At 29.1% G+C, this 57,671-nt stretch carries 51 protein-coding genes and 1 pseudogene (1 of these 52 running past the window's edge); 11 read left to right on the top strand and 41 right to left on the bottom strand.

The annotated features are described in order from the left end of the window. A protein-coding gene (locus AAT22_RS01730; protein ID WP_156174267.1) for a hypothetical protein crosses the window boundary here: on the bottom strand, window positions 1-299 show its 5' end (the start). It extends 952 nt beyond the left edge of the window; only the first 299 of its 1,251 coding nucleotides appear in the window; the start codon lies at window positions 297-299; its stop codon lies beyond the left edge, outside the window. A gap of 548 nt (window positions 300-847) precedes the next feature. Then, window positions 848-2,098: pseudogene (locus tag AAT22_RS01725) on the bottom strand (ABC transporter transmembrane domain-containing protein); the annotation flags it as partial. A 491-nt stretch (window positions 2,099-2,589) separates the two neighbouring features. On the opposite strand from AAT22_RS01725, the gene AAT22_RS01720 reads away from it, so the two are divergent. From AAT22_RS01720 to AAT22_RS01695, 6 genes are all read left to right on the top strand, one after another. Then, window positions 2,590-3,669 carry an IS30 family transposase gene (locus tag AAT22_RS01720; protein WP_172654995.1) on the top strand — a complete coding sequence of 360 codons (1,080 nt, stop codon included), beginning with the start codon at window positions 2,590-2,592 and terminating at the stop codon, window positions 3,667-3,669. Window positions 3,670-3,988: 319 nt separating this feature from the next. Further along, complete coding sequence (locus AAT22_RS19395; protein WP_242849771.1) at window positions 3,989-4,264, top strand: hypothetical protein; 276 nt, start codon at window positions 3,989-3,991, stop codon at window positions 4,262-4,264. A 23-nt stretch (window positions 4,265-4,287) separates the two neighbouring features. Continuing rightward, window positions 4,288-4,455, top strand: coding sequence for a hypothetical protein (locus AAT22_RS19390; RefSeq protein WP_242849770.1), 168 nt, complete (start codon window positions 4,288-4,290; stop codon window positions 4,453-4,455). 101 nt (window positions 4,456-4,556) lie between these two features. Then, window positions 4,557-4,781: a hypothetical protein gene (locus tag AAT22_RS01710; protein ID WP_156174265.1), complete on the top strand. Its 225-nt coding sequence runs from the start codon at window positions 4,557-4,559 to the stop codon at window positions 4,779-4,781. A gap of 21 nt (window positions 4,782-4,802) precedes the next feature. Next, window positions 4,803-5,015, top strand: coding sequence for a hypothetical protein (locus AAT22_RS01705; RefSeq protein WP_047000019.1), 213 nt, complete (start codon window positions 4,803-4,805; stop codon window positions 5,013-5,015). Between the two features lie 402 nt (window positions 5,016-5,417). Then, entirely contained in the window at window positions 5,418-5,693 is a 276-nt protein-coding gene (locus AAT22_RS01695) for a hypothetical protein (RefSeq protein WP_047000017.1), read from the top strand. Between the two features lie 414 nt (window positions 5,694-6,107). Here the strand turns inward: AAT22_RS01695 and AAT22_RS01690 are convergent, their stop codons facing one another. From AAT22_RS01690 to ilvN, 12 genes are all read right to left on the bottom strand, one after another. Further along, window positions 6,108-6,347: a GIY-YIG nuclease family protein gene (locus AAT22_RS01690; RefSeq protein WP_047000016.1), complete on the bottom strand. Its 240-nt coding sequence runs from the start codon at window positions 6,345-6,347 to the stop codon at window positions 6,108-6,110. A 122-nt stretch (window positions 6,348-6,469) separates the two neighbouring features. Further along, entirely contained in the window at window positions 6,470-7,426 is a 957-nt protein-coding gene (menA, locus tag AAT22_RS01685) for a 1,4-dihydroxy-2-naphthoate polyprenyltransferase (protein ID WP_047000015.1), read from the bottom strand. A 187-nt stretch (window positions 7,427-7,613) separates the two neighbouring features. Then, a complete protein-coding gene (locus AAT22_RS01680; protein ID WP_016205829.1) occupies window positions 7,614-8,042 on the bottom strand; it encodes a hypothetical protein in 429 nt (142 codons plus the stop codon). A gap of 103 nt (window positions 8,043-8,145) precedes the next feature. Further along, window positions 8,146-9,150, bottom strand: a complete 1,005-nt coding sequence (gene ilvC / locus AAT22_RS01675; protein ID WP_047000014.1) for a ketol-acid reductoisomerase — start codon at window positions 9,148-9,150, stop codon at window positions 8,146-8,148. A gap of 12 nt (window positions 9,151-9,162) precedes the next feature. Continuing rightward, window positions 9,163-10,839, bottom strand: a complete 1,677-nt coding sequence (gene ilvB, locus AAT22_RS01670; protein ID WP_047000036.1) for a biosynthetic-type acetolactate synthase large subunit — start codon at window positions 10,837-10,839, stop codon at window positions 9,163-9,165. 175 nt (window positions 10,840-11,014) lie between these two features. Next, the gene (locus AAT22_RS01665; protein ID WP_047000013.1) at window positions 11,015-12,139 is read right to left on the bottom strand and encodes an RNA-guided endonuclease TnpB family protein; all 1,125 of its coding nucleotides are present in this window, start codon (window positions 12,137-12,139) and stop codon (window positions 11,015-11,017) included. 732 nt (window positions 12,140-12,871) lie between these two features. Further along, complete coding sequence (gene ilvD, locus AAT22_RS01660; RefSeq protein WP_047000012.1) at window positions 12,872-14,530, bottom strand: dihydroxy-acid dehydratase; 1,659 nt, start codon at window positions 14,528-14,530, stop codon at window positions 12,872-12,874. 14 nt (window positions 14,531-14,544) lie between these two features. Further along, the gene (leuB, locus tag AAT22_RS01655; RefSeq protein ID WP_047000011.1) at window positions 14,545-15,621 is read right to left on the bottom strand and encodes a 3-isopropylmalate dehydrogenase; all 1,077 of its coding nucleotides are present in this window, start codon (window positions 15,619-15,621) and stop codon (window positions 14,545-14,547) included. A 198-nt stretch (window positions 15,622-15,819) separates the two neighbouring features. Next, window positions 15,820-16,305 (bottom strand): 3-isopropylmalate dehydratase small subunit, encoded by a 486-nt coding sequence (leuD, locus tag AAT22_RS01650; protein WP_047000010.1) that lies wholly within the window; start codon window positions 16,303-16,305, stop codon window positions 15,820-15,822. A gap of 292 nt (window positions 16,306-16,597) precedes the next feature. Then, the gene (leuC, locus tag AAT22_RS01645) at window positions 16,598-17,872 is read right to left on the bottom strand and encodes a 3-isopropylmalate dehydratase large subunit (RefSeq protein WP_047000009.1); all 1,275 of its coding nucleotides are present in this window, start codon (window positions 17,870-17,872) and stop codon (window positions 16,598-16,600) included. An 18-nt stretch (window positions 17,873-17,890) separates the two neighbouring features. Continuing rightward, on the bottom strand, window positions 17,891-19,486 hold the full coding sequence (cimA, locus tag AAT22_RS01640) for a citramalate synthase (RefSeq protein WP_047000008.1): 1,596 nt from the start codon (window positions 19,484-19,486) through the stop codon (window positions 17,891-17,893). A gap of 161 nt (window positions 19,487-19,647) precedes the next feature. After that, the gene (gene ilvN, locus AAT22_RS01635) at window positions 19,648-20,160 is read right to left on the bottom strand and encodes an acetolactate synthase small subunit (protein WP_016205837.1); all 513 of its coding nucleotides are present in this window, start codon (window positions 20,158-20,160) and stop codon (window positions 19,648-19,650) included. Window positions 20,161-20,837: 677 nt separating this feature from the next. On the opposite strand from ilvN, the gene AAT22_RS18955 reads away from it, so the two are divergent. Then, a complete protein-coding gene (locus tag AAT22_RS18955) occupies window positions 20,838-20,975 on the top strand; it encodes a hypothetical protein (RefSeq protein WP_156174264.1) in 138 nt (45 codons plus the stop codon). A gap of 149 nt (window positions 20,976-21,124) precedes the next feature. Here AAT22_RS18955 and def read toward each other — a convergent pair whose 3' ends face one another. The 8 genes from def to AAT22_RS01595 all read right to left on the bottom strand — a co-directional run bounded on the left by def (window position 21,125) and on the right by AAT22_RS01595 (window position 26,927). Then, window positions 21,125-21,577 carry a peptide deformylase gene (def, locus tag AAT22_RS01630; RefSeq protein ID WP_016205838.1) on the bottom strand — a complete coding sequence of 151 codons (453 nt, stop codon included), beginning with the start codon at window positions 21,575-21,577 and terminating at the stop codon, window positions 21,125-21,127. Beyond that, window positions 21,577-21,813, bottom strand: coding sequence for a helix-turn-helix transcriptional regulator (locus AAT22_RS01625; protein WP_016205839.1), 237 nt, complete (start codon window positions 21,811-21,813; stop codon window positions 21,577-21,579). The genes def and AAT22_RS01625 overlap by 1 nt, the downstream gene beginning before the upstream one ends. Window positions 21,814-22,112: 299 nt before the next feature. Then, a complete protein-coding gene (gene ygiD, locus AAT22_RS01620) occupies window positions 22,113-22,850 on the bottom strand; it encodes a 4,5-DOPA dioxygenase extradiol (RefSeq protein WP_047000007.1) in 738 nt (245 codons plus the stop codon). 55 nt (window positions 22,851-22,905) lie between these two features. Then, entirely contained in the window at window positions 22,906-23,529 is a 624-nt protein-coding gene (locus AAT22_RS01615) for a DsbA family protein (protein WP_047000006.1), read from the bottom strand. 136 nt (window positions 23,530-23,665) lie between these two features. Continuing rightward, the gene (locus tag AAT22_RS01610; RefSeq protein WP_016205842.1) at window positions 23,666-24,094 is read right to left on the bottom strand and encodes an Rrf2 family transcriptional regulator; all 429 of its coding nucleotides are present in this window, start codon (window positions 24,092-24,094) and stop codon (window positions 23,666-23,668) included. Between the two features lie 119 nt (window positions 24,095-24,213). Further along, window positions 24,214-25,557 (bottom strand): phosphoglucosamine mutase, encoded by a 1,344-nt coding sequence (glmM, locus tag AAT22_RS01605; RefSeq protein ID WP_016205843.1) that lies wholly within the window; start codon window positions 25,555-25,557, stop codon window positions 24,214-24,216. 122 nt (window positions 25,558-25,679) lie between these two features. Then, window positions 25,680-25,985 carry a YerC/YecD family TrpR-related protein gene (locus AAT22_RS01600; protein WP_047000005.1) on the bottom strand — a complete coding sequence of 102 codons (306 nt, stop codon included), beginning with the start codon at window positions 25,983-25,985 and terminating at the stop codon, window positions 25,680-25,682. Window positions 25,986-26,099: 114 nt separating this feature from the next. Next, window positions 26,100-26,927: an AIM24 family protein gene (locus AAT22_RS01595; RefSeq protein ID WP_047000004.1), complete on the bottom strand. Its 828-nt coding sequence runs from the start codon at window positions 26,925-26,927 to the stop codon at window positions 26,100-26,102. Between the two features lie 144 nt (window positions 26,928-27,071). Between AAT22_RS01595 and AAT22_RS01590 the strand changes: the two genes are divergently transcribed. Further along, a complete protein-coding gene (locus AAT22_RS01590; RefSeq protein ID WP_047000003.1) occupies window positions 27,072-28,202 on the top strand; it encodes a zinc-dependent alcohol dehydrogenase in 1,131 nt (376 codons plus the stop codon). 413 nt (window positions 28,203-28,615) lie between these two features. On the opposite strand, the gene buk (AAT22_RS01585) is transcribed toward AAT22_RS01590, so the two are convergent. The 6 genes from buk (AAT22_RS01585) to cdaA all read right to left on the bottom strand — a co-directional run bounded on the left by buk (AAT22_RS01585) (window position 28,616) and on the right by cdaA (window position 35,889). Beyond that, entirely contained in the window at window positions 28,616-29,686 is a 1,071-nt protein-coding gene (gene buk / locus AAT22_RS01585) for a butyrate kinase (RefSeq protein WP_016205846.1), read from the bottom strand. 19 nt (window positions 29,687-29,705) lie between these two features. Further along, entirely contained in the window at window positions 29,706-30,776 is a 1,071-nt protein-coding gene (gene buk, locus AAT22_RS01580) for a butyrate kinase (protein WP_016205847.1), read from the bottom strand. Window positions 30,777-30,797: 21 nt separating this feature from the next. After that, on the bottom strand, window positions 30,798-31,706 hold the full coding sequence (gene ptb, locus AAT22_RS01575) for a phosphate butyryltransferase (protein WP_016205848.1): 909 nt from the start codon (window positions 31,704-31,706) through the stop codon (window positions 30,798-30,800). Window positions 31,707-31,915: 209 nt separating this feature from the next. Continuing rightward, on the bottom strand, window positions 31,916-33,517 hold the full coding sequence (locus tag AAT22_RS01570) for an FAD-dependent protein (RefSeq protein WP_047000002.1): 1,602 nt from the start codon (window positions 33,515-33,517) through the stop codon (window positions 31,916-31,918). A gap of 291 nt (window positions 33,518-33,808) precedes the next feature. Beyond that, entirely contained in the window at window positions 33,809-35,065 is a 1,257-nt protein-coding gene (locus AAT22_RS01565) for a CdaR family protein (RefSeq protein WP_047000001.1), read from the bottom strand. Next, the gene (cdaA, locus tag AAT22_RS01560; protein ID WP_016205852.1) at window positions 35,038-35,889 is read right to left on the bottom strand and encodes a diadenylate cyclase CdaA; all 852 of its coding nucleotides are present in this window, start codon (window positions 35,887-35,889) and stop codon (window positions 35,038-35,040) included. The genes AAT22_RS01565 and cdaA overlap by 28 nt, the downstream gene beginning before the upstream one ends. 150 nt (window positions 35,890-36,039) lie before the next feature. On the opposite strand from cdaA, the gene AAT22_RS01555 reads away from it, so the two are divergent. Both AAT22_RS01555 and AAT22_RS01550 read left to right on the top strand, forming a co-directional pair. Next, window positions 36,040-37,026 carry a hypothetical protein gene (locus AAT22_RS01555; RefSeq protein ID WP_047000000.1) on the top strand — a complete coding sequence of 329 codons (987 nt, stop codon included), beginning with the start codon at window positions 36,040-36,042 and terminating at the stop codon, window positions 37,024-37,026. A 73-nt stretch (window positions 37,027-37,099) separates the two neighbouring features. Beyond that, entirely contained in the window at window positions 37,100-37,681 is a 582-nt protein-coding gene (locus tag AAT22_RS01550) for a cell wall hydrolase (RefSeq protein WP_016205854.1), read from the top strand. 147 nt (window positions 37,682-37,828) lie between these two features. Here AAT22_RS01550 and iadA read toward each other — a convergent pair whose 3' ends face one another. The 11 genes from iadA to AAT22_RS01495 all read right to left on the bottom strand — a co-directional run bounded on the left by iadA (window position 37,829) and on the right by AAT22_RS01495 (window position 55,026). Next, window positions 37,829-39,001 (bottom strand): beta-aspartyl-peptidase, encoded by a 1,173-nt coding sequence (gene iadA, locus AAT22_RS01545; RefSeq protein ID WP_046999999.1) that lies wholly within the window; start codon window positions 38,999-39,001, stop codon window positions 37,829-37,831. A gap of 18 nt (window positions 39,002-39,019) precedes the next feature. Beyond that, on the bottom strand, window positions 39,020-40,135 hold the full coding sequence (locus tag AAT22_RS01540) for a tetratricopeptide repeat protein (protein WP_046999998.1): 1,116 nt from the start codon (window positions 40,133-40,135) through the stop codon (window positions 39,020-39,022). A gap of 19 nt (window positions 40,136-40,154) precedes the next feature. Continuing rightward, on the bottom strand, window positions 40,155-40,679 hold the full coding sequence (locus tag AAT22_RS01535) for a chromate transporter (protein ID WP_016205857.1): 525 nt from the start codon (window positions 40,677-40,679) through the stop codon (window positions 40,155-40,157). Beyond that, entirely contained in the window at window positions 40,680-41,216 is a 537-nt protein-coding gene (locus AAT22_RS01530; RefSeq protein ID WP_016205858.1) for a chromate transporter, read from the bottom strand. Between the two features lie 84 nt (window positions 41,217-41,300). Next, on the bottom strand, window positions 41,301-42,920 hold the full coding sequence (ptsP, locus tag AAT22_RS01525) for a phosphoenolpyruvate--protein phosphotransferase (RefSeq protein WP_046999997.1): 1,620 nt from the start codon (window positions 42,918-42,920) through the stop codon (window positions 41,301-41,303). Window positions 42,921-43,368: 448 nt separating this feature from the next. Continuing rightward, a complete protein-coding gene (locus AAT22_RS01520) occupies window positions 43,369-48,102 on the bottom strand; it encodes a discoidin domain-containing protein (protein ID WP_052953882.1) in 4,734 nt (1,577 codons plus the stop codon). Window positions 48,103-48,465: 363 nt separating this feature from the next. Continuing rightward, window positions 48,466-49,500: a ribonucleotide-diphosphate reductase subunit beta gene (locus AAT22_RS01515; protein WP_046999996.1), complete on the bottom strand. Its 1,035-nt coding sequence runs from the start codon at window positions 49,498-49,500 to the stop codon at window positions 48,466-48,468. A 27-nt stretch (window positions 49,501-49,527) separates the two neighbouring features. Continuing rightward, a complete protein-coding gene (locus AAT22_RS01510; protein WP_046999995.1) occupies window positions 49,528-51,756 on the bottom strand; it encodes a ribonucleoside-diphosphate reductase subunit alpha in 2,229 nt (742 codons plus the stop codon). A gap of 226 nt (window positions 51,757-51,982) precedes the next feature. Beyond that, complete coding sequence (locus AAT22_RS01505) at window positions 51,983-52,339, bottom strand: Spx/MgsR family RNA polymerase-binding regulatory protein (protein WP_046999994.1); 357 nt, start codon at window positions 52,337-52,339, stop codon at window positions 51,983-51,985. 232 nt (window positions 52,340-52,571) lie between these two features. Continuing rightward, entirely contained in the window at window positions 52,572-54,347 is a 1,776-nt protein-coding gene (locus AAT22_RS01500; RefSeq protein ID WP_156174263.1) for a HAMP domain-containing sensor histidine kinase, read from the bottom strand. Continuing rightward, a complete protein-coding gene (locus tag AAT22_RS01495) occupies window positions 54,331-55,026 on the bottom strand; it encodes a response regulator transcription factor (protein ID WP_016205864.1) in 696 nt (231 codons plus the stop codon). The genes AAT22_RS01500 and AAT22_RS01495 overlap by 17 nt, the downstream gene beginning before the upstream one ends. Window positions 55,027-55,212: 186 nt before the next feature. On the opposite strand from AAT22_RS01495, the gene AAT22_RS01490 reads away from it, so the two are divergent. Next, window positions 55,213-56,073, top strand: coding sequence for a YitT family protein (locus tag AAT22_RS01490; RefSeq protein ID WP_046999993.1), 861 nt, complete (start codon window positions 55,213-55,215; stop codon window positions 56,071-56,073). A gap of 107 nt (window positions 56,074-56,180) precedes the next feature. Here AAT22_RS01490 and AAT22_RS01485 read toward each other — a convergent pair whose 3' ends face one another. Both AAT22_RS01485 and AAT22_RS01480 read right to left on the bottom strand, forming a co-directional pair. Further along, window positions 56,181-56,741 (bottom strand): Fe-S-containing hydro-lyase, encoded by a 561-nt coding sequence (locus tag AAT22_RS01485; protein WP_040436417.1) that lies wholly within the window; start codon window positions 56,739-56,741, stop codon window positions 56,181-56,183. A 42-nt stretch (window positions 56,742-56,783) separates the two neighbouring features. Continuing rightward, entirely contained in the window at window positions 56,784-57,626 is an 843-nt protein-coding gene (locus AAT22_RS01480) for a fumarate hydratase (RefSeq protein ID WP_016205867.1), read from the bottom strand. Window positions 57,627-57,671: the final 45 nt, after the last annotated feature.

The following is a 57,671-nucleotide window of genomic DNA, read 5'->3' as shown; positions in this document are numbered from 1 at the left end:
ACTATATAAAATTTATCATCATAGTAATCCCCTCTTATTGGAAAAATTTTTTCTTCATTATAATTTATTTTGCCACAAAAGGAGTGGCCATTTTTTAAAGAAGCACATATTTCCTGCATTCTATAAAAAAAATCACTTTCATTTATTTTATTACTTTTTATATCTTCTTTTAAATTATTTAATGAATTCTTCCATTCCCCTTTCGAAGAATTCCTATATAAAAAAGCATTGGTTTCAAAGTAATCTTCTAACTCTTCTACTGCTGCTAAATATATTTTTGAATCTTCATTAATTTTCACATTTGTCTCTTTGATTCCACAACCACATAAAAAAAGGCATAATAAGCAAAAAAAACATATAACAGACCTTCTAAATATCCCCATTCCCATTTAACTCCTTACACTAAATATATAATATTTATTAGCACTTTATTTAATCATAAATTTGTTAATAACAAAATTTAAAATACTAGCCCTTATTGAATATAAATCATAAATAGGTAATAGATTCTATAATAAATGAGTAAATTCATAAATTTAGGCTTTTTTATAGACTTTTAGAACTATCTTTCATTAAATTTCTGTTTATATAAGATATTATTTTCTAAATATATACACGAATTTAAACAAATAACAACAAATAAATATATAAAAACCAATTTTGAATTTTATATATAATCCAATCTTTTCGTAATTTCTATAATATGCTGTAGTAGTATTAAAATCAGTCTTACAACATCCTCTTTTTTAATTTTAAAATTTTCATACTATATTATCTAGTAATTATAACTTAGTAAACAACCCAGTAAGTATTTTAATATAATATTATTATCTTCTGATTATAATTCCTCCCCCTTTAAAGCTAAGTAAGCTCCAATCCACAGTATGCATATTCCGAATATTCCTTTAACTGTATTTTTCAAAGAACCTTGAAGATTATTTATATATCCATACTTAAATACTGACTTTATAAATCTAATAAATTTCTTTTCAGTTTCTAAATTTACTCTCCTTTCCCCATTAAAAGCTTTAACTGTTTCTATACCTTCTATAGATTCTACTAAATATGAAATTAGTTTTGAATTGTCTTCCATAACACTTCTATTTACATCTTCTAAGGACTTTTTAAACACAAATACTAATGCTAAATATAATACTATTGGAATAAAACAAAGCCAAAATAACTTTGAACTTTGCATATAAAGAATAACTCCACCTACAACAGCCATTAAAGTATCTATCATTAAAGTAAGTGTAACTGATGATATTGCATCTCTTATTTTTCCTGCATCATTAAATCTTGATATTATTTCTCCAACCTTTCTTGTTCCAAAAAAATTCATTGGAAGATCAATTACATGATTATAATATCCAAGTAATAATGGAACATCTATATTTTGCGACATATGAATTAATAAAAGACTTCTAAAGAATTCCGATATTATCTTAAATACAGCTAGTCCAATCATAGCTAAAGATATTACTAATAAACTTTTATTTAAATTATTAGGTAATATATCATCTAATAAAAATTTAAAATAAAAAGAACCTATAATACCTAATAAGGTTATAAGTACAGATGATATAAATATATTGCTTAGTAAATTTTTTTGAACTTTTATAAGTCCCCAAAATCTTTGAAATAACCCCTTAGTTTCATTTCCTTTTTCAAAGCTAGGAGCTGGAACCATAATTATTAATACTCCAGTCCATATTTTCAAAAACTCTTCTGGAGTATATTTAACTATTCCCTTTCCTGGATCTGCAATCAATATCTCTTCTTTACTCACATTATGTATTACAACATAATGTAAAAGAGCTCCATCCATAATAACATGTGCTATTGCAGGCTTTGGAAATTCAGAAAAAACATCCTTTGGCTTTGATGCTTTTACTCCTTTTGCAGTAAAACCTAATTTTTCAGCTGCTTTAATTACTCCATAAGCTGATGTTCCATTCATATCAGTTCCTGCAACTTCTCTAATTTTTGATATTGGAATCTTTAACCCATATTGTTTAGCTATAGTTGCAAGGCAAGCAGCTCCACAATCTTTTATATCATGTTGTTTTATACAATGATATTTTTTAAATATAATCATACTTCAAACCTCTTTCCCTTTGTTTATATTAATTTACTCTTATACAATAAAAATGAAATAATGTAATAATATATTTTTATTGTAAAATATTTACTTTTTATTGTAAACATGTTATTATATCTTTTTGTAAATTTTTCAATAATGTAAATTGAAAAAGTAACTTCCGCTTTTAAAGTTAAACGGAAATTAATTATGCAAAGAGTTTGATATAATTAAAATGATATTTGTCCTTAGCATATTAGGAGGAGTAATTATGTCAAACAAAGATTTATGCAAAGGAAAACAGAAAACACCTTAAGATAGAAGATAGACTCATAATCGAATATGGGTTAGATCAAAATTACACATTAAAAGAAATCGCTGAAAGAGTTAAGAAGGATCCAACTACTATCTCTAAAGAGATTAGGCGGAATAGATTTCTTAAAGCAAGTAAACGAAAAGAAAATTATATACAATCATGCCAACACCGAAAAAATTGCACTAAGACAAGCTTGTGTAATAGTGGCTGTGGTAAGCAATGTAAGAAATGTAGATTTATAAACTGTTATAGAACTTGTAATGAATATTCAGTCAAGAAGTGCTCTAAACTTAACCGCTACCCATATGTTTGCAATAGTTGCAGCACAGTCACTACGTGTACCGCTGAAAAGAGCTATTATAAAGCTAAAGTTGCAGATACAAAGTATAAGGAACTATTAGTCGCATCTAGAGAAGGGCTTAATATAACTTCAAATGAGCTTAAAAAGATTGATGAAGTAATTTCACCACTTATTTTAAAAGGTCAGTCAATATCTCATATTTTTACTCATCATAAAGAGGAGATAAATTGCTGTGAAAGAACTTTATATTATTATTTTGATAAAAATGCTTTTACAGCTAGAAACATTGATTTGCCTAGAAAAGTGAAATATAAGCCTAGAAAGAAATCTACACTTCCTGTAATTAAAGAATCAACTGATAGAGTTGGAAGAACATTTAATGACTTTGTTAAGTTTATTGAGGATAATCCTAATCTTCCTGTAGTAGAGATGGATACCGTCCACGGCACACGAAGTGGCAAAGTGCTTCTCACTTTTATGTTTAGAAACTGTTCATTAATGCTAGCTTTCATTATTGATAACTGTAGCCAGATGGCTGTTAAAGGCGTCATAGACAAGCTATATGAGGTATTAGGTCATGAAGTTTTTAAACGTAGCTTTCCTGTTATTCTAACAGATAACGGCTCTGAATTTAAAAAACCAGAAGCTTTGGAATTAGATACTGAAGGAAATCAAAGAACAAAAATATTCTACTGTAACCCTATGGCTTCTTATCAGAAGCCACACGTAGAAAAGAATCATGAATACATAAGGTATATAATACCTAAAGGAAAATCTTTAAATAATAGGACTCAAGAAGATATTACCTTAATGATGAACCATATCAATAGTACAGCGAGAGCTAGTTTAAACGGAAATACGCCATTTAAACTAGCCCAAATGCTATTAGATAACTCACTGCTAGACAAGCTCTATCTAAAACACATCACAGCAGATGAAGTACATCTAAAGCCTGAACTTATTAAAAAATAAGATATCAAAATCTAGGGCAAGTATCAACGGAACTTAATCATGCAAAAGTGAATCAAACGGAACTTAGTTTTGCAAGCAATTTCCGTAGGCTTGTTAAGCATGCTTAAAAACCCTAAAAAAAGATTATCTATATGAAAATTATAGCTTATTTTAGGTCTTTTGACCACTAAATTTAAGTCTAAAAACTGACTTTAGCCTTGCAGTTACAATAGCTTAAGCTAAAACGGAAGTTAGTTTTTCATTTAACCTGTTATTATACTTTTTGTAAAGTTTTAATAAGTATGTTATATATATGTATAAAAATAACGGAGGAAAACATATGATAGAAATTGGTCAAGAATTGTATTTAAAAAATCTATTATCATTTAGAAAACAACTAACACAAGCTGAAGTCCAAAAAGAAATGAATGATATAGATAATTTTATTAAGAAAAATAACTTAACGATAGTTGGTCCTAAAATTTCAACAACATATTCAGTAACTCAAGCTATGATGCCTACTATGGATATTGAAGTTTTAATACCAGTGGATAAAGAATTTACTGAAACTAATATGTACAAGCTAAAAAAGAATTTAAACTTACAAATTGCCTAAAAGCAAGTCATAAGGGTAATCCTATGACTTTTCAAAATACAATCATAAATCTACAAAAGCATATACAAGATAATAAACTAATGCCTATAAGTTCTTTATATACAGTAAATATTAAAGAAGCAAAAACTCCAGAAGAAATGGATAATTTCCAAACTGAGGCTTATGTATCTATAAGTCCTAATATTCTTTAATTAGTTAATACTCTCCTTATAGAAGGCGCCAAAATTAAGGAGTTTATTATATATATATTATTAAGTAAGTAGTATATAAAATTAAATATAGAAAGGAGAAAATGAAAATGACGAATTTTGAAACTCTAGATCTAAACCACTTAGAAAGTATTACTGGTGGGTCAAATTTAGATTTATCCGATTCAAGTACATGGGGAAGTGCTGCTGATATAGTAACCTTATTTCTATACAATGTATATGGTAGAAGCACTTTTATCGGATATATTGATTCTCCATATTTCCAATATCATATAAACAAACCTTTGGGTGGTTACAAATATGCTTAATTAAAATTAAGGAGGAGAAAAATGATTGATTTATGTGAAAAAGATTTAGAAATTATAACAGGTGGTGGATCTGGAGATTGGGATGCTTTATTAGCATGTGGAGCACTTGCAATTGGAAGCATTGCATATCTTGCTTCGACCCCAGTTTCTATTCCTGCTACAATTGGACTTATAGGATTATACAACTTAGGCTTAATAGGTTCCGCTGTTTCTATTGGAAATATTTTAAAATAAAAAAGTTAAGATTAAGCATTTCTAATAATGCTTAATCTTAATAAAAAGGAGTATAATGAAGTTATATATTATAATAATAATAGGAACTATGAGTATATTTTTCCAATTAACTAGATTTAAGACTTCTACTGATTTGATATGCTTACTTGGTTCAATTTTTTTATTATTTCTCATAATCTATATTAACAAAAAAAAATTAATAAACTTATATAATAAGTTTTATAATAAATTTTATATTTTAACACTTTTAATTTTAATAAATAATGTTATTATATATACTTCTCTACCTCAAATACTGTTAGTGGTTTTTAAAATAATAATAACTATATTGTTAATTTTTGATATTATCTATTTAATTAATCAAAAATATAATATTTTTTCAAAGTAGTAAGGAGGATTTATATGAATGAAAAACTATATAATAGATTAAATAATATATTTATAACCATTTCTTTTATTTTAATCATTTTAGTAATGATTTATAGTAAATTATATAATATAGTTCCTCAAATAATTCTACTCTTAATAAGTATTTCTACTCTTATAAATGGGAAATTTAAATTTAAGAGATATAGTAGAATATCTTTTAAAAAGCAATTTGCTTTAGGAATATTATCTACCATATTATCCTTAATCCTAATATTAGGAGCTACATTATCAATATTTTCAATATTATAATTATTTTATACTACATTAAAACTTTGAAAATTACATTTCATTAAATGAAATTTCATATGAATATAAAGCCTTAGTGATATTAATCTCATTAAGGCTTATTTAATACTATTAATATTTAAATAATTATGTAAGAATACACAAATTTTAAAAACTATATAAAGGATATTTATCTATAACTCCTTTATACTTAATATTGGAGGTAAATAATATTGATAAGCATTTTCTGGACATCTTATTCAAAGCCTACTTGCAGGATTTTCAGGAATAATATTTGCTTTAATATACAATTATACAAGCAATTTAACTATACCAATTTTAATACATGGTTTTTATAACTTGTTCTTAGTTATATTAAATCTATTATTCACATAAATTCTTTCATTTCTTCATTCTTTCATTTTTTCATTTCTCTATCTATCCGTTTATTAGTTTTAGTTTTTCATTTCTAGATAATTGTTTTATTGCATATTCCCTTTTCATTGCATCTTTTTTATATTCGAATTCTTCAAAATATACTATTTCAACCGGTAACCTGACTCTTGTATATTTAGCTCCTTTTCCAGTATTGTGAACTTTAAGTCTCTTTTCTAAATCTGTTGTCCACCCTGTGTATAAAGTATTATCTGAGCATTTTAGTATATATATGTAATTCATCTTTTCTCCTAGAATCCTGTAGTTTAAAATTTCTATAGAAGTTTACTTATTTACAAAATCATTGTTTATATATTTTTCGCCGCAAATTTACTATGGAAATTATCATAATAATTTCTTTAATATTAGATATAAGATAAAATAACTCCAACTAATACAGTTAATGCATAAAATGCATTCATTATAACACAATTTTTTACTGCTAATATAAAAGTGTCTTTCTTAGTTTGAATTTTATTAAATTTATTTATGTTTTTTTGTACTATCTTTAAGGCTAATAAGGTTACTATTGAAACTATTGGAAGTATTCTAAGTAATACCCCTGCTACTATAGCTATAAAGCCAATATAATATATCCATTTAAATACCTTTAGGGCATTTTCTTTACCAATATATATTGGAAGAGTGTATCTTTTATTAACTATATCATCCTCTATATCACAAATGTTGTTTGCAAGCATTATATTTGCTATTCCCATGATTAAAGGTAAACTAATTATAAAAATATATATTAATTCAACTATATTTAAATTAATTGATACATTATTTAAATTACTAAAACTAATTGATAGAATTTTCAAATCAAATATATGTATGTAAATAGCTAAAAATGTTATTATAAATCCCATTGCAAGCCCTGAAAGAATTTCTCCAAAAGGTGTTCTTGATATTGGAATTGGTCCAAAGGAATATGTAATCCCTATAACAAATGAAACTGCTCCAACTAATAAAACTATTATGTTTGTATTTTTTACTAATAATAATCCTAAAAAAGTAGCTAAAGCAAGCATAATATAAATAGTTAATCTAACTAATCTTGGATTTAAGTTATAATTAACTATGGCATTATGGGTTTCATATCCATATCCTTCTTTCTTTACTGCCTTTGCATAATCCATATAATTATTTATCGCTGTAGTTGTCATATCAAATATAATCATTGATGCAAACATTATTATTGCATTTTTTATATTAAAATTATCATATCTATATAAAGTATAAAAGGTTCCTAATAAGAAAGGAATTACACTTGCTACTTTAGTTTGTATTTCTACTAATTTAAAAAAACTTACTATATTCAAAATTATTCCTCCTAAAAGTATAATATATATGTTTCAATTAATAATCTGCATCATTATAGTCTTATAAAATTAAAAGTTAATAGACTTATTTAAGTAAAATAGCAAAAAGGAAGGAAATTATAAAAAGGTTATTCAAAGGGTAATCTTTTTATAATTTCCTAAAGAGTACAAATGGTCTATACCCTTTTTAATTTAAAAATGCTTGTGCTTCTAGTTTAGCAGATTCTTGACTCTCTAAACCACTTTCATCATATTCTGTATGATTAAAGAAATAGTCCGCCATTTGGAATCTTTTTACTCTTGATATGTTTAGTTCCTCTGCTAAATCATCTAAAAATCTTACCTCTGACATTTCATATTCTGCATCAGCTAATGCAACCCTCATTAATTCAAAAAATACTATATTTATTATTCTTTCTCCTGAATCCTTGAGAATTTGTATAGTTTCTTCATGACTAATATCTTCTAACTCTAAATTCTCCATACTCATTTCTTTTAAAGCTCTTTCAATTAGTTCTCTTTCCTTTTTTTCAACTTTATCATCTACTAAAGCAAATTCTATAAGTAGATTGATATATGCAGTACCTATATCTTTATTAAATTCACCTAAAAACATAGCCATCCTCCTTTGTTTATACCTATTTATATTATACCATAATTTAGTTTTATATAAAGTAAAGTTGTTATGTATAATAAAACATAACAACTTCACTATTATCTTAATCTAATTTTTTAGTATCTATCCAACTCATCATTTCTCTCAATTCTTGTCCTACTTTTTCAATTGGATGATTTGCTTCCATTTTTCTTCTTGCATTAAAAATTGGTCTTCCAACTTGATTTTCTAACAACCAATTTTTAGCAAAAGTTCCATCTTGAATTTCTGTTAAAACTTTTTTCATTTCCTTCTTTGTTTCTTCTGTTACTATTCTATTTCCTACCATATAATCACCATATTCAGCTGTATCTGATATAGAATATCTCATCATAGCCATTCCACCTTGATATAGTAAATCTACAATTAACTTCATTTCATGTAAGCACTCAAAATATGCATTTTCTGGTGCATATCCTGCTTCTACCAAAGTTTCAAATCCTGCTTTTATAAGTGCTGTGCATCCGCCACATAAAACTGCTTGTTCTCCGAAAAGATCTGTTTCAGTTTCATCTTTAAATGTAGTCTCTAAAACACCTGCTCTAGCTCCCCCTACGCCATTTGAATATGCTAATGCTAAATCGCGAGCATTTCCTGTAGCATCTTGATATACAGCTATTAAACAAGGTACTCCTGAGCCTTCTGTATAAGTTCTTCTTACCATATGCCCAGGTCCCTTTGGTGCACACATAAATACATTTACATTTTCTGGTGGAACTATTTGACCATAGTGAATATTAAATCCATGAGCAAATACTAATGAGTTTCCAGCTTCTAAGTTTGGTGCTATTTCTGATTTATATACCTTTGCTTGTTTTTCGTCTGGTAATAATATAACTACTACATCAGCTTCTTTTGAAGCTTCAGCAACAGTTGCAACCTGTAGCCCTGACTTTTCTGCTCTTTCCCAAGACTTACTTCCTTCATAAAGTCCAACTACTACATCAACTCCACTATCATGTAAATTTAATGCATGTGCATGTCCTTGGCTACCATATCCAACGATAGCAACCTTTTTCCCCTTTAATAATTCTAAATTTGTGTCCTTTTCATAATACATTTTTGCCATTTTTTTAACCCCCTAATTATCTATATCTTCTTCGCTTATTATTTCATCAATTGCTGCACCAGGTGCAACCATAGGAAACACTTTTTTATCATTATGAATAACATAATCTATTACAACTGGCCCCTTAAATTCTAAAGCTTCATTTAAGATAGGTTCTAATTCTTCTTTTTCATATACTCTAAAACCTCTTCCTCCAAAAGCTTCTATTAGTTTAACAAAATCAGTTGATCTATTTAAAGTTGTTGATGAATACCTTGCTTCATAGAAAAAGTTCTGCCATTGCCTAACCATTCCTAATGAATTATTGTTTAATATAATTACTATTACAGGTAAATTATTTTTAACAGCTGTAACTAATTCATTACAATTCATTCCAAAGCTTCCATCACCAGCTATATTAAAAACTTGCTTATTTTTTAATGCTATTTGAGCTCCAATTGATGCTCCAAGTCCAAATCCCATTGTTCCAAGTCCCCCTGAGGATATGAAACTTCTCGGTTTTTTATAATTAAAATACTGTGCCGCCCACATTTGATGCTGTCCAACTTCTGTTGTAATAACAAAGCTTCCATCATCTAGTTCACTTAATTTTCTAAATAAGAATTCTGGAGTTAGTTCACCAGTAATAGAGGTTTCCTTAACGTCTAAACCCTTTAATTCCCTCATTTTTTCTAACCATTCTTCATTTTTCTTTTCCTTTAATAATGGTATCAATCTTTGAAGAACGATTTTCAAATCTCCAACTATAAAAGAATCTACCTTAACATTTTTATTAATTTCTGCTGGATCTACATCTATATGAATTATCTTTGCATTTTTCAAACTATTTTCATTGCTTACAACTCTATCACTAAACCTTGCTCCTAAAGTTATTACTAAATCACACTTTGAAGCTAAAATATTAGATGCTTTAGTTCCATGCATTCCTATCATTCCTGTATATAAGGGATGATTATACTGTATAGCTGATGTCCCCATAAGAGAAGTTGCTATTGGTGAATTTATTTTTTCAACAAATTCTCTAAGTTCTTCAAAGGCTTCTGATGCAACTATTCCTCCTCCAGCATAAATAAAAGGATTTTCTGCTTCATTTATTAAAGCAGCTACTTCTTCTAAAGCTTTATCAGTTATATGCTTAGTTTTTCTTTCAACCTTTTTTGGAGTTATTGCTTCATATTTTGTCTTAGTTGCTGTTATGTCCTTTGGTATATCTATTAATACTGGTCCTGGTCTTCCTTCCTTTGCTATATAAAAGGCTTCCTTAATTATTTTTTGTAAATCATTAACATCCTTAACTATATAATTATGCTTTGTTATTGGTATAGTTATTCCTGTTATATCTACTTCTTGAAAACTATCTCTTCCTAAAAGCTGCTTTGTTACATTTCCAGTTATAGCAACCATAGGTATAGAGTCCATATATGCCGTTGCAATCCCTGTAACAAGATTAGTTGCTCCCGGTCCAGATGTAGCTAAACATACCCCAACTTTTCCAGTTGCTCTAGCATAACCATCTGCCGCATGTGCTGCCCCCTGTTCATGAGCTGTTAATATATGAGTTATTTTATCTCTATACTTGTATAATTCATCATATATATTAAGAACAGCTCCACCAGGATAACCAAATATAGTGTCAACACCCTCATCTAAGAGAGACTTAATTAATATTTCAGCTCCTGTCAAAAACATAAATACCGTTGCATAAAACTTATAAAAGGTTATAAACATATAAATTTTACTTTAATTCCTTCTTCATCAAACTCTATTTTGATTTAAAAATCTACTCTAGTTTGGTGTAGTTCTCAAAAGGCTTAAATTCGGATACAACGCATCCTACTAAGATTAGTAATTTCTCGAAATTCACCTACACTAATCCATAATTACCAAGATTAATTGAAGCATTTTTATCTCTATCTATTTCTAAACCACATTTTTCACATCTATAAACTCTATCTTTTAATTTTAAATCTTTCTTTATACTTCCACAACAGCTGCAAGTTTTTGAGCTAGGATAAAACTTATCTACTTGAATAAATTTTATTTTATTAAATTTACATTTATATTTTATTTTTCTTATAAATTCATAAAAGCCTTGCTCTGCTATTGCTTTAGATAAATGTTTATTTTTCATCATTCCACCTATATTTAAACTTTCCATAACTATTCTAAATGGATACATTTTTATTATTTTATTTGTAGCTTGATGAATGTGATTATTTCTTATATTAGATAGTTTTCTATAAAGTAATTTTATTTGTTTTTCTAATTTTATAATATTATTAGTTTTAATAAATTTATTTCCTTCCTTATTTGCTTCATATTTTCTTGATACTTGTCTTTGTAATCTTCTTAATCTTTTATTTAATTTTTTTACTCTTTTAGTTTTATTAATGTTTTTAATAGGTTTATCTAGCACATTTATAGTTGCTAAATCCTTTATCCCTAAATCAATTCCAATAGATAAATCTTCATTTAAAGTAGTTTGGTTTTCTTCTACTTCAATTCCAAAACTTAAATACCAGTACTTTCCGTCAAAGCTGCAATAAGGATTACTATAGTTACAACTAGGTATTTTATAATTTGTTTTAAACTTTACCTTTCCTATCTTTTCTATATTACAAATATTATCTTTAAAATAAAGATGCTCATATCTAACATAAAAAGATTTACTAGATTTTCTCTTAGTTTTAAATTTAGGATAACAACTTTTATTTTTAAAGAAAGACTTAAATGCTTTATCTAAATTTCTCATACTTTCAACCATTGTTTTATTTGAAACTTCATTTAACCACTTAAAATCTTCTTTCTTTTTTAGTTTTGTAAATTCTTTTCTTATATTTGACATTGAATATTTTTCACCTTGTTCATAAGCTAAAATACATTTATTCAAAGCCCAATTATAAGTAAATCTACTACAACCTATTGATTTAAACATTAATATTTCTTGTTCCTTTGTTGGTAATAATCTTATTTTTCTTGCTTTTAACAAGCTTCCACCTCCTTTAACTTTATATTTTATATACTTAGTTTTGCCATTTTAAGTACTTTTTATGGTACTAAGTAAAATATAAAAGTTTTTGGGAGCGTAAAAATTTTAATAGATATCATACCAACTTTGAACTAAATAAAACATAAAGATTTTTAAAACTTTCTTAAGAAGAATAAGATAGTATTTTGATATTTTTAATTACTATTCTTAAAATTTTATATATTTATAAATTCTTACAAGTTTTATGCTTATTCAACTAGGTTCGTTACTCCTAGCCAGTTCTCAAGGTCTTGCAACCTATGAACTTCTCATACTTTCATATGAGCGTAGACTATATCACCATCCTCTATACTTTGTATAGGTTGGATGCTCCCCATTTCCACCCACTTGAGTGTACTTCCATCACGGAATAGTCGTTGAAGTTTCTTCTATTCGAAGCTTACCTGCTGATTGTCGATTGTACTGGCACTTAGGATTTAACCTTATGCCATCTAACTAATTTTTTCTACTTTCGTAACCATCACACCTATATTTATTTCATTATTATGTTGTGGTTTAGTTAGCTTTACGAGTTTCCAGCAATTAAAGGAGTTTTGGCGTTTATCTTAAACGCACTCCATGCTCTTTATGAACATGGGAGGCTGTCAACAATTTTCTAAGTTATAAAATTTAAAAGCATTTTATAGCTTTTTATAACTTATTTGTAACTGTTAGTTACCCCCCTCTTTTTAATTATTTAAGTATAGCTCCTGTACTTGCTGATGTTACTAGTTTTGAATATCTTGCTAAATAACCTTCTTTTACTTTTGGTTCATAAGGCTTTAAATTCATTCTTCTTTTTTCTAGTACATCATCGCCTACTAAAAGTTCTAACTTTCCTTTTAAAATATCTATTGAAATAATATCGCCTTCTTCTACTAAGGCTATGGTTCCTCCTTCTGCTGCTTCTGGGGAAACGTGTCCTATTGCAGCTCCTTTTGTTGCCCCACTGAATCTTCCATCTGTTATTAATGCCACATATTTATCTAATCCCATACCTGCTATTGCTGATGTTGGGGATAACATTTCTCTCATTCCTGGTCCACCTTTTGGACCTTCATATCTTATCACTACTACATCACCTTTTATTACTTTTTTAGATAGAATTGCTTCGATTGCCTCTTCTTCAGAATCAAATACTCTTGCCGGACCTTTATGTGTTAGCATTTCTTCTAGTACTGCTGACTTTTTAACTACAGCTCCAGCTTCTGCTAGGTTTCCTTTTAATACTTGAATACCACCTGTATTGCTATAAGGTTTATCTATACTTCTTATTACATTATTATCATTTACTACTACACCTTTTAAGTTTTCTTTATGTGTATTTGAAGTTGCTGTTATACAATCTAAATTAAGTAAATCCTTCTTTGAAAGCTCCTTCATAACAGCTTGAACTCCACCTGCCCAGTATAAATCTTCTATATGCGTGTCTGATGCTGGTGCTAATTTACAAAGGTTTGGAGTTTTTGAAGATACCTCATTAATAATATCTAAATTCAATTCAACTTTTGCTTCATTTGCAATTGCAGTTAGATGAAGTACGCTATTTGTTGAACATCCTAAAGCCATATCAACTGTTAAAGCATTCTTTATAGATTTTTCATTAACTATATCTCGTGGTTTTATATCTTTTTCTAGTAAATTCATTATTTTCATACCTGCATATTTAGCAAGTCTCATTCTTTCTGAATAAACTGCTGGTATAGTTCCATTACCAGGTAACGCCAACCCTAGTACTTCTGCTAAGCAATTCATTGAATTTGCTGTAAACATTCCTGAACATGATCCGCATGTTGGACATGCCTTGTTTTCAAGTTCACATAAATCTCCCTCTAACATAGTCCCATTCTCATAAGCCCCAACTGCTTCAAACATAGTTGAAAGTGATACTTCTTTGCCCTTAAATTTCCCTGCAAGCATTGGCCCTCCACTCACAACAATCGCTGGAATGTTTAGTCTTAATGCTGCCATTATCATACCTGGAACAATTTTATCACAATTTGGTATTAAAACTAATGCATCAAATCCATGAGCCTTGACCATACACTCTATGGTATCTGCTATAAGCTCTCTTGTAACTAAGGAATACTTCATTCCTTCATGTCCCATTGCAATACCATCACATACTCCTATAGTTGGGAATACCAAAGGTGTTCCACCTGATAGTAATACCCCTTTTTTAACTGCTTCAACTATTTTATCTAAATTTATATGACCTGGAATTATATCATTTTGTGATGTTACAACTCCAATTAATGGTCTATCTATTTCTTCATCTGTAAGACCTGTAGCCTTTAGTAATGATCTATGAGGAGCCCTTGATGGTCCTTTTTTAACTACGTCACTTCTCAAATAACTCACCTCTTTTATCTTAATATTTCTTGTAAAACTAACTCTCCAATTTCTTTAGTTCCAACTAACTTCATTCCATCACTCATTATGTCACCTGTTCTATATCCATTTTCAAGAACTTTTAATACAGATGTTTCTATAAGCTTGGCTTCTTCTTCTAAATTAAAACTAAATTTTAGCATCATTGAAGCTGAAAGTATTGTGGCTAGTGGATTTGCTATTCCCTTTCCTGCAATATCTGGTGCACTTCCATGTATTGGCTCATACATTCCAAAAGTTCCTTCACCTAGTGATGCTGAAGGTAACATTCCTATTGATCCTGTTATCATACTTGCTTCATCTGATAATATATCTCCAAACATATTTGATGTAACTATTACATCAAATTGTCTTGGATCTCTAACTAATTGCATTGCTGCATTATCAACATACATATGATTTACTTCTACTTCTGGATATTCCCTAGCAACTTCTTCTATAACACTTCTCCATAATCTTGAGCTTTCTAAAATATTTGCTTTATCAACACTAGTAAGCTTTTTATTTCTCTTCATAGCTGTTTCAAAACCTATTTTAGCTATTCTCCTTACCTCTTCAACATTATATCTTTCTGTGTCATATGCCCCTTTAATACCATTTATCTCTTCTCTTCCTCTTTCTCCAAAATATATGCCCCCTGTTAATTCCCTAACTACACATATATCAATTCCATCACCTATTATGCTATCCTTAAGTGGTGATGCATCTTTAAGAGGTGCATATAATAATGCTGGTCTTAAATTACAATATAAATTCATTCCACCCCTAAGACCAAGTAATGCTTGCTCTGGTCTAGTTTTCGCATTTGGATCATCCCACTTAGGGCCTCCAACTGCACCAAGTAGTACAGCATCTGCCTTCTTACATAATTCTAAAGTTTCCTCTGGAAGAGCTGTTCCCTTTTCATCAATTGCACAACCTCCAGCTAATAAATACTCATATTCAAATACATGATTAAACTTATCCCCAACACAATTTAAAACATTCACAGTTTGTTCCACAACCTCTGGACCAATTCCATCTCCAGGTATAACCGCTATTTTATAATTCATAATTAACCCCCGTTCTTCAGTTCACAGTTGTCAATTCACAGTTTACAGTTCACAGTTGATGAAATAATTCAGTTAAGCTGAATTATAAAATTTTTATAAACTGCGCAGCAGTTTACTCTTTAACTGTGAATTGTGGACTGTCCACTGTGCACTATTTTATTTATTTTCTTATTAACGCTTAGTCCTTACAGACTACTATTACTTATTCTTAATGTAATTAACTAGTCCATTTGAATTTATTATTTTCTGCATAAACTCCGGGAATGGCTCTCCTTGGTATTCTTGATTTTTTGATTTATTCTTTATTACTCCTGTAGTAAAATCTATTTCAAGCTCATCTCCTGCATCTATTGACTTAACTGCTTCTTCACATTCTATTATTGGTAGTCCTATATTTATTGCATTTCTATAAAATATCCTTGCAAAAGTTGATGCAATTACACAGCTTACTCCACTTTCTTTTATTGCTATTGGAGCATGTTCCCTTGATGATCCACATCCAAAGTTCTTATTTGCAACTATTATATCTCCATTTTCAACTTTCTTAATAAAATCTGCATCTATATCCTCCATACAATGCATTGCTAACTCTTTAGGATCTGATGTATTTAGATACCTTGCTGGAATTATTACATCTGTATCTACATTATCTTCATATTTAAAAACTCTTCCGTTTGCTTTCATATAAAATCCCCCTTTTTTTAATGGGAAAAATGAATAATTAAAAAATGAAAAATTTTAGGTAATAATTCAATAAAGTTGAATTATTTAAACACTTTAATAAAATTCTGAAAGAATTTATTCCTAAACTCTTTCACTCTTCACTTTTTACTCTTCCCTATTATTGCTTATTACTTATTACAGAAATTCCAATAGAATTTTCTCATCAACTTTCCTCTTTCATTCTTTCACTTTTAACTATTACTAATTATTTCAGAAATTCCCAATGGATTTCATCCATAACTCTTTCACTTTTTCATTCCTTCACTTTTCCAATTCCTTCTGGGTTTGTTATTTTCCCTGTTAGTGCTGATGCTGCTGCTACAGCTGGACTTGCTAAGTAAACTTCTGATTCAACATGCCCCATTCTTCCTACGAAGTTTCTATTTGTTGTTGATATTGCTCTTTCCCCCTTAGCAAGAATTCCCATATGTCCTCCTAAACATGGACCACAAGTTGGTGTTGAAACTACTGCTCCAGCTTCAACTAAATCCTTTATTATACCTTCTTCTAAAGCTTGAAGATAAATTTTTTGAGTTCCCGGGAAAACAATGCATCTAATTCCTTTTTTAACTTTCTTACCCTTTAGAATATCTCTTGCAATTCTTAAATCTGATATTCTTCCATTTGTGCAAGAGCCTATAACTACTTGATCTACAACCACTTCTCCAACTTCATCTATAGTTCTTGTGTTATCTGGTAAATGTGGGAATGCCACTGTTGGTCTTAACTTACTTAAGTCTACTTCATAAACTTCATCATATTCTGCATCTTTATCTGCTTCATAAATTGTCCATTCTCTTTGCGCATGCTCCATTAAATATTTTATTGCTACATCATCTACTGGAAAGATTCCGTTTTTTCCTCCTGCCTCAATAGCCATATTAGCCATTGTAAATCTATCATCTATTGATAAGTATTTTAATCCATCCCCTACAAACTCCATTGATTTGTATAAAGCTCCATCAACACCTATCATTCCAATTATGTGAAGTATTACATCTTTTCCACTTACCCATTTTGATGGCTTGTTTTTTAATACAAACTTTATTGCTGAAGGAACCTTAAACCAACACTTACCTGTAGCCATTCCAGCTGCCATATCTGTTGATCCTATTCCTGTTGAAAATGCTCCTAATGCTCCATATGTGCAAGTATGTGAATCTGCCCCAATTACAACATCTCCTGCAACTACTAAACCTTTTTCTGGTATTAAGCAATGCTCTATTCCCATTTCCCCAACTTCAAAAAAATTAGTGATTTCTTTTTCTCTAGCAAATTCTCTAATAAATTTACATTGCTCTGCTGCCTTTATATCCTTATTAGGTGTAAAGTGATCTGGAACTATTGCTATTTTATCTTTGTTAAATACCTTATCTAAATTTAATTTTTTGAATTCATTTACTGCAACTGGAGATGTAATATCATTACCTAATACTAAATCTAAGTTTGCTTCAATTAATTGTCCTGCCTTTACACTTTCTAAACCTGCATGAGCTGCCAAAATCTTTTGAGTCATAGTCATTCCCATGTTTTTTTGTCCCCCTTTTTAAAAATACATTCTTACTGTTTTTTCTATATCTTTTATTAATTTATATTCTAATGAATCTACTAATGCTATCCAACTGGCTTCTACAACATCTCTTGATACCCCAACTGTACTCCAATTTTCTACTCCATCTGTTGATTCTATAAGAACTCTTACCTTTGCTCCTGTAGCACTTTCCGAATCCAAAACTCTAACCTTATAATCCACTAATCTAACTTCTTTTAACTGTGGATAAAAACTTTCAAGAGCTTCTCTCAATGCTTTATCTAATGCATTTACAGGTCCATCTCCTTCGGATGCGGTCATTTTATTTTTGCCATCAACTGTTATATTAATTAATGCTGTTGACGTAAAATTCTTATTATTCCAAGGCTGCTCACCTATAGTTTTAAAGTGATTCAACTTAAAGAAAGGTTTGTATTTCCCTATTGTCTTTCTTATTAAAAGTTCAACTGTCCCTTCTGCTCCTTCGAACTTGTAGCCTTCATATTCTAAGTCCTTTAGCCTATTTGTTATCTTTTCCACTTCTTTACTATCTCTTGTTATACTTGGGAAAATTTTTTGTATTTCTTTTAGAATGGTACTTTTACCACTTACTTCTGATACTAAGAATCTTCTATTATTTCCTATCAGCTCTGGCTTTATATGCTCATATGATTTTGATGCTTTTTCTACTGCATCTATGTGCATACCACCTTTATGCGCAAAAGCTGATGCTCCTATATAAGGCATATTATCTAACAAGTTTATATTGGATATTTCCGAAACAAACCTTGCTGTCTTTGTTAAATCTGCTAATTTTTCCTTTGGTATAGCTTCATATCCCATTTTCAATTGCAATGTCGGTATAATAACTGATAAATTAGCATTTCCACATCTTTCTCCTATACCTATAAAGGTACCTTGAATATGACATATCCCCTCTTCTACTGCTATTATTGAATTTGATACTGCCATACCAATATCATTATGACAATGAATACCAATTCTTCCACCTAGTGAATCAACTACACTTTTTGATATATTTTTAATTTCACTAGAAAGTGTTCCTCCGTTTGTATCACATAATACTATTACATCAGCTCCTGCTTCTTTTGCTGAGGTTATAGTTTCAAGAGAATACTTTTTATTCTCTTTGTATCCATCAAAAAAATGCTCTGCATCAAATATTACTTCTTTGTTTTTGCTTTTTAAATACTTTATTGAATCAACTATCATCCTTATATTTTCTTCTAAAGAAGTTTTTAATATATCTTTAACTTGAAAGTCCCATGTCTTCCCAAAGATAACAACAACATCAGTTTCAGCCTCTAATAAGCTTCTAATATTATTGTCATCTTCGACCCTTATGTTAGCTTTTCTTGTTGCCCCAAATGCTGCTAACTTAGAATTCTTTAAATTAACATTTTTCATTCTCTTAAAAAATTCCATATCTTTAGGATTAGATCCAGGATTACCAGCCTCTATATAAGATACCCCTATTTCATCTAACGCTATAGCAACTTTGATTTTATCCTCAAGAGAAAATGAAATATCTTCACCCTGTGCCCCATCCCTTAAAGTCGAATCAAAAATCTCTATACGACTATTGCTCATTGCTAAAACACCCCCAATAGTAATGTGAAGAATGAAAGAATTAATAATTAAAAAATTACTATAATAATTCAGCAAAGCTGAATTATCAAATTTAATTTAAGAAATCCCTTAGGAATTTCAATATAAATTTTTTCATTTTTTCATTCCTTCATTTTTTCATTCTAATTAAAATATTCCCCATAGTCTGTTATATTTTTGTCTCCTCTTTCTAATGCTGTTATTCCTGTTCTTACTATTTCCACTATTCCGTAGTCTTCCATAAGTTCTATTAATGCATTTATCTTACTATCGTCTCCTGTGAGTTCAATGGTTACTGTATTGTGGGCTACATCTATTATTTTGCTTCTAAATATTTTTACTACTTCGTTTATTGCCCCTCTTTTTTCTGCTGAAGCTTGTACTTTAATTAAAACCAGCTCTCTATATACTGAATATTCAGACTTTAATTCATGCACTCTTAGTACATCCTCTAGCTTGTTCAGCTGCTTTTTAAATTGTTCTAAAGCATCCTCATTTCCCATTAATGCTATTGTCATTCTTGATATTTCAGTATTTTCCGTTCTTCCAACTGTTAAACTATCGATGTTAAATCCACGCCTTGCAAATAACCCTGAAACTCTAGTTAATACCCCTGATGAGTTTCGCACTAGTACTGATAACACATGCCTTTCCAATTTTTTGCCCCCTTTTATTAAAAAATTGTGTGAAAAAACCACCATTAATGATATGACTCAATATGGTGGTAATAAACATTCCGCCTTAATTATACTATCACTAGGTTCCAACAAACCCTTGCCTTTAACGGTGCTTACCGGTTATCCTTTACTTATACCTCTTCGTACTTTCAAGGACACTGCTCTGGAGTGATAATCATTTAGTAAAGTATCCATTCACACCTACCATGGACTCTCTGTAACTTTATTCTCTAAATAAAAGTCTCCTTCTTTGCATTTTATAAAATTTATAAGGACCTATTAAATTTTGGTATTGCTAAAATTTTACTCCCCATTCTCTCTGATGTCAACAATTTATGAAAACTTTGCTAAATTACTTTTTTCAACACTGTTTTCAATACAAACTTTTATCACTTTAATAATATAATGGCTATATTATTAAATAAATTGTAATTATTTTTATTTATGTATATTTGTTTTATATATTTATTTCTTTAAATTAACAAATTGATTTATACATTTTATTTTCATTTTTTAAAGTATTTTAAATTATTTACATTATATTTAAATTGATATAGAATATGTTAAATATATATTTTGAAAGGTATGATTTAAAAGCAAATTCTAATAAACAAATAGGAATCTCTACTATTAATTAAAAAAATCATACTGATATAATGATGTACAACAAAGTTAATGGAGAAACTTTTTCTTATGTACTAAAACCTGCTATAATTAATCCAGATAAAGCCGTCAAATACTCTGGAGTACTTCATATACGAATAAAAAATGTAAAAGATAATGGTGAATTATAAATATTTGTAACAATAGAAGAATAAGTAGAAATAACTTTAACAACTTATTTTATACACAGATTTTTAGAATATAATTTCCTATAGAGTAAAAAAATACATTTCCTTGTCTAGATATTATCTAACACTCAGAAATGTATTTTTTTAATTAATTAATTAATATATTCTGTAACAAAATCAGTAAAAAGAATTCCATCTAAATGGTCTATTTCATGACAAAAACATTTTGCCAAATCTCCTGTACCTGTCAATATAATTTTTTCACCATTTTCATTTAAAGCTTCAATGGTAACTTTAGCTGGTCTCTCTAATTTTCCATATTTATTAGGAATGCTTAAACAACCTTCAACCACCTTTTGAGTTCCTTCAGCTTTAATGATTTTAGGATTAACTAGCTTTATAAGGCCTTCTCCCATATCAATAACAACTAATCTTTTTAGCACTCCTATTTGAGGAGCTGCAAGTCCGCCACCATTTTCGGTATTATACATAGTTTCTGCCATATCATCTAGTAGCTGTCTTATTTTATCATCAACAACTTTAACTTCTTTACTCTTTTTTCTTAATATTTCATCACCAACTAATCTAATTTGCCTTAATGCCATTACACTACACCTCTTCTTTGTTGTGACCTAGATTTTCTCTCACTTTCTTCAAATAAAAAAATATCCTCTATCCTACTATTAAATACTTTTGCAATATCATAAGCTAACCAAATAGATGGCTCAAATTTCTCTGTTTCAATGGCATTGATTGCTTGTCTTGATACACCAACTAATTCTCCTAATTGTTCTTGAGTTAAACCTAAATCTTCACGCAATTTTTTTAATCTATTTCTCATACACTACCACTCCTGTAAAGTTTACCTTACTTTTAGTGTACTATTTCACTTCTTTCATGTCAAGTCTACATTACATTAATTTAATTAATTATATACATATATGTTTTTAAAATTAGCTATTTTATACTTTCTTTTTAATCCTTAAATTTCTTTAATATTATAAGTTTATAAAGCTTTAGTGCTTGATCTTATTTCTTAAATTAAAGAGCTCAGTATCTGTACCAAGCTCTTTAATTCATTTTTTATTAGTTTATATATAGTTATCCTATTTTTATACAACTCATTGAAATAGACCCATTTTAAATACTTTGATGAATAATCTCTACATTCTCACCTTCTTGCTGTAATCCAATCACATATAATAGTGGTAAAAAATGTTCATCTGTTGGAACTGCAAGTTTTACTATATCTCCTAGCTCTCTATAATTAATTAGATCTTTATGCTTATGTTCTTTCACAGCTTTAACCATATAATTATCAAAAGCTTCTGCCCATTCATATGCCTCTCCATATATATCATAATCTGCTGTTCCTAAGTTATGAACTATATCCCCACTACCTATAATTAATAATCCCATTTCTCTAAACTTAGATAGTTTTTTACCTATATTATAATGCTGCTCTTCTGTTAAAAGTGCATTTAAACTTAATTCAAACACTGGTATATTAGCTTTTGGAAATATATATTTTAACACTCCCCATGAAGCATGGTCTAGTCCCCATTCATCTGTAAGCTTGGCACCTTCTTCAGATAATTCCTCTACTACCATTTTCGCAAATTCCTTCCCACCATCTGGAGTATATTTTATATTATATATTTCATCTGGAAATCCATAAAAATCATAAATTTGTTTTGGCTTATCACTATATGTTACATAAGTTCCTTTTGTTTTCCAATGTGCTGATATTACCATTACTGCTTTTGGTTCTTTTAAACTCTTTCCCAAATTTTTTAATGCTTTAGTGTAGTCATTATCTAATACTACATTCATAGGACTTCCATGTGAAATAAATAGTACTGGCATTTTCTTATTCATATTATTTCCCTCCTTATTTTTAAATTTATCAATAAATTCTGCTTTTATATTTTATCTATATCGATAGTATTTTATCTAATTCTTCAAAGCTGCTATAACCTTGTGCTATTATTTTTCCTTTATTACCTTCTACCATAATAACAGTTGGGAAACTCATTGCCCCCATTGAAGCTACCATATTAAAAACTGAGTAAGTTTCATTTGTTAATTCTTCTGATAAAAATTTCTTTTCAAACTCATCTTTGTCTATTCCAAACTCTTCTGCTATTGTAGTATAGATTTCTAAGTTATTAGGATCTTTTCCTTCAATAAAAAATGATTCTTGAATCTTTTTAAGAAATTCAAATGAAATATCCTTCTTTAGCTTTTGTGCTAAAACTACAGCTTTTGCTCCAGGTAAACTATCTAAAACCATATTTTTATTACCTAATACATTTTTATTAAATCCTTCTCCAAACTTTCTTCCTGTCAGTCTCTCTATATTTGTATTATGATTCTTTATATAATTTCCTAAATCATCATTAATACCCTTAACATTTTCATCTACCCACATTCCACCTGATAAAATTATAAAATCATATTTATCATTATATTTTTCTTGTATTTTAGTTATTACATTACTGAAACCATAGCACCAACCACACATTGTATCCATAATATAATATATTTTTTTCTTCATATTTACTTATTCCTCCTAAATTTAAATAAATTTTTAAATGGTCAATATATAAACTTTCAATATTATTTATATAATCACTTAAACAATCTAGTTGTAACCATTTAAGTTACAACTATTATAAAAAAATAGAATATATTTATTCCATCTTTTTAATTAGTCCTTCAACTATATCCTTCATAGTAACGTCTTTTAGGACATTTTCCATGGCATCTTGAGCTTTAAAAAGTATAATCTCTAATACAATCTGAATGTTAGCTCCTATTGGACACTTAGGATTAGGATTTTCATGTATTTGAAAAAGCTGACCTTCTTCAACAACATCAACAGCCTTATATATATCTAGCAAAGAAATTTCTTCTATATCTTTTAAAAGATATGCGCCCCCGCTTCCTGGATTTACACCTACTATACCAGCTTTTTTTAACATCCCTGTAACTCTTCTAATAATTACTGGATTAGTATTTACGCTTTCAGAAATCCATTCTGATGTACATAGTCTATCTTTCTCAATAGATACTACTGATAGTATGTGAACAGCTACAGAAAATCTGCTACTTATTTTCATAATAACCCCTCCCGTTGTAACCATTATAGTTACAGCTAAATAAAATGTCAATATTTTATTTGGAATCAAAAAAAAATATTACTAGTATTTTTATTACTAGTAATATTTTTATTAACATATTATATTTTACTTAATATTAAATCTACTAATCCATGCGCCATTTTATCTATTTCTTCTTGATTTTCTCCTTCTAGCATAACTCTAACTAGAGGTTCTGTACCTGAAGGTCTAATCAAAACTCTACCTGCACCATGAAGTGCTTCTTCTATTTTCTTTATTTCATTAACTATTTCTTCATCTTCTAAATATATATTTTTCTTATCATTTGGAACTTCAGCATTAACTAATACTTGAGGAAGCTCTTTCATTATTCCAGCCAATTCACTTAAAGTCTTACCACTTCTCTTTGTTATCGCTGCAACCTGAAGCGCTGTAACTAATCCATCACCAGTTGTATTGTATTCTAAGAATATTATGTGCCCAGATTGTTCTCCACCAAGAATATATCCATCCTTAACCATTTCTTCTAAAACATATCTGTCTCCAACTTTTGTTTTAATAACATTGATACTTTCTTTTTTACAAGCAATGTCTAAGCCTAAATTACTCATTACTGTAACTACTAAAGTATCATCTTTAAGCTTCCCTAAATCTTTAAGGTATTTTGCACATAGCATTAATACGAAATCTCCATTTATAAGATTCCCTTTTTCATCTACTGCTAAACATCTATCTGCATCTCCATCAAAAGCAAAACCTAAATCACATTTTTTTCTTACAACATAATCTTGTAATTCTTCTGGATGAGTTGATCCACAATTTTCATTTATATTTGTTCCATCTGGATTATCATTTATAACATAAACCTCTGCTCCAAGCTCTCTAAATGCTTTTACTGCAGCTTTATAACATGCTCCATTTGCACAATCTAAAGCTACTCTTAAACCTTTTAAATCTACTGGGATTGTAGATAATGCATAGTCTGTATATTCATCGAGAGCTCCAACTTCCATAGATGATCTTCCTAAATCATGTCCTGTTGGACTTGGTACTCCTTCAAATCCACTTTCTATAACTCTTTGGATTTCATCTTCTAATTCATCTTGCAACTTATATCCTTTATTATCAAAAAACTTTATTCCATTATATTCAACAGGGTTATGTGATGCTGAAATCATTATACCTGCATCAGCATTATATTCTCTTATTAAATGTGCTACTGCTGGAGTTGGAACAACACCTAATATAACAGCCTCAGCTCCTACTGAAAGTATTCCTGATACTAAAGCTGCTTCAAGCATATCTCCTGAAATTCTGGTGTCTTTTGCAACTAATATCTTTGGTTTATGAGTTCCTTCCGTTAATACATAAGCTCCTGCTCTTCCTAAACCATACGCTATTTCAGATGTTAATTCTGTATTTGCAATTCCTCTAACTCCATCTGTCCCAAACATTCTACCCATACTTTTTACCTCACTTTTTCTATTGGTTTATTGGTTGTACATAATATAACACTAATAGTATACATTTTTAATTTACATATTACAACTTTATTATATTACAACTTTATTATATTACAACTTTATTATTTTCTATTTCCTTCTAGCCTATCTAATATTAGGTTATACCCTCCGGTTCCATAATTTAAGCACCTATTAACTCTGCTTATTGTTGCTGTGCTAGCTCCTGTAGTTTCTGCTATTTCTGTATAAATTTTTTTTTCTTTCAGCATATTAGCTACATGTATTCTTTGTGCTAAAGCCTTTAATTCATTTATAGTTGCAACATCTTCAAAAAAATTATAACATTCATCTATATTTTCCAATTTTAAAACAGCTTCAAAAAATAAATCTAATTCAGGATTATTAAGTTTACTTTCATTTCTACCCAACTTTTTCAATCCTCCTTTTCTTTAGAATAGTTCTCATAAGTTAAAGTATAATTTATATTAATATTAATTTATAACTGTAACATTGTAAAGCCTTGATAGTTTAAACATCTTAGTTTAAACATCTTCCTCTATTTCTACAGATATAAATTCTTTTAAGCCTCTTTCTTTAAGCTCATTATATACAGCTCTAGTTGGAATAAGCCATACTTCTCCAGTTCCTCTATAAACATTTAATAACCCTTCTCCATTAAGAGCTGTTCCAACAAGTGTAGTTCCTGACTTTTCTACTGTAAATTCTATATTATTACTTCGTAAAATAGCAAAATTCCCATCAATTTTTAAGGTATCTCTAAACATTTTACATCTTAGTATTTCATTTTCAGGCACTGGTACTTCTAACACTACTATTCCACTACCTCTAAGTCTAGTCTGATAAATTCCTTCATTACCAAAAATCATTGAAGATATATTTTTTTGCATTACTGGCTCTACTTGTATATTTTCTTCACAAGCATAAAATAATCCATCATCAACTATAATTTCTTCATCTTCTAGCTCTATTAATGTAAAATGCCCAAATCTAGGTTCTAAAAACACCTCTCCATTTCCTCTAAGAATTGGCTTGAACATACTCTCACCTGTTACTTTGCTTGAAAAAAACTTTTTCCCAAGTCCTATAATTCCTCCTGTTTTATTTTCTATTTCTATATCACCTTTCATATAACTTAAGGCGCTTGCTTCAATCTTTATTGCACTATCCTCTAATATCACTCTTATTTGTCTTAATTTGACCGATGATTTTTTCATAAAATCTAATTGTATTGATAGATTTAAATCATCCGAACCTTCTAAATTATCATATTCTAATATTTGAAATATACTATCATTTCTCATTTCAGAAATCATTGTCATTTTATTGTTTGCATTAAATGAAGTTATCATAATTCCATCCCTCCATCTATATTTTACCATAATTTTATATTTATAAACTACCATATAATTTAATGTATATTCTAAGAGCAAAATAGGTAGAATTAAAATATATCCATTAGTTTTTAAATCTCATTATTTTGTTGGAGATGTTTTATGAAAGCAATTGTTTATGAAGGTATTAAAGATGTTAGAGTTGAAAAAGTTGAAGATCCTAAGATTCAGCATAGTGAAGATATTATAATTAAAGTTACATCTACAGCAATATGTGGATCTGATTTACATTTAATTAATGGTAGAGTTCCTAATCTTAGACATGGGTCAGTTTTGGGTCATGAAACCATGGGTATAGTTGAAGAGATAGGCAATGATGTTACTAAAGTCAAAAAGGGTGACAGGGTTATTGTACCTTTTCCTATATCTTGCGGACATTGTTGGTACTGTGAGCATGATTTATATTCACAATGTGATAATTCTAATGAATATGGAGAAGTAGGCGGATTATTTGGATATAGCGATACTTTCGGAGGATATGATGGAGGTCAGGCAGAGTACTTAAGAGTTCCTTATGCAAATGTTGGTCCTACAATTATCCCTGATGATTTAAGTGACGAACAAGTATTATTCTTAACTGATATACTTCCAACATCATATTGGGGTGTTGATATTAGCGGAATGAAGAAGGATGATACAGTTGTGGTTCTTGGATGTGGTCCTGTTGGGCTTTTAACTATAAAATGGGCTATTTTTAAGGGTGCTAAAAGAGTTATTGCTGTTGATTGCGTAGATTACAGACTAAATCATGCTAAAAACTATAAGGGCGTAGAAACTATTAATTTAGAAGATTATGATGATACTGGTGAGTACATAAAAGAATTAACTGGTGGAGGAGCAGATGTAGTAATTGATTGTGTTGGTATGGACGGTAAAATGTCAACATTTGAAAAAATAGAATCTATGTTAAAACTCCAAGGTGGTTCTAAATCTGCAATAGAAATTGCTAGTAGATCCATTAGAAAATATGGAACTGTTTCTATGGTTGGTGTTTATGGCGCTAGGTATAATTTATTTCCTCTTGGAGACTTCTTTTCTAGAAACATAACTTTAAAAATGGGTCAATGTCCTGCTCAAGCTTATGTTGATCCAATATTAAAACTTATAAAAGAAGGAAAATTTGATGCTACAGATATAATTACTCATAAGCTTTCCTTAGATGAAGGAACTCATGCTTACGATATATTTAGCAATAAAAAAGACAACTGCATAAAGGTAATACTAAAACCATAGATATAAAATGCGAAGCATTTTTCAGTTCACAGTTCACAGTGCACAATTCACAGTTTTCAGTTTTTGGAATAAAGTAACAGAGAACAGGGAATATGCTACACTTAAGTAAGTTTTAAATTTCCCTCACCGATTATTTTTTACCAATAACTTAATTCATTATTAATTTAAATTCTTAATATAAGTTGGCGAAGGTAAATAGGATATGTGAAATAAGCATATAGCGAGAAACTAGAAGTACTTGGTGAAGGAAGAACTACTATACCTTAGTGTTGTTGGTTTGTCTGAGCGCAGCGAGTTTAACCAAAACTCTTGGCATAGTAGTTATCCGAGCCTAGTACTTCTTTGCGTAGCTATTTAGCTTATGAAACATATCTATTTATCGTAGCCTTTATATTCACAATTTATTACAATTGTTACTTGTATTCCTTCGCTTCCTCTTCTCCTGTCATAGCTCTTATTGCTCCTTGTGCTAAGGCCAATAATTCGTCTTCTCCTGGATAAACTGTAATAGGAGCTATCCATCCTGCTCTCTTTGTTAATTCGTCTATAACTTTGTCTGAATATGCTATTCCACCTGTAAATATTATTCTATCCACTTTTCCTTCTAAAACTGTTGCCATTTCTCCTATTGATTTAGAAATTTGATATATAAAAGCATCAAAATATAGTTGTGCTTCTTTATCTCCTTCTGAAACTAGCTTTAATACGTCTCTTGCATCATTTGTATTTAAGTATGCTACGTATCCGCCTTTTCCTACTACCTTATTATATACTTCTTGTTCTGTAAAATTACCACTATAGCACATTTTTATAAGGGCTCCTACCGGTACTGATCCTGCTCTTTCTGGTGAAAATGGACCTTCTCCATCTAGGGCATTGTTTACATCTATTACTTTTCCATTCTTATGAGCTCCTACTGAAACTCCGCCTCCCATATGAACAATTATTAAGTTTAAATCTGTATATTTTATTCCTGATTCCTTTGCATATCTTTTTGCAACTGCTTTTTGATTCAATGCATGGAATTTACTAACCCTTGGTAACTCAGGAACACCAGAAACTCTTGCCACATCATTAAGCTCATCTACAACAACTGGATCTACTATGAAAGCTGGTATATTCAGTTCATTACCTATTTGGTTTGCAATTATTCCTCCTAAATTTGAAGCATGTTGTCCTTGCACACCATCTTTTAAATCCTTAAGCATTTTTTCATTAACCTTATAAGTACCACTTTCCATTGGCTTTAGCATTCCACCTCTGCCAACTACTGCATCTAAAGAATTTATATCAAAATTCTTTTCCTTTAATACATTTATTATTATATCTTTTCTAAATTTAAATTGATCATATATTGTTTCATATTGTGATATTTCTTCTGATGAGTGTCTTAAAGTTTCTACTAACACTTCTTGTTCTCCATCATAAACACCTATTTTAGTTGATGTTGAACCTGGATTTATTATAAGTAATTTTAAAGCCATTTGAATGTCCTCCTAATTGTTATTTATATTCTTTTGCTATTTCCTCTCCTCTTAAGACTCTTAAAGTTCCTTGAGCTAAAGCCAATAGCTCGTCTTCTCCTGGGTAAACTGTAATAGGTGCTATAAAACTTACTTTAGTCATTAAATCCTTTATAAGTTGTTTCCAATAAGCTATTCCACCTGTAACTATTATTCTATCTACTTTTCCTTCCAAAACTGTTGCCATTTCTCCTATTGACTTAGCAACTTGATAAACAAATGCATTGTAATACTTTATCGCATCTTCTCTTCCTTCATTTACCCAATCTTCTAACTCTCTAGCATCATTAGTATTTAGATATGCTACTAATCCGCCTTTTCCTACTATTTTGCTGTATATTTCTTTTTCTGTATATTTACCACTAAAACATAATCTTATTAACTCACCAATTGGAACACTTCCTGCTCTTTCTGGTGAGAATGGTCCATCTCCATCTAAGGCATTATTTACATCTACTACTTTTCCATTTTTATGAGCTCCTACCGAAACTCCTCCACCTAGATGTACTACTATTAAATTTAGATTGTCATAGCCTTCTCCAGACTCTATTCCGTATCTTTTTGCAACTGCTTTTTGATTTAAGGCATGAAATTTACTAACTCTTGGTAATTCAGGTACTCCGGATATTCTTGCTACGTCTTGTAATTCATCAACAACTACTGGGTCAACTATATATGCTGGTATGTCTAATTCTTTAGCTATTTCATTTGAAATTATTCCTCCTAAGTTAGAAGCATGTTGTCCTTGAAATCCTATTTTTAAATCTTCTAACATAGGGTCATTTACTAAATATGTTCCACCTTCCATTGGCTTTAGCATTCCGCCTCTGCCAACTACTGCATCTAAGGTTTTCATGTCTATATTATTATCCTCTAATGCTTTTATAATTATTTCTTTTCTAAAAAGGAATTGATTATAAATACTATCATATTTTCCTATTTCATCTGAAGAATGTCTCAAGGTTTTAACAAAAACCTCTTTTTCATCTTGGTAAATACCAATTTTAGTTGAAGTTGATCCTGGATTGATAATTAGTAATTTGTAAGACATAACAAAGTCTCCTCCATAATATTATTTTTTTGCTTCTGCAACTAATGCAGCTAGTGCAATGGAGTGTACCTTTGTTTCAAAACTATCAGCTCTGGATGTTAATATTACTGGAGCAGATGTTCCAACTAAAAGTCCTCCATTTCTTGATTTTGATGTATATGTTAAAGTTTTATACATAACATTAGCGGTTTCAATATTTGGAAGTAAAATTATATCTGCTTTTCCTGCTACTTTTCCTGTTATTCCTTTATGATATGCAGCTTCTTCTGATATTGCATTATCAAGTGCTAGAGGTCCATCAACTATACAACCTTTTATTTGTCCTCTATCATTCATCTTTGATAATAATGCTGCATCTACCGTTGCTGGCATATCTGCATTTACTACTTCTACTGCACATACTGGAGCTACCTTTGGTAATTCTATTCCACAAGCATGTGCAACTTCTACTGAGTTATTTAATATTTGCACTTTTGCTTTTAAATCTGGGTAAGTATTAAATGCTGCATCTGTTAATAAAATTAATCTATCAATTCCTTCTATTTCAAATACAGAAACATGTGACATAAGTTTTCCTGTTCTTAATCCTACTTCTTTATTAAGAACACTCCTTAGAAATGTAGCTGTATCTACTAATCCTTTCATAACCATATCTGCGTTTCCACTTGATACTAACCTTATTGCTTCTAAAGTTGCTTTATTTACATTTGGCTCATGAACTATTTCAAATTGTGTAAGATCCATATCAATTTTTTCTGCTATTTCTTCTATTTTTATAGAATCACCTACTAAAACTGCTTCCGCAATTCCTCTTTCTTTCGCAGCCTTAATAGCTTCTAATACAGGCTCATCCTGTGCTACTGCTACTGCTACCTTTTTCTTAGTACAACTGTTAACCTTTTGCAATAAATCATCGAAATTTTTACTCATTTTAGCACCTCTTATATTATTAATGTTATTTATATTAGTAAATATATAAAGAAATAAAATTTCCTTAACATCTATTATAATCCTTAATTTTCATTAATACACTAGTATTTGTTAAAATTATATCAATTTTTGATATAAACTACAAATATTTCCCTTTAATTGTAACAAAAAAAATTCTGAAAGCTTAAATTTTCAGAATTTTGTATCTTTTATTTTATTGGTTTATATTCTCTTATTATCTTTTCTGCTACCTTTAATCCATCAACTGCAGCAGATATTATACCACCTGCAAATCCTGCTCCTTCCCCTGCTGGGAATAAGCCCTTCATAGATATACTTTGTAAGTTTTCATCTCTTATCATTCTAATAGGCGCAGATGTTCTTGTTTCTATTCCTGTTAAAACTGAGTCATAGTTTCCATATCCCTTGATTTTTTTATCAAAGTCAACTATACCTTCTTTCAGTGCTTCTATTACATATTCAGGAAGACACTTTCTTAAATCTTTAAATACATATCCTGCAGTATAACTTGGAGTAACAGTTCCAAGCTTTTCACTTACTTTATCTTGCATAAAGTCACCTAGTAATTGTATTGGTGCTTTATAATTTCCCCCTCCTAGCTTAAATGCTAAGCTTTCATAATGCCTTTGGAACTCCATTCCCCTTAATGGTGAATCTCCTTCAAAGTCCTCTGGTCCCACTGTAACAACTAAAGCTGAATTCGCATTAACTAAATCTCTCGCATGATAACTCATACCATTTGATACTAATCTTTCATTTTCTGAAGCTGCTGCAACTACAACTCCTCCTGGGCACATACAAAATGAATATACAGCTCTTTTAAGCTTTTCACTTTGATATGTCAATCTATATTCTGCTGCCTTAAGTCTTGGATGATTATACATATCTCCATATTGACTTTTATTTATAAGTTCTTGTGGATGCTCTATTCTAACACCAATTGCAAAAGCTTTTGGTTGCATAAATACCCCTATTTTATGTAACATTTCGTATGTATCCCTAGAGCTATGTCCTATTGCAATAATAAGATTTTCACACTCTATTTCATTGCCATTTACTATTATTGATTTTACTTTACCATCTTCGCTTTTTATTTCTTCTAATTTAGAGGAAAATAATACTTCCCCTCCTAAACTTTTTATTCTTTCTCTTATATTTTTAACTACACCCTTTAAAAGATCTGTTCCTACATGTGGCTTAGCAATGTAAGTTATTTCTTCTGGGGCACCTGCCCTAACTAATTCTTTTAATACATAATCGCATCTTGTATCCTTAATTCTAGTAGTTAGTTTGCCATCTGAAAATGCTCCAGCTCCACCTTCTCCAAATTGTACATTTGATTCTGTATTTAATTCACCTGTTTTCCAGAACTTATTAACAGTTTCTGTTCTTTTATCTACATCTTCTCCACGTTCTATTACTAAAGGTTTATATCCCTTTTCTGCTAATAATAACGATGCAAATATTCCTGCAGGTCCAAAACCTACTACCACTGGTCTATTCTTCAATTCAATATTTCCAAACTCTATATCTGTATCATATGAGGACTCCGTAACCTTTATATCCTTATCTTTTAATTTATTAACTATTTTTTCTTCATTTTTATGCTCTACTTCAACACAATATAGGTATTTTATATCGTTTTTCTTTCTCGCATCCAGACTTTCTTTAATTATTTTAAAGTTTTGAACTTCTTCTTCTGAAACCTTTAATTTCTTAGCTATTTTCTTTATTAATATCTCTCTATCTTCATCTATTCTTAAGATTATATTATTAATCCTAATTGACATAGTTAATCCTCCTTTGTAATAAATTGCAAAGCAATTTATTTAGTTAGCAGTGCACAGTTCACAGTTTATGATAAAACTACTTTGTAGTTTCTGAATTTCAAATTATATCAACTCATTAATCATTGAAATAATGATTTCTTAATTCAGCTAGCTGAATTATTTCCATAACTGTGAACTGTGCCTTATGAACTTCAAACTAGAAATTTTGCTTCACAATTTAATCAACTGTTCCCTGTTACTTGTTCCCTTATACTCTAACTATGAACTTGTGCACTGTGCCTTATGAACTAATCAATTGCTTCCACCATTGACTGCTGAAGAGTCTCCTTGAGCAACGTCTTTAATTACGGTAATAGTAATTTTTTCTATTGAACTTATAGAAAAATTTTCATTTAACCCTTGCAGAGTTACTTTAGGCTCTTGTTCAAATGTTCCATCTTCTTTAAATGAACTTACATCCATTACTGCCCTTACATTATCGGATGTCACATTTACGATTTCATCTTCATATCCACTTATAATAACTTTTACTGTATCCTTATTAGGTGTAGCTTTCACCCCTTGTATAATTCCACTTATACTGTATTTTACGCTAAATTCCTTTGTTACCAACTTTATTACATTTACCTTTGCAGTTACATATTCTTCGCCTTGAGATATGGTCAATCCTTCTGGGACTACTACTCCTAGTGAAACATCCTTGTTCTCACTTATGGTACTTAAATCTAGTGGTGTTGTATTTACTTCATTAATTGAATCTAATATATCTTTAGGTCCTAACAATTCTACTGTTTTTCTTGAACTATCTACAGATTTTAGTTTTATTCCACTCGGTAATTGGCCTATTGTAACAATATTAACTTTTACAGATTTACCTTTACTAACCTTTAATTCAACATTAGCAGTTTTCTCTGAAAGAAAAACGTCTGGAACTTCACTTCCTCCATCATCTAAAGCTTTTATCTCATAGTTTCCCACAATATCCTCAAATACATCTTCTTTATTATCTGTAACAACTAATCTTGACACTCTACTAACTGCTGATTCTGCTCCAATTACTTTAACTTCACTTGGATTTATATTGGCTTCTGATGCAAAATACCCTTGTCTTGGTGTAACATTAATATTAGAAGTTACAGTCATAACTTTTTCCACCATATCTTCTATCTTAATTGATACAGTTAATGTATTAGTGTTTCTTATACTAACTGTAATTGGATAATCTATTATAGACACTGGAATTTTATTTTCGCCTTTCTTCCAGGCATATTCACTTAAGTCTACTTGAACTTTAAAATCACTTTTTTTAATTTTATTTATATCATTTGTATTTCCTTCAACTTTCAATGTTACATATAATTGCTGATTTGGAGTTAATGCTAGTTTTGAACTTGCTAATGTGTCTGTATTTACTAGTTCAACTGGTATTTTACTTATTTCAGTGGTTCTTATTTTGTTTTCTACATTAGTTACATAAACCCATAACCCTATGGATAATAAGATACATATTATAGGTACTACTAATTTGTTTTTTTCCTTCTTATCCAAGCTCTCACCCTCTCCCCAGCTGATTTAACTTTCTTCTTATCACTATGTTGCATCATCTTTATTAAGATTACTCTTAATTTTTCTTTATCATAATTTCTTGTTAATCTTCCATTTATAGCTAAGGATATTACCCCTGTTTCTTCTGATACTACTAAGACTATAGAATCTGAAACTTCTGACAACCCTATTGCAGCTCTATGTCTTGTTCCTAGTTTTTTATTTATTGTATTATTATTTGTAAGTGGAAGTACACATCCTGAAGCCAATATTCTATCTTTTCTTATAATGGTAGCTCCATCATGCAATGGAGTATTAACTACAAATATATTTTCTAATAAATTTGAAGTAACTTTTGCATCTAATATTGTCCCTGAATTTAATACTTCTCCTAATCTCGTTGCTTGCTCTATAACTATTAATGCTCCGGTTTTAGTCTCTGCTAGGTTCTGAATTGCAGTAACTATTTCATTTACTGTTATATTTCTTTCTTCTTCATCTTGTATATTGTGTATTTCTTCAAAAGCACTTCGTCCTATATGTTCTAAAGCTCTTCTTATTTCTGGTTGGAATATAATAACAATAGATAAAAGCCCAATAGTCAATGTTTTATTTAAAATAAAATTTAACATTTCTAATTTTAAGACATAACTTATTGGTATTAATGCTACCATAAGAACTATTCCTTTTAAAAGTTGCTCCGCTCTTGTTTCTCTTATTAACGTATATCCCTTATAAAATATATAAGCAACTACTAATATATCTAAAACAGAAAATACCGATATATTTTTTAATGTGTTTATTATAAATGTACTAATCTCTTGCATAAAGGGCACCCCCTAACCTTCATATATATTAATTATACACCAATTAGTATAATCTTAGTATAATACTTCGATTTTTTTTTAATTTTATAATATTTTCTACTTTACTATAATATAAATTTATGTAAAGAGATTTATATGAGGTGATATTCTATGAAAGAAAAACTTATTACTTTTTCTAAAAACCATAAAAATTTAATGTTATTTTTAGCATCTGCTTTTTTATTATTATTTTTTTCAGTACTTTTTATCATATACAATTCAGATTCTAATATATCTAAAAGAAGCTTAAAACATATAGCTAATGACTTAAATAATATTAATTCAAATTTAGAATCTGGAATTAAAGATTTAACTATTGACACTAATAAATCTTACGAAGTTTTAACTACATCTTCTGGGGAATTAAAGAAACTTTTAACTTCTATATCTGAAGTAAAAGAAACCAATGAAGAAATTTCATCTATAAAGAGTGATTTAAATAATGCTATCGATTCTACTATAGTTTTTTATGATAATTGTATTTATGTTTTATCTAATCCTAATACTATAAAATCTAGTGATGATTTAAATAATTTCCTTACTGCTAAAGAGAAATGTGTTCAAAGCTATTCTATATTAAATTCTCACAATATTAAGATTAATTTTTCGAAGAAATCACTATTATTTTTCGAAAATACTTATAATTATTTAAATACTATAATTAAAATTAATAGAGATACTGAGTTTCAAAATAAGCAACAACGTGAGTTCTTTTTTCAACTTGAAAGTTTTAATTCAGACTTTAATAAACTAAATGAAGATTTAATGATTGCTATTAATAAGATAAGAGAAGATAAGAGAGATTTGCAAGCTGTTATTGATGATATATATAATAAAGAATATATTTATGGAGATATACAATCTAAATCAGTTTCTATTTCTATTCCAGATGGATATATGAATGTATATGAATCTTTAAATGAGTATTTAAATTTATATGGTATATATTTAAAATCAATTAAAGAAGCTGTAATATATGAAAAAACCTGTTCTGATATAGATAAATATTCTGAAGAAATAAATAAAAATTATAAAAATGCTTCTTCAAAAAGAGATGATGTTTTAAAGGCTTATTCTGCATATAAAAGTAATTTCTAAAATAATTAGTATTAAAATTTTCCTTTTGGTAATAATAATCTTGGATTTAATATTATCCAAAAGGAGGTTATTTATGAAATATTTAAAAGCAATACCTATTTTATTTTTAACCTTTTTATTTTCAGCAGAAATTCCTGTATTAGCTTATAGTACTATTAGTACAGCATTCAATACCAATAGTACTATAAGCACTGACGTTAGTAGAGAATTAGATAATAACTTAATAAATATGCCAGAAGAGAATGTGGTTGAAGTTTTTAATCACAATGAAAATTTAATATATTTGACAGAAGATGATTTGAATTTAATGGCTAAAATCGTATATGCTGAAAGTAAAGGTGAGCCCTTTGAGGGTAAAGTCGCAGTTGCATCGGTTATTTTAAATAGGGTATTAAGTCCAGGATTTCCAGACAGTGTTAGGGAGGTTATTCTTCAACCAAACGCATTTTCCTGTGTTATTAATGGGGAAATATCAGTTGTTCCTACAGAAGAATGCTATAATGCTGTTTATGAAGCTATAAAAGGTAATGATCCAACAAATGAAGCATTATTCTTTTATAATCCTTCCATAGCTACTTGTTCTTGGATGCAAGGTGTTGAAAAAGCTGATAGTAAATCTATTGGTCAACATTTATTCTTTAAAACAAGTTACTAAAAATCATATGAATGGAGCTGTCTATGCGACAGCTTCTTCTTTTTTAGAAATTTATCAATCAATATTACTATACTAATATTTTGAATAATTAATCTAAAAAAAGAAATTCAGCAAAACTGAATTTCTACCATAATTGTCAATTGTTAATTATTCAAAAGTTCCCATTACAATTGGTTTCCCATTCTTAACCATAATTCTTCCTTTTGCTATAACAGTATCTATTTCTAAAGAACTTTCATCTACTAAAACAAGATCTGCATCTTTTCCCTTTTCTATTGAACCTTTGTTAGAAAGTTTTAATATCTCTGCTACATTTGATGTTATTACTTTAAGTGCATCTTCTATTTTAATATTATATGTCTTTATACATTCCTTTACTTCTCCATAAAGGGTTTTAACTGAACAAATTCCTAACTTTATTATGTTTCCTTCCTCATCAAATATAGGCATACTTCCATTTCCATCTGATGAAAAAGTTACATGTGATATATCTATAGCATTTTTAAGTAAAATATTTAACCCCTCACTTGCTCTTAATTCTCCTGGCTCTAAGAATCCCGGATCTGAACTTGTAGTAAGGTCTATAAATCCGCCTTTTTTAATATATTCTTCTCCAGCATTAAATAATTCTTTGCTTCTATTTATATGAGTTGGTAATAATTGAGTTGCAGGAATTTCTGTTTCTCTTATTAATTTAAATAAGTAATCTAATTTTCTATCTCCACCACCTAGATGCACATTAACAACTCCAGCCTTTCCAGATAACAATCCACCTACTCTAGCTTGTGCTACTGATTGTATAAATTCTTCATATGTTGATTGGGAACTTCTATTATCAGATAATGCTAACTCCCCTATCCCAATAACTTTGTCTATAAGCATTATATCTTTTTTTATACTATCTGTTAATGTTTTTACTGGTATGTCATAAGAACCTGTATAACAATATGTTGTTATTCCTTCTTCCTCTAAAGCTCTAGCCTTGGCTATTAAACTTCCAATGTCCCTAAAAATACCATCTGTCCCTATACAACCTACAACAGTAGTTATTCCCGCTCTAGTTAAATCTGATAATTTTATTTCAGGTGTTCGTGTGTTAAATCCACCTTCTCCACCTCCACCATTAATATGGACATGACAATCTATAAACCCAGGGAAAAGTAATTTTCCTTTGCCATCTATAATTTTTATATCTAAGAAATTTTTTGGAACATCCAAACTTTCGTATATTCCTTCAATTTTATTTGATAATATAACTACATCCTTTTCTCCTTGATAGTTGGGAGAATAAACTTTTATTCCTTTTATAACTGTTATCATCTACATCTCTCCTATATTTCAATCACTTAAAATATCCTTTATAAGATTATTATTATAAAGGGAATTTGGATATTTACTAACAAGCTCTCCTGCATAAAGTTTACTTTTTTCTTTATCCAAACTTTTATACAATAAGGATATTCTATAATAAGTTTCTTCTATATAGTTCCCATTTTCATAGTTAGATATATAATCTTTAAAATATTTTATAGCTTCTTCATTTTTACCTACTTTTTCACTTGTTGATGCTAATAAAAACATTACATCATCATGTAGATGGTTATTCATTGAATGAATAATAGTGGCTTCTAATAAATATTTAGCTTCTTCATACTTTTCTTCTTGAAATAAACCTGTTGCCTTTATATAATTTTCTCTTATTTCTTCATCTGTTAACGAATTTACTTCTAAAGTACTACTTTTTTTATTTTCTTCATTATCTTTATTTTCTTCATTCTGCTCATTATTTGTGCTTTCATTCTCAACAGGTTTTGAAATATTATTAGCTAATTCTTCTTTATTTATTTGTACTTTTTTAAACTTATTGTTAAGTAATATTCCTGATGTTAAAAAAACTACTGCTATAGATGCTATTATTAAAGTTTTTAAAAGTGATTTATTATTTATATTTAAAATTTCATTTATTTCCTTTTTGATATTTTTAGCCTTATAATTAAACTTATCAATAGATATAACCTTTTCCACATATTCCATACTTAAGCTATATTCAGCTTTCCTTAAGTAACACGTTGCTAAAGCGTTATTGACATTTATGGAATTGAAGTCACTTTCTTTACAAATACTTAAATTTTTCAAAGCTTCATCTATATTTAAGTCGTTTATTAACTCTTCTGCTTTTTCATATAAGTCTTTTCTATAAAAATCCTTCTGTACATCTTTTAAATACGATTTTGCTATATCGTTATTATTATGATGTTCATTTATTTTCCAAATAGGAATCGCTTCCTCAAGATTTCCTTTTAAATACAATAATAATCCCTTTAAATTGAGAAGATTTGAGTCTTCTAAATCTCTTGATATACCAATTTCACAAACTTCTAATGCCTTATCTATATATCCGTTATTATATAAATGAAGTGCTTTTTCATATGCCTTCTTATCCCTATTTTTCATTCAATTACCTCTTCTAAATTTACAAATAAAATATTAATCCCATAATCCCCGCTATTACTATAACTAGTATAGGATGAACTTTTTTACTTAGTAATACTAATCCTATTATCGTAGTTATTATTATACTCTTTAAGTCCAAATAAGATTCTTTTGCTAAGTCTACAAAAGCTTTTATTATTAAGGCAATTAAAACAGGTCTCATTCCCATTAGTGCTGATTTAATTAATGTAGATTCTTTAAATTTTTCTAGGGTATTACTTATTATAGATATTAATACAAATGATGTTATTACTACTCCTGTTGTTGCCATAATGGCACCTAGAACGCCTGATAACTTATATCCTACAAAAGTTGCTGAATTTATGGCAACTGGTCCAGGAGTCATTTGTGATATACCTATAATATCCATAAACTCACTTATTTTAAGCCAATCATTTTTTTCTACTATTTCTCTTTGAATAAAAGGAATCATAGCATAACCACCGCCAAAGCTAAAGGAACCTATCTTAAAAAACGAAAGAAATAATCTTATTAGTATATTCAATTATTTCACCTTCTTTCTTAAAAATACAATTCCATATATCGCTGAAGTCACTATGACTATAATTGGATTTATATCAAAAAATACTAATGCTATAAGGGCTATTATAATAATTACTATATTTTGTACACTTTTATCTATTCCTTTGCTTAAACTTATTGCTCCTGCTAATACAAGCATTGGAACTGCTGCTGTTATTCCCTTAAATACCGCATTAACATAATAATTATCTCTAAACTTCATAAAAAATGCTGCTATTATTAATATTATAAAAAACGAAGGAAGAACAACCGCTAAAAGAGCCATTATAGCTCCAATAAATCCTCCTATTCTATATCCTATAAATACTGAAGAATTAACTGCCAATGCTCCTGGTAAACTTTGTGCTACTACTAATATATCCATGAATTCTTCTTTTTCAATCCACCCTTTATTTTTAACAACTTCTTCTTCTATAAGCGGAATCATTGCATATCCACCACCAAAAGTAAAAGCTCCTATTTTAAAAAATGTTATGAACATTTCTATAATTTTATTCATGTATCCTTTTCACCACCTATACTTAACTATTTTAACTAAAAATAAAAAGCCACATTCATAGTATGTGACTTTTCATCATTTTAATTATTCTTGTTCTAGTATTATCTTCTTAGCTGTTAAAATTGATGTAGCACTCATTGAGAATTCATCTAAACCATATTCAACTAATGTTGGAATTGCAGCTTCATCTCCAGCCATTTCTCCACACATTCCAACCCACTTACCATGCTTGTGAGCTCCGTCTATTGTCATCTTTATTAATCTTAATACAGCTGGGTGCATTGGATTATAAAGGTATGATACTTTTTCACTCATTCTATCAGCTGCTAATGTATATTGAATCAAATCATTTGTTCCTATTGAGAAGAAATCTACATATTTAGCTAATTCATCTGCATACACAGCTGCAGCTGGGATTTCAACCATGATACCCCATTGAATTTTTTCTGAGTATTCTTTTCCTTCTGCTTTTAATTCAGCTTTACATTCTTCTACAAATTCTTTTGCAGCTTGGAATTCTTCTAAGCCTGAAATCATCGGGAACATTACAGCAAGATTTCCATAAACAGAAGCTCTAAGTAACGCTCTTATTTGAACCTTAAATATATCTTTTCTATCTAAACATAATCTTATAGCTCTATATCCTAAGAATGGATTCATTTCTTGTGGTAATGGTAGATATGGAAGTGTTTTGTCTCCACCAATATCTAGAGTTCTTATAACAACTTGCTTTCCATCCATTATTTCAAGAACTTTCTTATAAGATTCAAATTGTTCATCTTCAGTTGGAGCTGAATCTCTATCCATATATAAGAACTCAGTTCTAAATAGTCCAACACCATCTCCACCATTTGCAACTACAGCCTCAGCATCTGCAGGTGAACCTATGTTTCCACAAACTTCAACTCTTCTTCCTGATTTAGTAACTGTCTTTACACTTATAAGTTTCTTTAATTCTTCTTGTTCTGCTAAGAATTTTTCTCTCTTAGCTGTATATTCATCTATAACTGATTGTTCAGGATTTATTATACATACACCTTCAATACCGTCAACTATAATAAAGTCTCCGTTTTTAACAGATGTAGTTATATCCTTCAATCCTACAATTGCTGGTATTTCTAAAGTTCTTGCCATAATAGCTGAGTGAGAAGTTCTTCCCCCAATATTAGTTAAGAAACCAACAACCTTACTTCTATCTAATTGTGCTGTATCTGATGGAGTTAAATCATGAGCTACTACTACAGTATTTTCTTCTGTTATAGCAAATGCATCTCCGCCTTTTCCAGCTAAGTTTGAAATTATTCTCTTTGAAACGTCTTTAATGTCTGCAGCTCTTTCTTTCATATATTCATCTTCCATTGAATCGAATATCATTACAAATGTATTTGTAATATTTTCAACTGCTTTCATTGCATTTATGCTATTTGATTCTATTTCTAACAACATTCCACCAGTAAATTCTGGATCATCTAATAAAGTTAAGTGAGCTTCGAAAACTTGAGCTTCATGTTCTCCAATTTCAGCTAGTGCTTTATCTCTAATTGCAGTTAATTGTACTTTTGCTTGCTCTAAAGCCTTTTGTAGAACTTCTTTTTCTGCTTCTACATTAGAAACTTTTGTATCTGTTATTACTATTTCTTCATGTTCTTGTAAAAATACTTTTCCTATTGCATAACCTTTAGATGCAGCTATACCTTTTTTCATTTCCGAGATTCCTCCTTAATAATAGCTATAAACTCAAATTTTATATGAAATTTATAGAAAGTACTAATCTGTTTTTAAATTACAACTACAATGTATTATATCATACTTTTTCACTATGTTAATAATAATAAACATAAAATTTATTATTTTCTCTTTTAAATTTAAATATTTTATCTATTTTACTTGCATATTTTAAATAAAATTATAATACTCTTAATAATTTTTGTAATTTTTCCCATTATATATGTTCTAACGTATATATTATATACTGTTTGTTCTTTTATATCATAAAAGCCACTCTATATCATTAGCTAAAATGCTATCTCTCTTCCTATTAAGTATGAAGTTTTATTTTATACCTGAAATCTTTGAATCCAATATATTAAAATAGAGCTAACAACCTCATAATGGCTGTTAACTCTATAAGAGAAGCTTTTTACGTTTTTATCTATACAGATTTAACCCTTTTACGTCTAATAACAAATCCATATAAAATAAGTAAAATAGCACCATACAACATATAACTTTCATCTCCAGTGACAGGAAGATTTGGTGTTTCATTATCCGCATCAACTATGTCGTTTGCTTGAATCTTAACTGTAACCATTTGAATACGACCTAATTTATCAGTATAAGAGATTGTTGTTGTTCCTTCTTTAAGTGCAGTAAATATTACTGTTGAATTAAAACTTACACTAAAGAACGTCTTATCAAATTCCCAGCCTTCATAGCCTCCATTATCGTAATATTCAGGTACTAATGTGAATGTATCTCCTACCCTTATAACATCAGGTAATCCTTTAAATGGTATATCTATAAGAGCATTATCTTTAAGAATTAATAAATTAAATGCAGCCTCTAAACGATTTATTAAAACTTTAATTGCCTCTTGTGTTTCTACTTCTATTTTTTCGGATTCAACTTTTCTTAATATTTGTTTAAATAGATCAAAAGATTTTACAGTATAATCATTTTCATTTATTTTTTTTGCTTTATTAATAAGAATATCTAAATCAGTAAAATCAAGTTCGTTACTATCAACTGATTCAAGATTTTGAATTGCTACTTGTAATGCTTCATTTGCTGAGTCCACATCTACTTGATCTGCTTCAGGATTTGCTACAAATTCAAGAGCAAGTTTATATTTCTTTTCAAATGATGCCCATGTTGCTTCTGTGTAATTGCTCTTTTCAAGTTCAGCAGCAATTTTAAGTGTTTTATTCAAATTAGTTATATCTGCTTTATAAGATAAGTTTAGCATTGCTTCTTTTAATGCACTAACCGCTTTATCTATATCATCTTGACTTACACTATCATTTTCTAAAACAGCATTGACTATTTCCTTAACCTCGATAAAGGTTGTCCACGATGATGGCTTATAATCTTTTTCATTTAATTGCTTAGCCTCAGAAATAATTTGTGATAATACCTGCTTATCAGTAATCAATTCTAAATTATCAATTGATTTATTTAGTTTTAATAAAGTATTATTAATGATTTCCTGATTTGATGCAGGGTTATCAAGCACATTTTTAGCATCAGATATAGATTGATTTAAAATTTTAATTGATTCATCAGTATAATTATTTAAATTTAAATTTAGAGCTATTTCATATACTTCTTTTAAGTCTGTCTTATCAACTGAAGCCTCTTTAAGAACATAATCTTGAATTGCATTCATTCTATTTACTATATCAGAGACAATTGCTACTTTTTTTGCTTCACTTAATGTTGATTCATCAGCAATTTTGATATAATTTTCAAAAATCTTCATCCATTCATCATATAATTCCACTGGTAAATTTCCTTTTTCATAACCACGCGTATATTGCTTCATTTCATTTATTGCGTTCTCAGCAACACGAATTGCTTCCCCACTTGTGTTCTCATATACTTGAATCTCCCAAATTGAGAATCCATATTTCTTATCAGCTCTTCCTTGTGTGTTCAAATCAAATTTTATATATCTAACATCCTTAGTACCAAAATCCTTATGAATATCAAGATTACCTTGTCCGTTTGTTATTGTTTTGATATCAAAATAATTTACACCATCTAAAGATCCTTGAATTTTATATCCACTGGCATACGCTGACTCCCAGCTAATTCTAATCTCTGAAATAGTATATTCATCTTCTAAATCTAGAAGAATCCATTCTGGCTTTTCAACCCCATTTTTATAATTTGATCCCCATCTAGTTGTTGAATCACCATCAATCGCTAACTCTGGAGATAAATTTGTTGCAGAGCTGGATGCTGTTATCGCCTTACTTTTTGCAATATTTTCACTATATCCTGAAACTGAATATTTTTCTGCAATCTCATCTCTACTCATAGCATAATTATATACTTCAAATTCACTTAGAATAACATTTGACTTTTCTAATATCCTTTCTAGAGGTAATACAAATGTACTGCTTTGTTGTTCTCTATTGTTTAAAGGATCAGTAATTAGTTTTCCAGTAGAAGTTAATATTCCATTAATGTATAGATTTAAATTTTTATCATCTCCTACGAAAAGCATGTCTATTTCTTCATTAAGTGGAATCTCATAATCAAATATAAATCTTCCATGTAATCTCTCATAGCCTACTTTTCCACTTCCATCAATATTTGCATATAACGTACCATCTTTTCCTGCAAAAAGTACACTATTTTCATCATATGACATAAATTCAAGTTTCATTCTCACTGTATATGGATAACCTATACTGTTCATAGGTAATTTCATATAACTATTTTTATCAAAAATAAGTTTTTCATTCTCTGTATTTGTACCATAGATAATTGCATCATATCCATTTTCTGAACTATCTATTAATCTGTCACCATTTAAATTTGCGGCATCATATGACGCAACTAGTTTATCTTTTGATTCTACATAACGACTAGGATTTGAATTTCCCGCCCTATTAATTAATGAATCAACCCTTTGTTCAAATTGATCTGAATTTTGCCCTACTTCTGGTTCTCCATACCATGTTTTCTCAGAGACAATCGCAATTGCATCTTTAGCTCTATCAAAAATATCTACTTCAGAAAAACCAATATTAAATGAAGTATTATCATTCCAAATTGCCCACTCTGCTCCCTTAGTTTGTGGATGGGCAATAGGCATAATAGCATCTCCCTTTCCTTTGAATCGATCAGGTGAATAATTATTAACTTCAAAATTATCATATAAGTATTTAATATCTAACCTGTCTGGATATCCTGCTGCTCCAGCTGGAACTATATATAACCATCCTCCAGCTGTGTTAATAATATCATAACCAAGATTATACATTTCCTTTACATCAGACCAGTATGGTGCCCAAATATTCATAGTCGCATCTGTTGAAACTGGCGTTTCTCCTTCAAACCCATTATCTGCTGTTCCCCCTCCAAGAGAACCCCAAATTCTAGTTTCCTTCCCTTTTCCATTTATATATTTTATAAAATGATCTGTCCATTTTCTCATATCTTCTGAATAGTTTTGATCATATTCATCAGTACCGATATGAAATTTATCACTTATAATTACTGGATCTTCACCATCTAAATATTCGTCAAATAAATTTTCTATAACAGTATATGAATATTCATCTCTAATATCTATGGCACCCTTTTTCAACATTTTTACACCGGGAATTGCTCTAAAGCTTTCAGCATGGTACGGTGTATCTATTTCACTAACAACATCTATTCCATACTTCACCATTTTTTTTTGATAATCCCTATATTCATCTTTAGTATAATATCCATCTTCTGCTACGATTTCTGGGTACACTTCACTTTGTAATCTAAAGGCAGAATAATTTGATGCTGACCAATAATCATTAAGATGCACTTGAACTTCATTTAATTTAAACCATGCCATATAGACAGTCATTTCTTCTAAATATTCTAAAGGTATAAATACTCTTCCAATATCAATCATTCCTGCTCTAACTTCATACTTTGGATAATCTCTTGCAATACCTTTTGGAATTAGTAAATTCGATTGATTTTGATAAAGAATTTGTATAATTGAAATTCCTCCATACAATGAACCTGTCATAGTAGGTGAAGTTATGGTAATAAAATCGTTAACATTCAAGTAATATCCTTCTTTACCTACTTCTTGAATTGAACTACCAACTTCAAGTTTAATATCTCCCACATGTGCCTCACCTGAATCTATACTAACCTCTTTACCCAACATATCTTTAAAATATTCTTTTATAGTTTTTGCGGTTTCAATTAACTCATCATCATTTACTATAATTCTAGAATTAGAGTTAAAATTATAATTTCCCGTCTCTCCCTTCCACTCACGTAATCCTGGTAAAACATTAGGTTTCAAATTATCTTCTAAGCTAATATTAAATTTACCTGGAATCACAATTGAAACATCTTTTGTTGTAGTTGCAACATCGTTAATATCATTTTTATTTGCTATCTTATATAATAGGTTAACTTTCATATCATGTAGCGGCTGAATAATACTACCATCCATTGCAATTACTTGTTTATTATCACTACCGAATAACGTAATTTCAAAATCTTCGTTATCTTGCTCTGGTAAAATTATTTTTTTACCATCTTCGCTTATTAATGGCTTTTGATCTTGAATGAAACTTGCCATTTTTTCTGCACTTATTGGTACTTTTTTTACTACTGAATAATCATATACCTCAATTTCATGAATTGAATAGCCATAGTTTAAATTTGCCTGTTTTTTCAAATCAAACTTTAAATATCTAACCTGTGGTCTACCCATATCTGAATGAACTGTTATACCACTTTTTCCATCATCTACTTTTTTAATTTCTGTAAAATTTTCATTATCAATAGACCCTAATATGTCATATTTTAATGCATATGCTGCTTCAAAATTTATATGTATCTCATCTATTAAATATACTTCTCCTAAATCAATTGTAACCCACTCTGGCTTATCAACGCCCTTTGTATATTTAGATATCCATCTATGTCCATTACCAATAGCACCATCTACCACATACTCTGGATAGCCTTTACTACTTGCTGTGTCCCAAAAGCTAGATGCTGTAACACCTTTACCCAATGCAATATTAATTAATTCATCTTCCGGTCTTAGCTCAGTTGCGTTTACCCTTTGTACAAAAGACGTGCATAATAATTCGAAAACCAACACTATACTTAGAAATAAAGACAATCTTTTGTGCTTACTAATTTTCATAACTTTTCCACCTTTCATTTTATAATCGGTTTGAAATAAAAAAAGGCAAACACAATAAATATATCATCTCTCGATATATCTGTTGGTTTTGCCTTTTCAGTCACAATCCATCTTTATAGTAACACTTTCTGAATATTACGTCAATATAAATTTAAATTTATACCAAAATGAATAAATTATGTTATAAATATATCCCTATTAGAATTTGACTTATATAAAGAATTAAATAATAATTTTTTTAAAATTAAGTCTCTATTTCTATAAACCTTCTATAAACCTTTCAGTATTCTCACTATTTTCAAAACTAAAACTGTCTATTATAATTGAAATTCCTATAAATTTTATAGTATAGTATTTATTTCTTTATAAATCATCTATAAGCGCTCCTGCTTTAGCATATGCTGTTGATTTAGCTTCAAAAAAATCTGTTTTAACTGAATTTGCATCTGCTAATATATCTACCCAAGCAGCAGGGTTTTTTTTGTAATCATCATATATTGCATCTAACCCTATTGCTCTCATTCTTAAGTTACCTAGATATTTTATATAATCATTAATTAAGTTCTTATTTATTCCTTGAATATTATCACCTATAACATAATTTCCCCAAGCTATTTCATGTTCTACCGCTGTTTTCATCATTTCTTTTAATTGTGCTTTTAAATCTTCTGTGAATATTTCTGGTTGTTCTACTTGTAATTCTTTTAGTATATTTCTAAATAACCAAAGATGTGTATTTTCATCTCTATTTATATATCTTATTTCTTGTGCTGAACCTGGCATTTTTCCATTTCTCTCTAAATTATAAAAGAACATAAATCCTGAATAAAAGTATATTCCTTCTAGGATATAATTTGCCATTACAGTTTTTACAAGATTTACTTCTGTTGGATTTTCTAAAAACTTATTATATAAATCTCCAATAAACTTATTTCTATCTAGTAATATTTTATCATTTTTCCATTGATATAATATTTCATTTCTCTTTTCCGGTGAACAGATTGTATCTAGCATATAGCTATAACTTTGTGAATGAACAGCTTCTTGGAAGGCTTGTATAGTCAGACATAAATTTACCTCACTGGCTGTTATATAGTTATTTATATTAGATAAATTGGCAGTTTGTATTGAGTCTAAAAATATTAAAAAGGATAATATCTTATCATAAGCTGTTCTTTCCTCATTTGTTAACTTATTATAATCTTTTAAATCTTGAGAAAGATTTATTTCTTCCGGAATCCAGAAGTTATTCATTGCTTGTCTGTACCAATCTGACACCCAAGTATATCTCATATTATTAAAATCATTTAAGTTAGTAGTATTTCCGTTTATCATTCTCTTTTTAGATATTTCTGTATCACCATATTCATTAAAAAGGGGTTTCTTGTTTATAATCATTTATCTTCCTCCGATTTTTTACTTCTATTACGCTGAACAGCTTTCACAGTCACTTACTGATAGTGATTTTGAACGTACATAGTATATTGATTTCACTCCACATTTGCATGCCTTTATATATAAATTCATAATTTGTCTCATAGTATAATTAGTTGTTATATATAAATTAAAAGATTGACCTTGATCTATATGTCTTTGCCTTACTCCATTCATTTCTACACACCATTTTTGATCTATGTTATATGCAGAGTTGTAGTACCAATAATTTTCTTCATTTAGATTTGGTGCAGTTTTGGGTATTATACTTCCCTTTTTCTCCTCTAGCCAAAATCTAGACATTACTGGATCTATACCTTCAGAAGTTCCTGCTATAGTTGCCGTTGATCCATTTGGGGCTACAGCTATTAAATATCCATTTCTCATTCCATAAGTATTTATATCTTTTCTTAATTCATTCCATTTTTCCGAATTATATCCTCTAAGCTCAAAATAATTTCCATTATGCCAATCTGAACCTTCAAAACATGAATATCTTCCTTTTTCTTTTGAGATATTCATACTTGCTTTTATTGCATGATAATTAATTCTTTCATAAACATCATCTGCAAACTCTTTATGTCTATCTTCTGTCCAGTGAATTAAGTTATTTGCTAACATATGGTGATATCCGCTTGTCCCAAGCCCTATTGCTCTATATTTTTTATTAGTTACTTCTGCAAATGGTACTGAATAATAATTTAAATCTATTACATTGTCCATAGCTCTTATTTGAGTTTCTACAACATATTCAAGTTCTTTATCATTTTTAACGTCAACATTACCTAAAACTACTGAGGATAAATTGCATACTACAAAATCACCTGATTTTGTTTTTTCAATTATTATTGAATCTCCATTTTCATCTTTTATTTCGCTTTTTTGTATATCCATAGGACTCATATTTTGCATAATTTCTGTACAAAGATTTGATGAATAAATCATCCCTTTATGTTTATTTGGGTTCATCTTATTTACTGTATCTCTATAAAAAGCAAAAGGTGTTCCTGTCTCAGCTGCACTTTTTATTATTAATCTAACTATTTCTTTTACAGACATAATTCTCTTACTTATGCTTTCATCTTCTACACATTCATAATATCTTTTTTCCCACTCTTCTCCATAAAAATCTTCTAATGAATATCCCTTTGCTAATCTAATTTCATGAGGACACATCATATACCAATTTGCATCTATATCTGTTTCTGCAAGCTTCCAGAATAAATCTGGATAACAAAGTCCAGGAAAGACATCGTGTGCTTTTTTTCTATCATCTCCATTATTAGTTTTTAATTGTAAAAACTCTGGTAAATCCTTATGCCATGCATCTAACCATATAGCTACCGATCCATTTCTTACTCCTAGTTGATCTACTGCTATTGCTGTATCATTAAATAATTTTACCCATGGTATTACTCCTCCGGAAGCCCCCTTAAATCCCCTTATAGGTGATTCCAAAGCTCTAATTTTACCAATATATATTCCCATTCCACCACCGAACTTTGAAACCTCTGCAAAGTTGTCAATGGATTTATATATCCCCTTTAAACTATCTTGTACTGTATCTATGAAGCATGAACTCAATTGATAAAATGGCTTTCTAGCATTAGACATTGTTGGTGTTGCCATCGTTGCTTTAAGTGAGCTTAATACATCATAAAATCTCTTTGCCCATAATACTCTTACTTCCTTTTTTTCTGGAATTGCTAAGTGCATTGCTATGCCCATAAACATCTGTTGGGGAAGTTCTAATGTTCTTCTATCAAAATCTTGAATTAAATATCTACTTGCTAGAAGGTTTATTCCACTATAAGTAAATAAAAAATCTCTCTCTGGCTTAATAGCTTTTTCTAGTTCTAATATATCTCCCTTGGTATAATTTTCTAATATGTATTTTCCGTAAAGGCCCTTGTCTGTTAATTTACTTATGAAGTCATATAAATTTTTATATAAATCTTCTTCCTTATTTAAATTTCTATTTTTTCGTATTTCATCATATAGCTTTAAAACGTAAAGCTTAGAAGCTGCCTTTTGCCATTCTGGTTCTATATCTGATGTAAGCTCTAAAGCTACTTGTATTACAGAATTTCTTATTTCATCTTCTCTCATGTTAGGCCTAATTATATGATTTAATGCATCTATAAGTCTTTTCTCTGTATAAACCTCACTATCATCATCTATTCCACCTATCGCTAATCTACATATATTAAATAAATCCATCCTATTATTCCCCTTTCACTATATATGGTATATAAATTTTATGCATTTTCCACCAATATACAATATATAGATATTATAATTTCAAATTTTTCCTTTGTAAAATTTAATAAACTATTGCTAGAAAAGAAAAAAAGGAGGTATTCAATTAATATCTCCTTTTTTCATATATAATAATAGTTTTATGAATAATTTTTATTCTTTAGTATTTAAAACCAAATAATATTAATTATTTTATTTTTGTTAGCCACTCTTCTTCTTTAAATCCTATTAATATTGTATCCTCTTTTACTATTATAGGCCTTTTTACTAACATTCCATTAGAAGCTAATATATCTAAAAGTTCATCTTCTGGTAATGCTTTAACTTTATCTTTTAATTGCATTTCTCTATACAACACACCTGAAGTATTAAAGAACTTATTTATTGGTAGATTACTCTTAGCTAACCATTCCTTTAGTTCTTCTTTAGTTGGGTTCTCTTCTGCTATATGCCTATCTATAAATTCTATATTATTTTCAATTAAAAACTTTTTTGCTTTTTTGCATGTAGTACATTTGGGATATTCAATAAATAAAACTGACATTTTATCACTCCTATATTTAGTTATTATTATTTAATTATTATTATATATATTCTTCAATTAATAAATGAAACATCTACCTCATACTTCCTTAGCCGGGCTTTCTCACTAAATTCAGTCATCATTACACTCAACTTCATTAAGTGTTCAATACCTCTACATCATTACTATTTTTTATAAAGTCATTAATTAATATCCTTATATGAGTAAAATATAAAAATTGAAAGCATGTATATTATTTCTTAGGTATAATTAAATATATTTTAAACATATCTCCTTCTACTTCTATTTTTATGCTACCATTATGAAGCTCAACTATACTTTTAGTTATGGCAAGGCCCATACCAGATCCTTCTACTGATGAATTTCTTGACTTATCTGCTCTAGCAAATCTTTCAAATATATCTTGAGTATTAAAATCCATTTCATAATTAGATATGTTTTTAAAAGAAACTTCAACTGAGTTTTCTCTGGCATTTATATCTATATACACTCTAGTATTATTTAAAGAATATTTTAAAGCATTTACAATTATATTTTCAAATACTCTAGACATTAATTTACCATCTAGATCAACAAATATTTCATCCTCATTTGAGCTTACTTTAAACTCTAAGTTTTTTTCTTCATATAAATTTGAGTATTCTCCAACACCTTGATGTACTAATGAAACTATATCTATTTCCTGCTTTTCTATTGTCATCTTTCCGCTATTCAACTTTGATACTTCAAATAAGTCTTCTATAAGACTTTTTAGCCGTTTAGAATTTTTATCTAATATAGTCAGGTAGTCTTTTTTCTCCTCATCTGTAATATTTCTGTCATTTAATATATTTACATAGTTTATTATTGATGTTAAAGGAGTCTTTAGATCATGAGATACATTTGATATAAGCTCAGTCTTTAGCTTCTCATTTCTTATCTTTTCATTTAATGCTATTTTATAGCCGTCTTTTATTTGATTTATATTATTTACTAATTCTTTAACTTCTCTTTCTCCAATATTAGTTAAATTATATTCTAAGTCTCCTGCATTAATTTTTTTTAATCCATCATTTATTATAGATATATCTAAGCTTTTCTTTAATGAATATAATACACACATTAATGGGATTAGAACTAAAATTAAAGTTCCTTTAAATGGGTACTTACTTAAAAATGTTATTAATATATTTTGATTTCTTATTCCTGCAATTAAATATAAATAAACCAGTATTACCCCTACGGATCCACTAATTGAAATTATCATTTTATTTCTTGTATTTTTATACTTATATCCATACTTCAAAACATAAAAAAGCCTTTTTAAAACTTTTATTTCTAAATGTATGTTACTACTGTTAAATATAGAGTTTACTATTATTTTTAATAAAAGAAGCATAGTAAATATAGTTGATAATATCATACTCCTTGCAGTTAAAGATTCAGTCTTTATAAGATAAGAATACACACTTGGATCTCTATAATATATCTCTATATATTTATCTATATTTTGCTTTGAAATTTTCTCATTTGTACTTTCTATATAGTAATTATATATATCCTTATTATCTATTCTAACAGAAGAAAACTTAAATTCCTTTAAATAATCATTTATCTTCTCTTCTAATAAGGCAACAGTATTTTCTTTAATTTGTACAGATTTATATAAATTAACATCGTTAGTCGTAAATTCTCCTGTTTCCTTATTCATTAAAATATAAAACAAGCTACCATAAAAATAGTTATTTTGTGATAAATGTTGATTTTTATATTCTAAAATACTAATATCTTCTAAGTTATTTGTATCAGTATATATTTCTTTTGATAAATCTTTACTTTCATAATATATCATTGATTGTATATATTTATCTTTATTTAATAAAGCATCAAAAGTTCCTGCTCCTAATTCAGCAAACGTATTGTTAAAGGATTGGTAATATCCTATAGTTAATGTCACTAATGAGACACATACTACTAGAATTTCTATACCCCATACACCTGTTATGTATTTTTTAATCTTCTCTTTCAATTTTATATCCAACTCCCCACACTACCTTTATATATTCAGGGTCCTTTGTATTGAGCTCTATCTTTTCTCTTATTCGCCTAATATGAACAGTTACTGTATTTTCACTTCTATAAAATGGTTCTTCCCATACTTTTTCATATATTTCCTTAATTGAAAAAACTTTTCCTAAATTTGAGGCTAACAGTTGAAGTATCTTAAATTCTGTTGCTGTAACTTTTACCTCTTCACCTCTTAATAATATTGTTTTTTCTTTATTATTTATAACTAAATCTTTTACCTCTATTATATCAGGGCTTTCACCTTCTAATTCTAGAGGTTTTTGATATCTTCTTAATTGAGATTTAACTCTAGCAACTAGTTCTAAATGATTAAATGGTTTTGCTATATAATCATCTGCTCCAACATTTAAACCTAATATCTTATCACTATCCTCGCCTTTAGCTGATAACATTATTATAGGTAGATTTTTCTTCTCCCTAATTTTTAAACACGTCTTGATTCCATCCATTCTAGGCATCATTATATCTAATACTATTAAATGTATTTTTTCCTTATCTAATACTTCTAAAGCCTCTATTCCATCTCTAGCTTTAAAAACCTTCATTCCTTCTCCTCTTAAATATATATCTATAGCATCTCTAATTTCCTTTTCATCATCAACTACTAAAACATTAAACATACTTTCACCCCTTGATTTATTTCATCTTATAAATATAATATCTTATATTATGATATTTTACTAATTATAAAAATTACATTTTTATTAAAATAGCCTATTATATCTATAAGTTATTATTAACATATTTATATATTTAATATATAATCTTATTGTATATTTCTAATAGATAAATTTAAGGAGTTTAATATGTTACACAAGTTCTCAATCAACACTCACATGATCCTAGATTTTATTATTATTTTTTTGGGATGTATAATAGCATCCTTAGGTGTTAATTTATTCTTAGTTAATGCTCAATTACTTAGTGGTGGAGCTACAGGGGTCGCACTTATTTTACAATACTTATCAGAGATACCATCTGGAATATCTGTATTTATAATTAATATCCCTTTATTTTTCCTTAGCTATAAAATGTTAAGTAAAAGATTTACTTTATATACTGCAATTGGTATGATTTCTTTATCAGTTGCTCTTATCATAACTAAGCCTTTATCTCATTTAGTAAAGGTAGAAGATATATTACTTTATTGTATTTATGGTGGAGTTTTATGTGGATTAGGATATGGTTTAGTTTTTTCAAGAAACGGATCAACCGGTGGTACTGATATTATTACTATGGTTGTTAGAAAAAAGTTTTCTAACTTTGAAATTGGTAAACTTAGCTTTGCAATTAACTGTGTAATAATTTTTATAGGAGCTTTAATATTTGGACTTCCTAAGGCTCTTTATACTTTGATTTCTATATTTGTTCAAGGAGCTATTGTAGATAAAGTTATAAATGGATTTAACAGTAAGAAATTATTGTTAATATTAACTGAAAAAGAAGATGATATTATTCAATATGTTATTAAGGATATGAATAGAGGTGTTACTTCACTTATAGCAGAAGGTGAATATACTCATAAGCTAAAGAAAATGCTTTATATAGCTGTAACTTCATCTCAAATGGTTCATTTAAAAAGCAAAATTCTGAGAATAGATCCTAAAGCATTTATTACAATAATAGATGTTTCTGAAGTTAATGGAAAAGGATTCTATAAAATTTAAATATATAACTAAACTATAGACATATTATGCTCAATTCTCCGTCACTTCGTTCCAAGTCGACTTTCGCATTAATGTGTCTATAGTTTTACTAATTATAGTATTTAAATTTACTTTCTTTTGCTCCTAAGATATTCTTCTTGTCCCTGCTTGTATAGATTATTCCCTTCAGTATCTATAATAACTATTAATGGCATATCCTTAATTTCCATTCTTCTTATTGCTTCTGCACCTAAATCCTCGTAAGCTATTATTTCTGATTTAGTTATACTCTTAGATATCAGAGCTGCCGCTCCACCAATAGCGCCAAAATATATAGCTTTATTTTTAATAATTGAATTAATCACCTCTTCATTTCTTGCTCCTTTTCCTATCATTGCTTTTAATCCTAAATCTAATAACTTAGGTGAATATGCATCCATTCTATAACTTGTTGTTGGTCCAGCTGATCCTATAACATTGCCTTCTTTAGCTGGAGTTGGTCCTACATAATAGATTGTCTCATCTTTAATGTTTATAGGTAATTCTAATTTAGCATCTAGTAAATCTATTAACCTCTTATGAGCTGCATCTCTAGCTGTATATATACTTCCAGTTAGCAAAACTCTATCTCCTGCCTTTAAATCTTTTATCTTCTCATATGTTAAAGGTGTATTAATTTTTTTATCCACAGAATCTATTCTTATAACTTCTTTTTCCACAGACTTATCCCCCTATAAAACCACTTCTTTGTGTCTTGTTACATGGCAGTTTATATTTACTGCAACTGGTAATCCTGCTATATGCGTTGGATATGTTTCTATGTTTACTCCTAATGCTGTTGTCTTTCCACCAAAGCCTTGTGGACCAATTCCTAGATTGTTTATTTCGTTTAATAACTCATCCTCTAACTTGCAATAGAATTCATCATTATTCCTAATATTTATAGGTCTTAGTAAAGCTTTCTTTGCTAAATACGCTGCTTTATCAAAAGTACCACCAATACCCACACCTATAACTATTGGAGGACACGGGTTTGGACCAGCTTCTTTTACTACCCTTATAACAAATTCCTTAACTCCTTGAAGTCCTTCTGAAGGTTTCAACATTTTTATTTGACTCATATTTTCTGATCCAAAGCCTTTAGGTGCAACGGTTATCTTTAGTTTATCTCCTTGAACTATATCGTAATATATAATGGCTGGAGTATTATCTTTAGTGTTAATTCTATTTATAGGATCATTCACAATAGATTTTCTTAAATATCCATCTTTATATCCTCTTCTAACACCTTCATTTACAGCATCTTCTAGACTTCCTCCAATTATGTGTATATCTTGTCCAATTTCAATAAAAACACATGTCATCCCTGTATCTTGGCAAATCGGCATTCTTTCATTTTTAGCTATCTCTGAATTTATTATTATTTTATCAAGTATATCTTTAGCTAAATCCCAAGTTTCTTCCTTTTCAGATCTTACTAGAGCATTTTTTATATCATTAGATAAATTGTAATTAGCTTCTATACATAATTCTCTAACTACGGATACAACCTCTTCAATGTGTATTTCTCTCATAAATATCCCCCTTATACTTTTATCCGATCTGTTAAGTTATATGAA

Source organism: Clostridium sp. C8 (assembly GCF_001010885.1).
In the GTDB taxonomy this organism is placed as follows: Bacteria; Bacillota; Clostridia; order Clostridiales; family Clostridiaceae; genus Clostridium; species Clostridium sartagoforme.
Note: the sequence above shows the minus strand (reverse complement) of the source record. Positions and strands in the feature narration are given on the sequence as shown.

Coding starts and splice junctions, on each gene's coding strand:
- AAT22_RS19395 (WP_242849771.1), top strand. CDS start 3,989: ATGATAGAAATTGGTCAAGAATTGTATTTAAAAAATCTATTATCATTT.
- AAT22_RS19390 (WP_242849770.1), top strand. CDS start 4,288: ATGACTTTTCAAAATACAATCATAAATCTACAAAAGCATATACAAGAT.
- AAT22_RS01710 (WP_156174265.1), top strand. CDS start 4,557: ATGAAAATGACGAATTTTGAAACTCTAGATCTAAACCACTTAGAAAGT.
- AAT22_RS01705 (WP_047000019.1), top strand. CDS start 4,803: ATGATTGATTTATGTGAAAAAGATTTAGAAATTATAACAGGTGGTGGA.
- AAT22_RS01695 (WP_047000017.1), top strand. CDS start 5,418: ATGAATGAAAAACTATATAATAGATTAAATAATATATTTATAACCATT.
- AAT22_RS01690 (WP_047000016.1), bottom strand. CDS start 6,347: ATGAATTACATATATATACTAAAATGCTCAGATAATACTTTATACACA.
- AAT22_RS01680 (WP_016205829.1), bottom strand. CDS start 8,042: ATGTTTTTAGGTGAATTTAATAAAGATATAGGTACTGCATATATCAAT.
- ilvC (WP_047000014.1), bottom strand. CDS start 9,150: ATGGCAAAAATGTATTATGAAAAGGACACAAATTTAGAATTATTAAAG.
- ilvB (WP_047000036.1), bottom strand. CDS start 10,839: ATGTTTTTGACAGGAGCTGAAATATTAATTAAGTCTCTCTTAGATGAG.
- leuB (WP_047000011.1), bottom strand. CDS start 15,621: ATGAATTATAAAATAGCGGTTATACCTGGAGATGGAATTGGTCCAGAG.
- leuD (WP_047000010.1), bottom strand. CDS start 16,305: ATGAAAGCAAACGGAAGAGTTTTTAAATATGAAGATAATGTAGATACA.
- leuC (WP_047000009.1), bottom strand. CDS start 17,872: ATGGGAATGACTATGACTCAAAAGATTTTGGCAGCTCATGCAGGTTTA.
- cimA (WP_047000008.1), bottom strand. CDS start 19,486: ATGAGCAATAGTCGTATAGAGATTTTTGATTCGACTTTAAGGGATGGG.
- AAT22_RS18955 (WP_156174264.1), top strand. CDS start 20,838: ATGATGTACAACAAAGTTAATGGAGAAACTTTTTCTTATGTACTAAAA.
- def (WP_016205838.1), bottom strand. CDS start 21,577: ATGGCATTAAGGCAAATTAGATTAGTTGGTGATGAAATATTAAGAAAA.
- AAT22_RS01625 (WP_016205839.1), bottom strand. CDS start 21,813: ATGAGAAATAGATTAAAAAAATTGCGTGAAGATTTAGGTTTAACTCAA.
- ygiD (WP_047000007.1), bottom strand. CDS start 22,850: ATGAATAAGAAAATGCCAGTACTATTTATTTCACATGGAAGTCCTATG.
- AAT22_RS01615 (WP_047000006.1), bottom strand. CDS start 23,529: ATGAAGAAAAAAATATATTATATTATGGATACAATGTGTGGTTGGTGC.
- AAT22_RS01610 (WP_016205842.1), bottom strand. CDS start 24,094: ATGAAAATAAGTAGCAGATTTTCTGTAGCTGTTCACATACTATCAGTA.
- glmM (WP_016205843.1), bottom strand. CDS start 25,557: ATGGGTAGAATGTTTGGGACAGATGGAGTTAGAGGAATTGCAAATACA.
- AAT22_RS01595 (WP_047000004.1), bottom strand. CDS start 26,927: ATGATAACTTCATTTAATGCAAACAATAAAATGACAATGATTTCTGAA.
- AAT22_RS01590 (WP_047000003.1), top strand. CDS start 27,072: ATGAAAGCAATTGTTTATGAAGGTATTAAAGATGTTAGAGTTGAAAAA.
- buk (WP_016205846.1), bottom strand. CDS start 29,686: ATGGCTTTAAAATTACTTATAATAAATCCAGGTTCAACATCAACTAAA.
- buk (WP_016205847.1), bottom strand. CDS start 30,776: ATGTCTTACAAATTACTAATTATCAATCCAGGATCAACTTCAACTAAA.
- ptb (WP_016205848.1), bottom strand. CDS start 31,706: ATGAGTAAAAATTTCGATGATTTATTGCAAAAGGTTAACAGTTGTACT.
- AAT22_RS01570 (WP_047000002.1), bottom strand. CDS start 33,517: ATGTCAATTAGGATTAATAATATAATCTTAAGAATAGATGAAGATAGA.
- cdaA (WP_016205852.1), bottom strand. CDS start 35,889: ATGCAAGAGATTAGTACATTTATAATAAACACATTAAAAAATATATCG.
- AAT22_RS01555 (WP_047000000.1), top strand. CDS start 36,040: ATGAAAGAAAAACTTATTACTTTTTCTAAAAACCATAAAAATTTAATG.
- AAT22_RS01550 (WP_016205854.1), top strand. CDS start 37,100: ATGAAATATTTAAAAGCAATACCTATTTTATTTTTAACCTTTTTATTT.
- iadA (WP_046999999.1), bottom strand. CDS start 39,001: ATGATAACAGTTATAAAAGGAATAAAAGTTTATTCTCCCAACTATCAA.
- AAT22_RS01540 (WP_046999998.1), bottom strand. CDS start 40,135: ATGAAAAATAGGGATAAGAAGGCATATGAAAAAGCACTTCATTTATAT.
- AAT22_RS01530 (WP_016205858.1), bottom strand. CDS start 41,216: ATGAATAAAATTATAGAAATGTTCATAACATTTTTTAAAATAGGAGCT.
- ptsP (WP_046999997.1), bottom strand. CDS start 42,920: ATGAAAAAAGGTATAGCTGCATCTAAAGGTTATGCAATAGGAAAAGTA.
- AAT22_RS01520 (WP_052953882.1), bottom strand. CDS start 48,102: ATGAAAATTAGTAAGCACAAAAGATTGTCTTTATTTCTAAGTATAGTG.
- AAT22_RS01515 (WP_046999996.1), bottom strand. CDS start 49,500: ATGATTATAAACAAGAAACCCCTTTTTAATGAATATGGTGATACAGAA.
- AAT22_RS01510 (WP_046999995.1), bottom strand. CDS start 51,756: ATGGATTTATTTAATATATGTAGATTAGCGATAGGTGGAATAGATGAT.
- AAT22_RS01505 (WP_046999994.1), bottom strand. CDS start 52,339: ATGTCAGTTTTATTTATTGAATATCCCAAATGTACTACATGCAAAAAA.
- AAT22_RS01495 (WP_016205864.1), bottom strand. CDS start 55,026: ATGTTTAATGTTTTAGTAGTTGATGATGAAAAGGAAATTAGAGATGCT.
- AAT22_RS01490 (WP_046999993.1), top strand. CDS start 55,213: ATGTTACACAAGTTCTCAATCAACACTCACATGATCCTAGATTTTATT.
- AAT22_RS01480 (WP_016205867.1), bottom strand. CDS start 57,626: ATGAGAGAAATACACATTGAAGAGGTTGTATCCGTAGTTAGAGAATTA.